Raw genomic sequence first — 57,671 nt, forward strand, 5'->3', positions numbered from 1 at the left:
GGATCAATGCCAGGATGTTTTTTTAAAATTTCTTCGTGATTTCCCAAGGATTCAACAACTTTGGTTGTTCTTTTATTGTTTCGATAAATATCCTTAATCACAAAATAAGATGTAGAATTTTTAGAACGACTGACTTTAATGCGCACATAATCGCTCCTTAAACCAGCTTTAGTCATCTACATTATAACATGTTACGAAATATTACGAAAGAATAAAAGGGAAAAATTGACAAAAAAATAAAGCCATATCAAGGCTTTTGTCCATTTTTTAAGTTTTTAGGTGTCAAACTCCCGAAGGGAAGTTTCAGCGATAATTTAAAAAACTTTCACAAACACTTGCTATAAAAATTTACCTGTGCTATAATAGCTTTACACTTAATATGTATTAAATCTTATAATTCACATGTTTTCACGGGATTATATTATTTATTTAGTTATTCCGTGAAAGCATGTGAATTTTTGTTTACATCGTTATTAAGTAACAAATTTTTGGAGGTATTTATACATGAATCAAGGTACAGTTAAATGGTTTAACGCAGAAAAAGGTTTCGGCTTTATCGAAGTTGAAGGCGGAGAAGACGTATTCGTTCATTTCTCAGCAATCACTGGCGATGGCTTCAAAACTCTTGAAGAAGGTCAAAAAGTAAGCTTTGATATCACTCAAGGCAACCGTGGCGACCAAGCTGCTAACGTTGTGAAACTATAATAAATATTGAAAGAGGACCGAAGATCGTACCCTGTAGGGCGATCTGAGGTCCTCTTTTTTTATTGTGCGGAAGAGGTTTATCTTGCCTTAGCGAGCAGTAACCCCCTCACCTCCATACATTTTAACCACTGGAAAAGTAATACAAATGGGAAAAAGTATCAAAAGCTTGCATTGAAAACGTTCACTAGATTAAGCTATTTCAAGTTTGTGACTTCGCAGAAAGGAGTATGAGAACAATTTAATCGACATGAAAAAATTAACAGATCGTAACCTAATTGAAGCTTACATCAATGCAAAAAAATTAGGACTTGATCCCGATTTTATCCAACAACTAGAATCCGAACTTACACGACGTTCCATTGATATACATCCAGATAAAACAGAGAAAAAAGGGTAGAGACACTAGCCTTAGATAAAGTGGGATTTCAATCAGTGGGGGATGAGAAAAAGCCCTCACTGAATGAGGTTTCACTTATGCCAGCACAAACACAGGCGCTTGCCTACTTCTTACATTTTTTGAAATGGCTCCTAATGATGGGATTTTTTCGAAAATCAATCTGTATTAATATTGGTTGTAGCTTATGAATGCTGTAGAACTGGTGGAAGAAAAAGGTGCGTGGAATTCTTTGAGGTGATATCTTCCTCTTTGCAGAATTAAAAGTAAATCAACATTTTTCGCTGTTTCGGTAAAACCGTTGTACTGGAATCAATTTTCTTTTCGATCCGCTCGAGTCGTTCTTCAAATCCTTTCAATTGTTCCTCTAATCGCTCCATCTGAGTCGAATGAAGTTCAAGCGCTTGTAAAATTTCCTGCAAAGCAGATTTTTCCATTCTATTTTTCACCCCCCCTTTAGTACTATTATAACTTGTCCCGTTTTTGTTGCAATAGGGAAATTTTTGTCGAATGTCGCAACGAGCCATAGAGAAATACGTTATAATAATAGGAACAGAAATAGGCCAACAGGATGTGGCGAACTTAGCCGTTCCCCCTTTTTCATCCTTTAGAATAAATTGACAAGGAGTGATCATAAGTGAAAATTTTCCATACAGCAGATTGGCATTTAGGGAAATTGGTACAAGGTGTCTATATGACAGAAGATCAACGATTCGTTTTACAACAATTTATTCAAGATATTGAGAAGGAGCAGCCGGATGTCGTGATTGTTGCGGGGGATTTATACGACCGGGCCGTGCCACCAACAGAAGCTGTTCAACTTTTAGATGAAGTGCTGGAGACGATCGTTTTAAAATTAAAAATCCCTGTATTGGCGATTGCCGGAAATCATGATAGTCCCAGTCGTTTACATTTTGGCAGTAAAATCATGGAACAAAATGGCTTACATATGTCTGGACGCTTAACAAAAGAATTACGTCCTGTTATTTTTCACGATGAATTTGGACCGGTGCATTTTCATCTTGTCCCATACTGTGATCCAAGCATGGTTCGCAATGTATTTGCAGATGAAGAGGTACGAACTCACCAGGATGCAGCACGAAAAATTATAACGGAAATAAACTCAAGGCTTGATCCTGAAGCTCGCCATGTGCTGATTGGGCATGCTTTTGTTACGCCATTTGGAGATGAGGAAGAGAATACAAGTGATTCCGAACGTCCCCTTTCCATTGGGGGAGCAGAATATGTCGATGCTCAACTTTTTTCTGATTTTCATTATACAGCTCTTGGACACCTACATCAGGCCCATTATGTCATGGAGGAAAAGATCCGCTATGCTGGCTCGATTTTAAAATATTCGATTTCCGAGGAACATCACCGAAAGGGTTATTCCGTTGTGGAGCTTGACCAAAATGGGGAAGTGACCATTACAAAAAAAGAACTCACACCGAAAAGAGACTTGCGAACAGTCGAAGCTACGATGTCCGAGCTATTAACTCATCCAGTTTGTGAAGATTATGTATTCGTTCGCTTATTAGATGAAACCCCGATCCTTTCACCGATGGAAAAAATTCGCTCCGTTTATCCCAATGCTATGCATGTGGAAAGAAAACAAATCGTCACTCAAGCCATCTCTGCTACGAAACAGACGCGTAGTAAGATGAGCGACCTAGAGCTTTTTCAGTCTTTCTACGAACAAGTAAAAGGGGAAAAAGCAACAGAAGAAACGGAAAGAATTTTTAAAGAGATTGTGGATGAATTATTACAAGATGAAAACGAGACGGCTGTTCAAACAGAAAGGGAAGTTGTTACAAATTAATCCTACATAGGAGGGAGAGAAAGATGCGCCCATTAACTTTAAGAATGACCGCTTTTGGCCCGTATAAAGATACAGAAATCATTGATTTTACGAAGCTAAAGCAGCAGTCCATCTTTGTGATTTCAGGTAATACTGGTGCTGGGAAAACAACGATTTTTGATGGGATTTGTTTTGCTTTATATGGAAGTGCCAGTGGACAAGATCGGGAAAATCAAACGATGCTGCGGAGTCATTTCGCGGAGGATGACATCCACACGGCGGTGGAATTAATCTTTGAGCTTCATCAACGTACATATCGAATTCTACGACAGTTAGGCCATGTGAAACAGGGGAATAAGACAAAAACAGGTGAAAGGTACGAGTTTTTTGAGTTGGTAGACGGCAAAGAAATTCCCTGTGTCGATCGACAAATCGTTTCCGAGATTGATAAAAAGGTAGAGTCGCTTTTAGGGCTCACCCAAGCGCAATTTAAGCAAATTGTGATGTTACCACAAGGAGAGTTCCGTAAATTATTAACCTCGCAAACGGAAAATAAAGAGGATATATTACGACGCCTTTTCAAAACCGATCGCTACCAACAAATCGGTGAAAAACTGCGAAATCGGAAAAAACGGGTAGAAGAAGCCTTCCAACAAGAGGAGAGAGTCAAAGAATCATTGATTCAAAACGTCCAAGCAACTCTTCCTGTCAGGGAGGAATCCTCCTTCTTTAGAGCCATATCACAGCCGCATTATAATATTCAGCAAATTTTACACGGGCTTGAAGAAGAGGTTGCCTATTATGGCGAGAGAAAAGCCAAAGACCATGAACAATATGAACTAGCCTATAAACGCCATACAGAAAAACAGGTTGAATTTTATCAAGCGCAAGCGTTGAATGAGAAATTTGCAGAACTTTCCGGGAAGAAGCAACAGCTTTTGCATTTAGAGGAGCAGATTCCGGCTTTTGCTCAAAAAGAAAAACAATGGGAAGCAGCAGAGCGAGCGAGCACGATTCAGCCCTATGAACTGCAGGTAAAAGAGTGGCGAGAAGAGGAAGAGAAAAAGCAACAAGCTTATGAACAAGCTATTCAGGAAAACAAGAGAACAGAGGATGCCTATCAGCGGACCTTGCAAATGTATCAACAGGAAGAAGGAAAAAAAGAGGAAAGAGAGCAGCTTCACCAAGAACTGACACGGTTACAGGGCTACCTTCCAACAGTACAAGAAATTGACCAAGTCAAACAACAGATCCAATTGCTGGAGAAACAAGCCAATCAAGCACATGTTCAGCTCGAGACCATTAAGAAGAAGAGAAAGGAAAAAACGGATACCATAGAGAAATGGCATCAGCAGATCGTGGAATTGGAGCGGGCTGTTAGCGAGTATCCAGAGAAAAGCGAATTATTAACAAAGAAACGCGAGCAATGGAAAGTTTTACATGAGTATCATAAATATGCGCTTAGACACATCACTCTGGACCAAGAGTTACAACAGAAAAAGCGGATTTTCGAGCAGAAAAAGGCGGAATACTTGGAGCAAGAAAAAATGTGGTTCAATCAACAAGCTCTTGTGTTGGCGAGCCATTTGCATGATGGGGAAGCTTGCCCCGTTTGTGGAAGTCGTGAACATCCCCATAAGGCGACGGATAATGGGGGAATGATTTCAAAAGAACAATTAGAAACGTTCAAAAAAGCAGTGGATCATTGGGAAAATGAATACCATACGCTCAAAGTTGATTGGACAGCAAATACTAAGCAGCTGCAAGAAAGACAAGGCGACGTGGCATCCTATGGTATGACAGTAGAGGAAGTCCCGATGAAACTGGACCAATTAAAGCGAGAAGGAAAGGTCCTAAACGAAGAGGTAGAAAAGTTAAAAGCTGACCAACGGTTACTCACTAAATGGAAAAGCGAATTGGGAGAGCAACAGCAAGAGCTCAAACAGTTGGACGAGAAAAAAGACGAGCTTGAACAGCTCTATCAGGAAAAGCGATTGAAATCAGAAAATACAAAGACGCTTTATATAGAGCGGGTTCGAACGATTCCAGAGGAATTACGTGTTTTAAAGCAATTAGAAGCACAAATTCAATCCGTAGAAAAGAAAAAAACAACTCTTGAGCAAGCATGGGAACAGGTGCAACAGCAACTCCAAAAAATTCAAGATCAGAAAACGAAGGCAACGGCGAATTTAGAATATGCTGAACAGCAACAAGTGGAGACAAAGGCAAAGAGAGAAAAAATGGAAGCCACATTGCGCTCCCTTTTACAGAAGGCAGAGTTTGTGACAGAAGAGGCTTATCATTCCGCCAAAATGTCAGAAAAGGCACGCGAAGAGTTGAAAAATGAGATTCAGCAATTTAAACAAACACGCTCCTTGCTTCAAGAGCAAGTAAAGGAATTAGAAACAAGCTTGAAAGACCAAGAAATGGCGGATTTACAACGATTGCAACGGCAATTAGAAGAATTGAAGCAAGCCTATGAAACAGCCCTTAATCAGTGGGAGCAATCAAAAAAATTCTCTGCGGAAGCAATTCAATTGTTAGACAAGATTACAGAGGCGGAAAAACGTGTGCGCGAAAGTGAACGACAACTAGCGATTTTAACGGATTTATATGATGTCATTCGTGGTCAAAATCAACATAAAGTTTCCTTTGAACGGTATTTACAGATTGAATATTTAGAGCAAATCATTGAAGCCGCTAATTTACGATTGAAAAAATTATCCAATGGCCAATACGATTTAATCCGTAGTGATCGCCAAGAAACCCATGGAAGGCAGAGCGGATTAGCCCTTGATATTTATGATGCTTATACAGGGCAAACTCGTGATGTGAAAACTTTATCCGGGGGCGAAAAATTCAATGCCTCCTTGTGTTTGGCATTAGGGATGTCAGATGTTATTCAAAGCTTCCAAGGAAATATTTCAATCGAAACAATGTTTATTGATGAAGGCTTTGGTACTTTAGATGAAGAAGCATTAAACAAAGCGATCGATACATTAGTTGACCTGCAACAATCGGGAAGAATGATTGGCGTTATTTCTCATGTTCAGGAGCTGAAATCGATCTTCCCCGCTATTCTTGAAGTAAAGAAAACGAAGGAAGGTCATAGCCAGGCGCAATTTATATTAAAGTGAATGAGTTTAGGATGAGCCAGCAAATCGATGAGGCCTACAGGATGTAGGGAAGAACGGCGAAGGCATGCAGCCGTGGCACTTTCGCCGTTCTTCCTATTCTCCGGGCTTTGCCTAAGGTATCACTAACAGCGTTTACTAAGGTAAATAGAGAACAAAAGGGACTCAAGTGCCCAGTGAAATCCCCATTGGCATGGTCGGTAGGATCGATTGACAATGACAGCAATACAGCGAATTTCTGATGCAGTTATTGGTTCTTTTTTCGCTTTTTATTATTTAATTTCTGTTTCGTGGTAAGCGGTTCCTGTGCCATTTCTTCCTGATATCCCACATTCCGACTTGGCCTTTTTTCCGGATTTAAGCCTTCCAAATTACTCTCCGTTCTTTTTGCCACCTCTATCACCTCCATAGATAGTCTTTGTGTGAACGTTAAAAATATGTAAAAAAATGTAGACAGAACTTGAAATTCATTTAGCAGAGTCTCATGTTTTCCTGTTGCCGGTATTTCTCCTGAATCGCCTCCAATCTCTGTCTTTTTGCGAGTGCTTCTTCATCCCATTTCGGCGTGGTGTCTACTTTATTCAGGTGCTCTTCATTTTGAAACCAGTCGGGTACTCTTTCCGTCCGAATGATTTTCCGTTGAAAAGTGCTTGAAGGGGTTTTCTTGTTGCTTAATAAGATTTTATACGCATATTTCCAAGCGAAAATTGCCCGTTCTGCAGTCGCTTCTAGGGCTTGAGAAATTTGCTCAAGTGGGAAATTTTGACACGCATGGGCCAATTCTTTTTTCTGGATGTCGCGAACTTTGCCTTAGCCTTATTATTATTTGAATTAATCGGCGTAATTATCGCTGTTGCGGCTGTGATCTTCATGGTGTCCGTAGTAGGATATTCTCTTAGTTAAATTTCGCCATTGTTGCAGGAACAATTTACACTTTTGTATATTGTTCCGTTTTTTTTAAGTGCTTTACCATACAAACGATTTTGCTTTTCGACCTTTACCTATCTTCACTTTTTATATAATCTAAGGGGAGGAAAAAATAATAGCTTGAAGGGGATTATACATTTGAAAGAAAGTTCGTTTATTATTCGCATGCTTGAAAATACGCGTGAGATTTTGCCAAATTATCATGATTATGGCTATGTTTTAGATAAAATCTTACAAGTCATGCAAGAAAAGACAGAATGCTCGTTAAAGTTTTATTTAGATAGTGAAGGACAGGAAGAGATTTGGACTGTCCTTCAAGAAGATATTGATGTTAGCCGCGCCCAACTGGTGGCGAATATTTTTGATTATATTGAAACGGGAACGATTACCTATGAGCAAAACGGGGATCAGCAAGGCTTTGTCATTAAACCTTCTTTGAATAATGCGGTCTATTATTATCCGGATCATCAGGTGGCTCTGATAAAATTACCAATCTTTCAAAATCATGCAGATTATGAAAGAGAGTTTATTTTAGCGGAAAATGATCAAGCCCTTCTAGTCTTTTTGGCGTACGTCTATGAACGGCAAAAAGAGATTATGAAGGGATGTGTGACGGTTTTTACTGATACAGAAGATGGTGTGGAGAGAACAAAGGAATGGATCACACAGCAAGTCAGCAGAGAGGATGTCCTATTAGAGGAAGAATTAAAAAATGAAATTTATCGCTCGATTGATGAATTTTTCAATGAGAGTGGTGAATTTTACAAGACATACAATATTCCGTATAAGCGAGGGATATTGCTATATGGACCACCAGGAAATGGAAAAACAACTTTAGTAAAGTCGATCGCAGGCAGTATTGATGCGCCCATTGCCTACTGGCAAATCACAGAGTATACATCTAGTTATTCGATTCAAGAGGTATTTTCGATTGTTGCCAAGATGGCCCCGATGGTGTTGGTGATCGAAGATATTGATTCCATGCCAGAATCGGCTCGTTCCGTTTTTCTGAATGCTTTAGATGGGGCGACATCAAAGGAGGGACTCTTCTTAATTGGGACAACGAATTATCCGGAACGCATTGATCCAGCCTTGATCAATCGTGCTGGACGATTTGATCGCGCCTATGAAATTAAGACACCGAGTCTAGCTTTAAGGGAAAAATATTTATTTGGCAAAAAGATTGATCGTTTTTTAAGAAAAGAGGATATTCTTTATCTGGCAAGACAAACAGAGTCGTTTTCTGTGGCGCAGTTAAATGAGCTATACACATCAGCAGCCCTGCAATGGCATTATGAGCAATCGGTTGATCTCTATACATTGATTCAAAATTTAAAAGCTGCGAACGAAAAAGCACGGACGCGGGAATGGGAAACGGATGAGTACTCGTCAATGGGTTTTGAGATGTGATGAAGATAGCCTACTATAAATGAAGAAAAATAGATACAGAGAGGGGGAGAAAGAAAATCAAACCTCTCTCCGTGTATATATAGTTGACGATTCATATAAGGATATGTACTCTTTAAAGAGGAATACATAGAGGATAAAATAAGAGCGCTATCAATATATGAGATATTGAATGTAAGAGGAGGATAATTCATGAGAGGGATCTCGGCAGAATTGAGAACAACGAGTGATTCGCGAGTAGAAGCTTGGGAAAAGTTAGAATATGGGATGTTCATTCATTGGGGATTATACTCAGAAATTGGTGGAGTTTGGAAGGGGCAACCTGTCACAAAAGGATATAATGAGCAAATTCAAATGTGGGCAAATATTTCGGAGGAGGAATATCTGGAAGTGGCCAAGCGATTCACAGCTGAACATTTTAATCCAGAAGAAATTTGCCAGCTTGCCAAAGATGCGGGCATGCGTTATATCGTGTTGACAACAAAGCATCATGACGGTTTTTCGATGTTTAAGACGGAAACAACGGATTATAATATCGTTGATCGTACGCCATTTGGCCAAGATGCTCTCAAGTTATTAGCAGATGAATGCCAAAAACAAGGATTAAAACTTGGACTCTACTATTCTCTTGTCGACTGGCACCAAGGACATGAGTTTGATCATAACAACTGCAATGAAATTCCGGAATCGATTGAAAAGATTATTGTAGAGCAATTACAAGAGCTTTTGACGAATTACGGACCGATTGCCGAGGTATGGTTTGACATGGGGGCGCCAACACTTGAACAAAGTAAGCGATTTCAGATTGTACGGGAATATCAACCAGATGCAGCCGTGAATAGCCGCATTTGGAATAATCAGGGGGATTTTCGAACATTAGGAGACAATGAAGTACCTTCCGTCCCCCTTGATGGAGCTTGGCAGACGCCTGCTTCCATTTATCATTCAACATGGGGATATCGAAGCTGGCAAGAGAGAAAAGACCTTACCGGCAAGGTGCAAGAGCTTGTAAAAAGCCTAGTGAAGGTGCGAGCAAATGGTGGAAATTACTTGTTGAATATCGGACCACGTGGGGATGGCTCGATTGTGGAATATGAAGCAGATGTTCTCCGGGGAATTGGCGACTGGTTAGAGCGCCATCAGCATGCTTGCTTAGATTCATCTGCCACACGATTTGGAACGCAAGCTTGGGGAGAAGTGATGGTGAAAGATCAGGATCTGTTTTTATATGTGCTGCATTGGCCGGAAGAAGGCGAACTCCGATTACCAGGACTTTTAACGGATGTGAAACGAGTAATAGAGAACGGCACAGAAGAAGTTCTTAATTGGCGATTGGAAGAAAATGATTGTGTCATTACTTTACCGAGTAAACCCGATGACGAGATTTTACCTGTTGTCAAAGTAGAATTAAGTGATAAAGCAACACTCATTCCAAGCAGTACAGTTAAAGAAGAAGATGGAGAATGGAATATTCATAAGGAAGATCTTGATTTTCGACATAGTTACAAAGATCAGGGTTCCTATTTTACTACAAAACAAACGGTTGTCCGAATATCGGCCTATCTGGCTAGCCAGCAGGAGGGGAAAGCAACCTTAACTGTAACGGGAAAGGCTGATCGAGACGCACAGTATCGTATACAGCTTGGCGATCACTTGCTGAGTGTGACAGGGAAACAACTTACAAATGGGAGCATAGGACCTATCCATCTATCTGCGAATGAAGTGATCCCACTTACGATACAACGAGCTGAGTCTTCTTATAAAGGAGAAGATATCAATCTGGAAATCGATAGGGTTACTGTAAAAAGGGCTAAGTAAAGGTGAAATCGCAGTCTTGTATAATGGAGATGTATCAATTTATGGTAACTTTTATGTCCACTATACGTCTAACCATGTAAAGAGAAAACGATTCTCTAAAAGTTAGATGAGGGCGATCAAATGAAATGGAGCCAATTTTTTGCTGGATTTATTTCAATTCTTTTATTCATGGTAGGTTGTGTGAATGATGATGAAGCGGTAAAAGAAACTAAAAAGCATATGAATGTTGAGAAAATGGAAACTTCAAACCCTGATGCTGAAGAAATCTTAAGCTTAGAACCGGATGCTGATATTTTTAAATATAATGAAGTGATATACATGACGAATATTGATTGGGTCGATGAGTTGTCATTAGCAAAAGACAGTCAGATTGGTGAAATAAAAACTAAAAATGAAACAAATACTGACTTTGAAAATGAAATGTCTAATAAGCTTCCCGTCGGGGCAAAAATTTATTCCGCCAAAGAAAGAGGCGATATATTAATCGTTGAATTCGATGAACATGTATTGAGATATCTCGCCATCGTAGAAGGATAACTTAGTCATAATCAAAAAATAGGAGTTGCGCTGACAACTCCTATATATGATACTCATAGTCCTCAGCAAGAATTCTGCGGAGGAATTTCTTTGTTCGTTCTTCTTTCGGTTGGACGAAAATATCGTGAGGCGAGCCTTCTTCGACAACGACCCCATCATTCATAAAAATAACGCGATTGGCTACATTTTGGGCAAAGGACATTTCATGGGTCACGACGAGCATGGTGGTTCCTTCGTTGGCAATATCCTTCATGACGGTGAGGACTTCACCAACAAGTTCCGGATCGAGGGCAGATGTAGGTTCATCGAATAATATAATGTCTGGATTTAACGCAACTGCTCGAGCAATTCCTACCCGTTGTTGTTGTCCTCCAGAAAGCTCGCCGGGATAAGATTGGTATTTATCGGACAGGCCTACCTTATCTAGGGCTTGCTTGCCAATTTCATCAGCTTTTCCTTTAGGGATCTTTCTGCCAATAATGAGCCCTTCCGTTACATTTTCTAAAGCTGTTTTATTATTAAACAGATTGTAATTTTGAAAAACAAAGGCCACTTTTTGTCTGATTTGGTGAATTTGCCGTTTGGATGCGCTATGGAGGTCTACGGTCAATTCACCAAAGGAGGCTTGACCTTGATCTGCTTTTTCCAAGAAGTTAATGCATCTGAGGAAGGTCGTTTTACCAGACCCACTTGGCCCGATAATGACGACAACATCTCCCTTATCGATTGATAAGTCTACACCTTTCAAAATCTCGTTTTTCCCAAAGGATTTATGAACATTTTTGAGTTGTAACATGTTTTTGCCTCCTACACTTTTATCAGACACTCACGATCTTATACTTTGTCAGACGTTTTTCATACCATTTAAACAAGTACTCTACTACACTACATAAGATTAAATAGACGAGAAAAATATCGATATACGCTTCCACATAGTTATAGCCAACATTGGCTGCGACCTGTGCTTTCAAGGTAATCTCATGTAAGGACATCGCATAGCCTAAAGAGGTGGCTTTGATAAGATTAACAGTTGCTGTACAAATATTCGGTAGAGCCACAACTAATGTTTGTGGAATGATAATTCTACGAAACGCTTGAGGTTGTGTGAGTCCAACCGATAAGGCTGCCTCGAGTTGCCCTTTGCTCACCGTATTAATGGCAGAGCGGAACACTTCAATTAAAATAGCTGTTGTATTGAGGGAAAATACAATAAAGGCATACCAAATCGGATTGATATCATACACGCTTGATTGAATATCGTATTTTTCAAATATCCTTGCAAGGAGCAGAGGGACACTATTATAAATAATAAAAATTTGGACAATGACAGGTGTACCCCGAACAAACGATACATAGACACGAGAAAACTGATTTAGAATTGGCAATTGATTTAGTCTAGTTAGGGCTAACAAAAAGCCAAGTGGCAAAGAGATGAAGAGTGCTACAATCGTAATGAGCAAGGCGACAGGCACTCCAGATAATGCAATGAAAAATGTATCGATTAGAAATGGAACATCAATCCCCATGAGTTGTCACCTTCCTACACACTTTTAACTACTTGTTTTCCTTTGCTAAAGAACCTTTCTAGCTTTAAGAAAAATTGTTCGATCGCGATCGAAAGTACCCAATAAATAATGGATAAAGCAATGTAAATTTCTAAGGCATGAGAATTATAATTGCTCGCAATAATCATATTTGCTTTCCCCATTACATCAATTAAACCAATCGTATAGGCTAATGAGCCTTCTTTTAGTAATTCTAATAAACCATTACCGAAATTGGGTAAGGCGACCACGAAGGCTTGTGGAAAAATAATTCGTCTATAAGCCTGAGGTGGACTTAGTCCTACGCTTACTGCTGCTTCATATTGCCCTTTGTCAATCGATTCGTAGGCAGTTCGGATTACTTCAGACATAATCGCTCCAAATTGCAGAGTAAACGTTAGTACAACGAAAATCGCTTTATCGATATCATTTAAATCAATGCCGAAATTGATAAAAATAGCGGGAACTCCATAATAGACAAGGAATAGTAGAACGATAGAAGGGGTACAACGTAAAACGGTTGTATACCCGTGAGCGATTTTTTTGGCGAATTTATTTTTTCCGATTTTCATCGTCGCTAAAATAAAGCCGAGAAAGCTTCCAAATAGAACAGAGAGTATGACGACCAAAAAAGTTACTTTTAAAAAGGGGATCAGGGTAGGAAATGCATCCCAAATATAGCTCGCATCAAAATACTTTTGCATGTTTTTCACCATCTTTTTCAAAATTGAAAAAATAGCTTTGGTACTTGTTTTCCATGACTGATATTTTTCTGTAAGGACACTAATACTATCTCTCTACTTGGTCAAGCACCTCAAAAAGATCACGGTTATAAAATTCCTCCATTAAACCATTAAGTTTCTTTTCCTCTTTCAGTTTTTTGATCGCTTCATCATAGGCATCTGCAAATTCTTGCTCTTTTTTATTAAATAGAGGCCAAGTTTTTATAACATTAAACTCGTTGTAGACAACCTCGTCTACAAGATTATGGTATGGTCCGTCTTCTGCTAGAACTTGCTTTTCAAAGGGGCCCTCAATGATAACCCCACCATCGACACGGCCTTCATTCACCCACTGTATGGTGTCAACCGAAAAAGTATCTCCAGCCTTAAGTTTAACCGGGTTATTAGGATTCTTCTGATTGTATTCATCAATGACTGTGTACTGAGCATTATTAGCGGCAATCGGAGCTAAAGTCATTCCAGCAGAAGCAAAGTCTTCTAGCGATTTAATTTGCTCATTTTCCTTTTTTAAGACGAGACCAATACTACTCAGACCTAGAAATTCCTTAGGATAGATAAATTTTTCCGTTCTTTCTTCTGTCCAAAAGGCATTTTTGACACCGACTTGATATTTCCCTTGGGATACGCCAACGAGCAAATCATCACTTGTGGTACCAACAAATTCAAATTCATATTCCGGTAATAATTCATCGACTAATTTCATCGCTTCCACATCATAACCGGTAGGATTTCCGTTATCATCTAACCAAGAAATAGGCTTAGAAGCTTGGTCGTAAGCCACTTTAATCTTCCTTACCTCTCCATCAGATCCAGTAGAATCCCCAGAAGCGGAATCAGACCCACATCCAGCTAATAACCCAAAAAGACTAAGTCCAATTAAGAAGCTAAATACTTTTAGAGGTTTCATACTTTTGTTCTCCTTTTAATATTTGTAATTTTTAGTTTTATTAGGGTGAAATAAGGGGAAGGAGTTTCATTCCCCGTTTCCAATGACTTCACTTCATCAAATATATTTATTTAGTTTTTTCCTCTTCCTGAAGAGCCGTCATGGCTAGGTTTTTAATTGTCATGTCGTCCATTGGTGGGTTATGCAATCCAGCACGGACATCGCGATAGTAACGTTGCAATGGATTGGTGAGTTGTAAACTTTTCGCTCCGACAACACGCATCGCTTGGTCGACAATTTTGATCGCTGAATTCGTGACCGTATGTTTGGCGATGGCGATTTCATTCGTTAAGTATGGTCTTCGTGCTTCATCATCATAGGCGGTTGCAACACTATATAATAGATGGCGCGCCTGAGCTAATTCTAATTCAATTTCACCGATATGTTGTTGAACATTTGGTAATTGGCTGATCGGTCCCTTTAAGCTATTCGGAGCATGATGGTTCGCAAAGTGAACGGCATAGTTGCGAGCGGCTTGCGCAATCCCAAGATACGTGGCGGGAATATGCAAGGCCCAGCCAGCAAATTTCGCAGGACTTTTCTTATCCGGTAGTTCAATGAGTTTGGTATCCTCCACTTTTACATCTTCCAAAACTAGATCATGACTTCCCGTTCCTCGCATCGACATCACGTTCCATGTTTCATCCACTGATAATCCTGGCAAGTCTTTATGAAGAAGGAAGAAACCAATCGATTGCTTCTCCTCAATCCAAGCAGAGGTCAAAAAATACGTTAAGATCGGTGAAGCTGTTGTGAATGTCTTTCTTCCATTCAAGACCCAGCCTTCCCCTTGTCTCACCGCATTTGTGCCGGGGCGACCGCCTCGTGTCGGGCTACCGGTTTGTGCTTCACTGACGGATCGATTAATAACTGCCCCATTTAAAATTTCCTGTGCAAGAAAATCCAAGTTTTCGGGAGTCCAGGCTTTTTTCTCATAGATTTCCCCGACAGTGCCGAGATGCCAACCAATGGAAAGGGCGGTGTTAGAATCATAGCTTGCTAGTGTTTCTTGAAAAAGCACCATATCATAAACGTTTAGGCCTTCTCCACCAAATTCCTTTGGCAAAGTGATCTTTGTATAGCCCAAATCAACTAAATCTTGAATGTTTTCTTTTGGGAAGATGCCCTGTTCATCAATTTGGGCGGATAGACTTTTAAATTTATCTTCTTTCCCCTGCAATTTGTTTAACCATGACTGTTGCTGTTCTGTGCGAATAAATAAATACATCCTGTCTCTCCTCCTGTTTTTTGTAATTTGATAAAGCGTATTTGTTTAGTCGGAATTGAAGTAAAAAAATAGTTTCTTTTACTTTATGCAAGGTAGCTATGTTTGTTTCCAATCATTTGTCGGATAATAAAGAATCCCTCGTTTGAATGGCAAAGGCTTCTGTCCATGATTTCGGGCACGATTCGTCCGGGATTGTTACCGATTTAAGATTCGTCCTTCAATTTCAGGCACGATTCATGCTCGATCATTACCGATTTAGGGGCTTTGTTCTAAAAAGCCTAAGAATGCAGTTGGTCAGTGGGAGATAAGCTCCCACTGAATTATTGACACTAATCTTAGGGGATCAGAAAGACTTTGTCAAGATGAAATTTTAGTATCTGTATCGGAATTATAGGTAATCTTATTTTTAAAAAGGAATTGCATTAAAGTTTTTCAACAAGCTGGGTAAGAGGGACATCTATCTCCTTTTGGGGATCATCCAAAGGATAAATACGTGCTGTATCATTGCTTTCATCTACTTGTTGGATATAAACACGCTCACCTTGATATGTGACATGTTTTATTTCTCCTGATTGCACGATTTCTTCAGCTCTTTGTCGATTCAATGAAATCCTCCTCCTTACTTATATAATTTCTCGACCGCGATACAAATATACTGGCAAGAATATCTTGGGAAGAAAGGTGAAGAATCTAAAAAATACAATCGTTATAGCTGCAATGATTCGTTTATAATAGGGAAAAGGCAAAAAGGAGTGAATGAGATGAGCGATCAGGGGAGATTCGAAATACCGATTTTGGAGACTGAACGATTGCGTTTAAGGAAATTAAAGGATACAGATGTAGAAGATATATTTCGTTATGGCTCGGATGAGGAAGTATCCAGGTATGTGACATGGGATCGTCATCAAACCATCAAAGATACAGAACAATTCCTAGATTTTGCGAAAGGGCGATATGCTGAAAAGCAAGTAGCACCATGGGGAATCGAATGGAAAAAAACAGGGAAGATCATAGGCACGATTGACTTTATTTGGTGGAAACCGAAACATCGAAGTGCTGAAATCGGCTATGTATTATCGCGAGATTTCTGGGGAAAAGGCATTATGACAGAAGCGGCCAAAGAGGTCATTCGCTTTGGGTTTGAAGAAATGGATCTTGTGAGAATTCAGGCCCGGTGCTTAGACGAAAATATTGGTTCCAGTCGAGTGATGGAAAAAGTGGGAATGAGCTTTGAAGGGATTTTGCGCAAGGCGATGTTCACAAAAGGAAAGCATTGGGATATTAAGATCTACTCTATTTTGCAGGGGGAATAACGCAACCATTGAAAACAGGATTATACAGATTTTAAGAGCATATAGTAATGATAAAGCTCGAACTAAAAAGGGTGTTTGTCATGTTGGAGATTGTGGATTATTTACAGAAGCAGAAGGGGGAAATGTTGCAGGCGTTGAGGGTATTAACTAAAAAAGAATCCCCTTCTTATGAGAAACACTTAGTGGATAAATGTGGGAAAAAACTAGTCGAAATCGTTAATCAGTATGTAGATGGTCGAACGGAGATCATTGAAAATCATTCATTTGGCAATCAACTTCGCCTTGAATTAGGAGAGGGAGAAGAACAAATATTAGTATTGGGGCATTTGGATACAGTTTGGCCACAAGGCACTTTGAAGCAAATGCCCTTTGGAATTGTTGGAGACAAAGCATTTGGCCCCGGTGTTTTTGATATGAAGGCTGGGCTTGTGCAAGGGATATTTGCCCTGCATGCCTTGCAAACATTCCAAGTTCCTATCAAGAAAAAAGTGGTTTTCCTTGTCACAACAGATGAAGAAATTGGGAGTAGCAGTTCGCGGGCAATAATTGAAAGCGAGGCAAAGCGAAGTAAATATGTGCTTGTTTTGGAACCTGCGGCCACACCTAGAGGCGAATTAAAAACAGCCAGAAAAGGAGTAGGTGCTTTTCAAATAAAGATTACAGGCCAGGCAGCTCATGCGGGGATTGAGCCGGAAAAGGGAATAAGTGCCATTGAGGAATTAGCCAAACAGATCTTGTATCTACATGATTTAACCGATTTGCAGAAGGGAACGACCGTAAACATCGGCATGATCCAAGGGGGAATTGCGACAAATGTGATTGCGGCCCATGCGGAAGCAGAATTGGATGTTCGAATAGAACGACCCGAAGAAATGAAAAGGGTAGTTCCCTTAATCGAAGGTTTGTCACCAACTCAAGAAGGACTCACAATCGAAGTATCTGGTGCTGTAACACGTCCCCCAATGGAAAAAACGCCTGAAATTGAAAAGATGTTCTTTAAAGCAAAAGAAATAGCAAAAACGTATTTAGATTTGGATCTAGAAGATCAACTAAGTGGTGGTGGTAGTGATGGAAGTATTACAGCGCAATATGCACCTACATTGGATGGGTTAGGGGCAGTCGGGGACGGATCCCATGCGGACCACGAGCATATCATTATTTCACAAATGCCTGTTCGCAGTGCCTTACTTGCTTTGCTCATCAAAGAATTAGGAGAACAGCCGATTCGTAAAAATGCCTAATAAGGCCCGTCAATAGGGTAAGATATGTAAAACATGAGGATTATGATATGATCGAGCTCAAAATCGATTGGGGTTAAAAAAGGGAACTCCGTGAATGTACGAAAGACGAAGTAAATTGTGATTTACGAAAACCGAAGAAAATTGCGAAAACGTAGATCAAGAAGCTCTTTGGATCTACGAAAACCGAAGGAAATTGTAAAACGTAGATCAAGAAGCTCTTTGGATCTACAAAAACTGAAGGAAATTGTAAAAATGTAGATCAAGAAGCCCTTTGGATCTACGAAAACCGAAGAAAATTGCGAAATAGTAGATCAAGAAGCCTTTTGGATCTACGAAAACTGAAGGAAATTGCAAAAACGTAGATCAAGAAGCTCTTTGGGTCTACGAAAACTAAAGGAAATTGTAAAAACGTAGATCAAGAAGCCTTTTGGATCTACGAAAACTGAAGGAAATTGCAAAAAAGTAGATCAAGAAGCCCTTTGGATCTACGAAAACTGAAGGAAATTGTAAAAATGTAGATCAAGAAGCCCTTTGGATCTACGAAAACCGAAGGAAGTTGCGAAATCGCAGATCAAGGAGCTCTTTGGATCTACAAAAAACATGATAAATCTATAAAATAAGCAATAAAGGGATGTCTAGCGTATAATAGAACTTTTTGAGGGCCCCTAATTTCATTCTCTTTCGATCACTTTCATCGGTCGCATCATGTCATAATCCTCATGTTCTAAAATATGACAGTGCCAGACATAATCACCAGGATTTTCCGTGAATTTCATGATCACACTTGTCACCATACCTACGTCAGCTCGAACCGTATCTTTCCACCCTCTTTCATATGGTTCTGGTTCGATGGGTGGCCCAGTATAGTGAATATATCCATCTTGCTGAAACCGTTCCAAATCAAAGGGTCTTCGGTGTAAAACTTTAAATTGGATGAGATGGATATGCATGGGATGCGGAAAGTTCATTAAGTTAATAAATCGCCATACTTCGGTATCCCCAATCACAGGTTTTTCCGTGACGGGATCATGCCACTTCTGATTATCTAACATCAGAATAGGACGATTAAATTCATCTTGCCTCGCATCAAGCGTTAATAATCTAATTTTATCTGCACATTTTTCCTCTAATGGCTGGTCATCTGGTAGTAAGCTCGCCGGAATTTCGCTCATATCTTTTTGCTTGAGTGGCAAGGTGACATCAAATCTCATAATGACCCCTGTATTCCCTTCATCGTTTGTGTTTTGCATCACCAACTTTTTGCCCTTTAGTTTTGAAAAATCAATGATGATTTCAGCACGTTCAGCAGGTTCGATTGGAAGGGTTGTTAACTCAACCGGCTTTGTTAGGAGCCCGCCATCCGTTGCAATCTGGTAAAAGGACCGTCCATCTCCAATTCTTAATGTAAAGGCATTTGTATTCGCTGCATTTAAAATGCGGAAACGGTATTTCCGCGGTTCCACTTTTAATCGTGGCCAGAGTTTGCCATTCACGACCATTGTATTCCCATTAAAAAACGGTTGGACAGATGGATTAATGGGTGCAGGAGGATCTGTATTTTCTGGATAAAATAAGGAACCGTCTTGATTAAAAGATTTATCCTGAATGATAAGTGGTATATCATAACGATTTTTAGGCAAATTTAGAGTTTTCTCGATTGGGTCACGAATGATGTAAAGCCCAACAAGCCCGGCATACACATTCAATCTTGTAATGCCGATCGCGTGATCATGGTACCAGAGAGTGGCTCCGTTTTGGCGATTGGTATATTCATATATTTTTCTTCTAAAAGTTTCGCCTGTTTGCGCAAAGTTTCTTGAAAACCATGCTTCTGGATGTCCATCGCTTTCCCAGTCTACGTTCGCACCATGTAAGTGGGTGACAGTACGCACTTCAGGTGGACCAGCTGATTCGTGAAGGGTTCGATCAATCGGCAAAAAATGTTTCAAAGGTAATTGATTTTTCCACTTCACATAAATTTTTTCGTTTTGATTGACATGGATCGTAGGACCGGGGTACAACCCATCATAGCCCCAAACGGTCGTAGCTGGCATGAGTTTGTGGAAACGATGTTTACATTCTTTCATGGTGATCTCATAGTAAGACTTTCCTCTGATGGTCTTAAGGGGTCTTGCAACTGGTGGAATCGGTAGGTCATCCACAAACTTAGGAATGGTGTCAGGATTGGAAGGATCCACTTTACTCACTTTCGGTTTGATTGTTTGTATTTTTTTCACCCCCTCTTCGTCTCCATTACAGTCTATGTAGGATAGTTGTTTATGAATGAGACATGAGCGGAGATTAGGGGATTTTTTAGTTTCATATGTAGGAGAAATTTATAAATGGAAAACGACCTCCACTTTGATTTAAAGGGAAGTCGTTATAAATTAATTCTTTTTGCTAGGACCATATTGCTTTTGTTTATTGCTTTCCAGAAACTTCTCAAAGTCAGTGAGAGAATCTTCTTTTTCAGTTGGGTCTGAAGGGGGCGCATGATCAAAATAAAGGTTACTTTGCTTTTGTTCGTTCGACTCAGTGTGTATTACATCGTTAGTAGGCAATACATCCGTATCCTTATCTTTGTTTTGGGTGGAAAAAGAAGCAAACAAGTCGTCTTCATCGCGTTCATGTTCCACTGCATGAAGATGGTCCGATGGAGGCTCATCTCCTGATCTTTCCAGATTCTTACTTGCTCTAATCTTCTCAAAGGCCTGCTCAAATCGAGCGAAGGCATCCTCTTCCAAATGATAAATATTATCCTGCTTATTTGCTGTTTGTTCTTCTTCTGAACCATTTTTTCTTGTCTTCTGGATTTCTTGTTCCTCTTTTTCTTCATGATTGGAAGCATCTGAAGAGTTAGCAGCAAATATTGTCTTAACTTCGTTTCCTTTCTGTTCTTCTCCTGCCAGTGCGATCGCTTTTTTCACTAAAGCAAATCCATCTTTAAAGCATTTTAAATAGGTTTGATATTGTGCCGTTCCCCGTAATAACTGGGATTGACCAGTTTGGAATCTGGTATCAAAAAAGATTAAAGTATGAGTCTTTTCTGGCACGGAAATGTCTAATTTTAATGAGGAGATTTTTTCCGGCTCTTTGTTTTGAATGAGCTGTTTATTGATGACCATTTCTACATTGGTTACATCAACAAAGTCATATTCAAAAACATCATACGTCATCTCCCGGATAGGTTTATTCATATCTGTCGGAAGCCAAATACAGAGACGTTTTTTTTGCTCATCAATGGCAATTCTGGTTAACAAGGAATCAGGGGAAACAACTTCTGTTTCTGAGAATGACTTCTCTTTAGGCCTGAAACTAGCTATATAATTTTTAAATTTTTCCCGATTAGCCTTCTCTATTTCCCCAGCTCTCGCCATAAAAGTGATGGAAATAATGAGAAAAACAATTAACAAGACGATCCCAATCGCATATTGCCCGATCGTGATTAAAAATATTAATAGGCCAATCCCTATAGGAATAAATAAGCATCCTACGCAACCAATAAAATTAGAATAGCCTGAGGACAAGGTAAAAATCTCCTCTCTGAATATATCTTTCTATCTCTTCTTACGAGCAAAAGTAGGAAAAGTTTCAATTCTTTACAATTTCCCGTCCCTCTTGCATACGATATTATAATTCAGTTGCAAGGGGATGTATATGAAATGGGATTATTTATGAATGAAGAGCAACATCCAGAACTTTTTAAAAATCCAGAGGATGTGCAAGCGAAAAATCAAGGAAGTTATCAATATAATGAGTGGACGGAATTTTTAATAGAACAAAAACGGGCTAATGAAGAGTTGAATCAGGCTTTTCTTACACTCCAACAGTTACACCAACGGCAAGATCGCAAACAAGCACAGCGGTGGAGTGAAATGGGGGGACAAATTGAGGAACTTAGGGAAATTAATTTTCAACGAGAGGCATTTGAAAAGTTTGCGCTAGAGCTGTTAGAAAAACTAGAAGGGCAACAACGAAATGGAGTAGAAGTAGAAGCAGAGCGAAATCGGGAAATATTTGATCGTATCAATGTGATTGATTTATCGAATCAGGAGATCATACAGAGATTAGACCAATTAGGCGTTACAGAGGAAAAGATGGTGACACAAGTTGAGGAGACACAAGGGAAATTATCACAACAGCTGCTTGAACTTCGCGAGGAGGCGATGAACAAAATCGTCGAGCAAGAAACGAAGCAACAGATAATGGATAAGCAAATGGAGAAGCATGATGCTCATCATCAAGAGGTGATCGAAAGACTGGAGAAGCAGGAAGCGATCTCGGAAAAAGTCATGCGCGAGATTCAGCATATTCGCTCGGTTTTATTTGAAAGAGCGAGCTTCTTAGCGGAAAAAATTGAACATGGTTATAAGCTAACCTCTGCTTATTTTCAAAAATTTGTTCAAGGTGCTGATTCTACGGCTTTCGATGGAGAAAAGGAAAAGGTGGAGTCTGGAAGTAAACGATAGTGATCAGCCATTCATCGGTCGATTTTTCGGCACGAGAATGGCTTTCTTTCATAGAGCGGAATCTCAACATATGACAGTTGTCATCTCCAATTCATTACATAATCAACTGAAATTCCCAACTTCTGAACGTTAGAATAAAGGTATAGAAATTGGGGGTGGAATGGTGAGACCTGTGGTGAAAATTGAACATTTAACGAAAACGTTTAAAGGGAAAAAAGCGGTGGATGATGTTTCTTTTTCCGTTCATCAAGGGGAGGTCGTGGCGATTCTCGGGCCAAATGGCGCCGGTAAAACGACGACGATCTTGATGATGCTTGGATTATTGAATCCCACAGCGGGATCGGCCCAGTTGTTTGGCCAGGATACGAAAACAAAAGAGGTTCGAGAAAGAATCGGTGTTATGCTGCAAGAAGTGAGCCTAATGGATGGCTTAAAGGTGAAGGAAATCCTTCGTCTCTTTCGAAGTTATTATCCTAATCCTCTGCCTTTAGAAACCTTATTGAAAATAACGGGATTAGGGGAATCCGATTTAAAAAGACGTGTGGAAAAGTTATCTGGTGGACAGAAACGCAGAGTAGCTTTTGCGTTGGCGCTTGCGGGAAATCCAGACCTGCTATTTTTTGATGAACCGACAGTAGGAATGGATATCGCGGCAAGAAAATCGTTTTGGGAAAATATTCAACATTTAAAGAAGCAAGGGAAGACGATCCTCTTTTCCACTCACTACCTGCAAGAAGCAGATGATATCGCAGATCGGATCATTTTATTTCAAAATGGGGTGATTAAGGCGGATGGCACGCCGGATGATATGAAACGTCAATTGACCAAGCAATCTGTCTCCTTCCTCACAAAGGATGTTTTACCGAAAAAGTTTTTCCTCCAAGAGCCTTTTGTCTCTGACTGCTTCGTGAAAGACGGAAGAATGGTTATTTTAACGGATGATACCGATGCGGTTCTAGCAAAAATTTATGCCGAGCAACTTGAAGTGAGGGATATTCGCGTTGAAAAAGGACGACTAGAAGAGGCTTTTGAACAATTGATGGATCAAGAAAGAGATGGTGATGTAGTATGAAGATGTTTGGGCATCAATGTCAAGCTGAAGTGCTCCGAATGCTACGAAATCCTTATTATCTATTCTGGTCATTATTAATGCCAATTGTGTTTTATTTTATTTTTACAAAAGTAGTAAATTACGATGTTCCTGACAAGGATGAATGGAATGCCCATTATTTGATGTCGATGACGACTTTCAGTGTGATGGGCAGTTCGATTATGACAATGGGTATACGCTTAGTAGAGGAACGATCACAAGGATGGACGACTTTTATCCGAGTCACGCCATTATCGGATTTAGTATATTATTCGGCGAAAATGGTCGGGCAGACGATGGTTCATATATTTTCGGTAGTGGTAATTTTTATCGCTGGGGTTCTCATTAATGGGGTCAATTTGTCTGTTTGGGAATGGTTTGCTAGTGCAGGCTGGATTTTACTTGCCTCACTACCATTTTTAGCTATAGGTACTCTGATTGGAACGATGAAACGTGTCGATACGGCGATTGGCATTAGTAATGTGATGTATATGGCACTTGCGATTTCTGGCGGGATGTGGATGCCGATGGACGTATTACCGAATATTATTCAAAAAATAGGAGCTTGGCTTCCGGCTTTCCATTTCGGTAATGGGGCTTGGCAAATTATTCGAGGGCATGCACCTGGATTTAGAAATTTCGCTATTTTGGCTGCTTATCTCATTGTGTTCATGTTATTATCAACCTATATAAGAAAGAAGCAGGAAGCGGTGTAACCAGTGAACAATTTCCAGTTATTTCCTAAAAAATTTGGATTTTTCCCGTATATATTTCTTGTTTATCTTCTTATGCCCATTTTTAATGTTTCCAATGAAAAAGGGTGGAAGCTCCTCATCGGCTACACCCTTATTTTGCTTTTTCTCATCTCGTATCGACAGCTTTTTTGTTTTCCTCCTGTAAAAGTGTATGTCTGTTGGTTGTCCATCCAACTTGCCATCATTGTCATCTTAAGCCTTTGGTATGGTCCTTATAATTTATTCTTAGGTTTTTTTCCATCAAACTTCATTGGCTGGTTTGAACATAAAGCTTTATTTAAGCGGGCTTTGATTGTGTTTAGTTCTATGCTTCTTGGTACTCTATTACTGTTGTTTATTCAGGGAGCCCATATCGAAACCCTCACTTTTTTACCGTTTGTTGCTGTGATGCTGATCTCTCCGTTTGGGATTCGCTCGATGAATAAACGGATGGAGTTGGAAAAAGAATTGGATCAAGCCAATGAAAAAATTAAAGAGCTTGTGAAAAGGGAAGAACGCGTTCGAATTGCTCGTGATCTTCATGATACATTAGGGCACACGCTTTCATTGATTACGTTACAAAGCCAGCTTGTGCAAAGGTTGGTTGAGAAACAACCGGAACGGGCAATTGAGGAGGCGCGTGAGATTGAAGGCACTTCCCGATCGGCCCTTCGCCAAGTTCGAGAATTGGTTTCAGAAATGCGGGCGCTGACGATTGCAGAAGAGTTCATCCATATGGAGCAAATTCTGGAAGCGGCCGGCATTAAATTTTCACAAAAAGGGGGAAATGAGTTCACCCATCTGCCCCCGTTAGTGCAAAATATCATCGCGATGTGTCTGCGTGAGGCAGGTACAAATATTGTCAAACACAGCAAAGCTCAGAATTGTGTCGTTCATTTTCAACAGGAAAAAGGGGCTTTTTCACTCAAGATTCAGGATGATGGCATTGGATTTTCTGAAAATATGAAAATAGGAAATGGTTTACGAGGGATGGAGGAGCGGTTGGCTTTACTTAATGGTCAAGTGGAATATCGAGTGGATAAGGGGATGACCTTAGAAATCACAGTGCCGCTTATTTTGAAGCAAGAGGAGATGGCGTTATGATTCGAATTGTGATTGCGGAAGATCAACGAATGCTACGAGGTGCACTTGGAACGCTTTTAGATTTTGAAGGGGATTTGGAGGTTGTTGGTGAAGCAAAGGATGGGAACGAAGCCCTTGCTTTGATCGAACGTTTCCAACCAGATATTTGTTTGATGGATATTGAAATGCCTATTAAAAGTGGGTTAGATGTGGCGGAGGAACTAAAACAACTACGTTTGCCATGCAAAGTGATGATTCTGACGACATTCGCACGCCCGGGTTATTTTGAACGAGCAATCAAGGCAGGAGTTCACGGTTATTTATTAAAAGATGGTTCGATTGATGAATTAGCGGACTCGATTCGCAAGGTGATGCAAGGGAAACGGGAATATGATCATGAACTGATACTTAACGTTTATAAGGAAGATAATCCGTTAACAGAAAGGGAGAAGGAAATTTTAAAATTATCAGCTGAAGGAAAAACAGCCAAGGAGATTGGTAAGCAATTATATCTATCAGCTGGCACTGTTCGAAATTATATGTCTGACGTTTTACAAAAATTAGAAGCGAAAAATAAAATTGAAGCGATTGCGCTGGCACAGGAAAAAGGCTGGATTTAAGAGGAAAGACACCAATAGAAATGGTATGCTATAGGTAAAAGAGTGAAGTTCGGGAGGGAATTTGACATGCATTTATATCGAAGTGGCACGTATTCAATAGAAGAGTATTGGCAAATTCGCGAAAACAGTGATGCATTACTAGAGTATATTGATGGAGTGATTTACATGTCTCCATCACCTTCGACGAAACATCAACGGGTTTCACGCAAGCTTGAACGAGCATTTGAGGACTTTCTTGAAGGGAAACCATGTGAGTTGTTTCATGCCCCTTATGATATTGAATTAAAAAGTTCGAACATCGAAGGGACAAAAGTCGTCATACCGGACATCAGTATTATTTGTGACAAAACTGGCTTTACGGATGCTAGATATGTCGGTGTTCCGGAATTGCTTGTTGAAATTCTTAGTCCTTCCAACCAGTCACATGATTTGATCACGAAGCTTAATCTTTATATGAATGATGGTGTCAAGGAATATTGGATTGTCAACCCAATGCTCGACACCATCACGGTCTATACTCTGAATGAAGAAGGAATGTATGAGCAGCATGATAATAAAGCAGAAACGGGCCTGATTACCTCCAATTTTTTTAGTGGTTTTCAAGTGAATTTGATGGAAATTTTTTAAATAAAGAAGAGGCAGGGACAAAAATTTTTTAATAACTAAAGATCCGAACAATACGATGTTTGAGCATGTACTAGCTCCGGAAATATACTTCGCTTTCCGTGGGCGTTCCGAGCTGCGGGGTCTCACCGATGCCTTTTTTCCCACAGGAGTCTCCGTATATTTCCTCCGCTATTTCATTAAATTGTTCGTTCCTAAAGTTGGCTGTTTTACTTATGTCCCAGCCTCTTTCCTTGAACCACAACGCGGGCAGGAGCTTAGCTCAGCGTCAAATTCATATTGACAATTCGAGCATTTTCTTAACGTTGTTCCAAGCTGTTTCTTCAGAAACTGATCTTGTTGTTGTAGATAATAAAGAATCATCTCTTGTTTTTCCAGTACGTTGGCTAGAGCAAATTGGATGGTTGCGAAGATGACACCTCCCACAAAGGTAAGAAGGAAGATCCAAAAGCTTCCAGAAAGCAGGCCGATCACTAAACTTACCAGAACCCCAATAATGCCAAAAATATATAAAGCCGTTACGATTCCAATCACTTCCTTTTAAAAAAGAAAAATCGACAAAGTTCGGGACGTTCCAGGCACTTTAGAAGGCGCCTGCACCGCCACCACCACCAGAGCCGCCGCTACTGCCAGAAGAGCCACCGCCACTACTCGAGGAGTAGCTGCTGCTGTAGGTTGATTGGAAGGCAATGTGATGATAGGAATAAATTTGCGCTGTTTCTACGGGAGCAATCAGAAATGGATACAGTTCTCCTGTGGTTGTTGCGTGAATTTTCTCACCGTAATACGATTCGAATAAAGATCCTTGCTCTAATGCAATGGCATGTTGAAAACAGGTCTCCAATCGGGCTTCATCTGTAGGAAGCTGTAACTGATTTTTTCTTAGTCCTTTGATCCACTTCTTCATTCCCCTATAATATGCTGCTCCATAATACGTAGAGGATACGGTTGGCAGGAAGGCGGAAATCAGTATTAAAGGAAAAGCCGTTGCTTGTAAGTATTCCATCCCTGGATCAAGTCCAGCCGCAAAAATGACTACAAGCAAAATGAAAAATAATATGGTTGAGAGTACACGATCATGTTTCCCGAACGCGATGAATAAATAGACAATGGCTATTCCCCCCATTCCAAGATAAACCTCCAAACGGTCTCCCATTCCCATTATTAAATTAATCACCGTCCATATAAGCCACACAGGAATGATTCCATATTTGAATATTTTCCTTAACTTGACAGGTTCGATCCAACGATGGAGTTCTGGATCTTTGGAAGCCAGTTTCTTCCATTCCTTAAACTGTTTTTCAAAATCCCTTATTTCTCTGCCTCGTTGTTCTTTATTCCGCCAATTCTGCGTCTCCGTTCCAATCGTGCTAAGAGGAATTTGATCTAAAGAAAAAACTCGCTTTCCATCTTGCGTTTCGGTAAATAGCCAATCAATGAAATACTTTTCATGTTCGGATAGATCAGAAGATTCCTTTTCTAAGATAAATGTAAACGTATGATCTGGTGCATACTCATCCTCTTGATATTCTAAGCTAGATGGGATGTGTTCTACTGATACATAGCCCTTTTGATGGAGGCGGAAGAGGACGGCATTGATGTCCTCTGGCATAAATTTTAGTTTTCGTTTTAATGCTACTAATATAAAAGAATCCAATTTCTCTATTTCGGAAAAATCTGCTGAACGTCCAAAGAAACGCACAAGTCGCTTTGGAAAAATAATGGCATACAAAGAAAGTACTAGAAAAAGAATGAAGAAAACGAGACTCACTTTCTCGGAAATTGGTAGCCAGTCATTCCTCATCGACAATTTTTTCTTATAATGATCTTCCTCTGCTAACATGGTTGGGAGCATTTCCTTGTTCTCTGTATATTCCATTTCACTTAGAAACTCACTTGGAAATAAGAGTCTTAACTCAAATGGTTCTCCGCCTGGAAGTTTCTCATTGTGATAGTATAATCCGGATTCTGTCAGCTCCATTTTCCCACCAGTTAAATCATGAATAAATCCATGAGTATTCTCCGAAAGTTGATTTTCTCCGTATAGATGGACAAAGATACGCAGATGGTTAAGGTCATTATCTCCCATTTCATCAAAAAAGCGCCAATAAAATTCCCCTACATCTTCGTATTTATTGGCCACGTTTTTGAGTCGATAGCGATAAAAGACCTTTTTCGTTTCATCCTTATAGGGACGATGAACTTTGTACGTATAATCTTCCCTTTCTACCTGAAGCGGTGTCACGTTTTCCGGTGTGATTTTTCCCATTTCCGCGTCATCCGGAACCTGGTAGCCTTCGAAAAATTCTACGCCATCAAAATCATCATCCCCAATAATCCGGGTTGTGCCATTAAATTTCCCTGCAAACGTATAGGTATACAATTCCTCTACATACAAATCACCGTCAGGATAAATATAGGCATTGACATCAACAGCATCGATCGAAAAAGAACGCGCTTCCACTTTGGCAGGAAAGAAAAACAATAAGAAAATCGGGATCACAATGAAGAGGGTTTTCGTTTTAGAAAACAAAGAGCCTCCACCACCTTTCTCTTATTATCGTCATTTAAACAAACACGAAGAGGGACTGAAATACTATAATTTAGTGAAATATTAATTTGTGATCCGGATATTTTGAAAGGGGAAAATGACCAGCTTGCTTTTCCCGATGATACGATCTTTAGGAATATAGCCCAAAGAAAACGGAGCAACGCCACGACTATCCATACTATTGGGGCGATTATCTCCCATGACAAAATAGTGATCTTCTGGAATGATCATGGGTCCGAAATTTTCCGTTAACTTGGTCCCATGTTGGCTAGTAAACTCCTTCGCTTCCGTTAAATATGATTCTTTTATTTCCTTTCCATTAATACGCAAGTGATCATTTTCCATTTCGATTGTTTCACCTGGGAGCCCAATCACCCTTTTCACATAGTTCAATTTCTCCTCACGATCCTTTATGATGACGATATCCCCACGGTGAATCTCTCCTACCCAATTGATAGTCTTACTGACAATGATCTTTTCTCGATCATGTAGAGTCGGTTCCATCGAAGCGCCATCAACTGTGACAGGGGTAAATAAGAATGTACGAATGGCGATCGTGATGATCACGACAAAGGCCAAGGTCTTCAGCCATTCATACTTGTTTTGTTTATCTTCCATACATAGATCCTCCTTCAGCAAACACCTCTTTATATTATAAGGAGAAATGGAGTGAAATGGTAGAATTTTAAGAAAAGCTCAAGAATAGGGCATTGGTCCTTTGTTTGCATTAAACCTTGAGGTTTCAAAGAAAACCTGATACGCTTTTTGATGAAAAAATGCTGGAAATACATATACAATACCGGTTATGAAGTGGGAGGGATTATTTTGTGGGAAGAGTTTAAAAAATTTGCGATCCAAGGAAATGTCATGGACTTAGCAGTGGCGGTAGTAATTGGAGGTGCGTTTGGGAAAATTGTTACCTCATTGGTTGAGAATATTATTATGCCACTTGTTGGCGCTTTACTAGGTGGGCATAGTTTTGAAAAACTGCAATTTAAAATTGGGAGTGCTGAAGTAGCTTACGGAGTATTTATCCAAAGTGTTGTCGATTTCTTTATTATTGCAGTTTCCATCTTCCTGTTCATTAAACTATTGGGCGGCCTGAAGAGAAAAAAGGAAGAAGCTGTATTGGAAGAAGAAACAGAGATTGCACCAGATGTAGCGCTGCTTTCGGAAATACGTGACTTATTAAAAGAACATAATATAGAGAAGGATAGAATCAAAAGCTCTTAAGATGAACGGCGGCGTCGTGGAAGTGGCGTCGCTGTTTTGAATTAAGAGCTCATTTTCTTCGTTTGGATATTGTGCATCACCATTTATGAGCACGCCCCCTGTTTCCATAGGGGCATTCCAAACGATTTGAGCACCGTTTGCCTCGAGGATGAGAAATGTAAAAATGAAAAAGGAAATTTTTTATATTTCTGTGCCTGCTTTGCCTTTATTCCGGTAAAGTTTATACCATTCTTGGATGACCGGACTCACGGATAAATCCAAGTTTTCTAAAGCTTCTTTTAGTATGTTGTACTGATGATCTACTAAGATACCATATTGGAAGCCAGCATATAGCTTCATCAAAGAAAAATGAGCATGTTCATCTTCAGGAGCCTGTGCACAAATTTTAAGATACCAAGATTCGGCCCTTTCTAATTCTAGATTGCTTTCATACCAATCTGCTATGCGAGACGCCATTTTAATCCATAATTGCTCTAAACGGTGGCGCTCTCCTTTCACCCAAATATAATCGTAGTTATGTAGATAAGGCTCTTTATATAAATGCATTATCTTCTCATATTCCCGAATGGTTGTGGAATGGAGAGATGGTAAACTTTGAATGGCCTTTTCCCACTCTACAACATTAATTAAGCTATTTTGCACGACAAGTTTATAACCACCTGACACATTTTTTATCGATATATGCTCTCGCACGGGATGCAATGTTTTTCTTGTGTGGTAGATGGCGGTATACAATTGGGGAAACGCCTTTTCTTCTTCCATTTCCGGCCATAAGATCTCCATTAACTCTGTCTTATGGATAAATTTCCCGAAGTTGTGTAATAAATAAAGAAATAGTTCCAGCGATTTAGATGTTCGCCATTTTAACTTCATTTCTTCATCATTGATAGATAGAGACAGCTCGCCACTCACATTAATTTCTAAAAGATTTTGCGCGGAGCAGACTTCACTAGCTTGCATTTGTAGTTTTTCTTCAATTCGTTGCAACGTTTTTCGCAAGCGGTCTAACTGGATTGGTTTCATAATATAATCAAGCGCATTTAATTCAAAAGCTTGTATAGCATATTCTTGGTAACCGGTTACGAAAACGACAATAAGCGATGAATTGATTTCTAGAAGCTGAGTCGCAAGTTCTATTCCACTGGTTTGCGGCATTTCGATATCCAGAAAGGCAATTTGAACTTCATTAAGTAAATTTATATGTTTCTGAACTTCGAAATGGGTGAATTTCCCTGCAACTTTCATAGTACTTATTTTCTTAATCTGTAATTCAAGATATTCCAAAGCAAGTGGTTCATCATCAATTAGAATCGCTTTCAAAAAACATCCCCCCCCTTACCTCGATAAGAATATTCTATTCATTATATTGTATAAGATGTATGCAAACAAAACAATGCATATTAACGAACAACACTTCTTTATACCTAAACCCTTCAGTTTAGAGCCAAACTTTGTTTAGAAATTGTTGAGCGGCGAGGTTTAAAGTGCTTTTAGCATGCACATGTATGCTATTGATCATAAGGGAAGGGGTAGAGTAAGTGAGAAAAAGAGTAAGTCTGCTATTTATCACGTTATCGATTTTGCAGACGTTATCGAATGGTCTCCTGCTTGCAGCACCAGTTCAAGCAAAAGAGCATACAGATAACGTGTTTTCTGGTGTGAACATCGCAGAGCCAAATGAAGAATCCTCCGCTGTCGATGTTCGTGTGGATTGGGATCTTAAAGGGATAGACCTGGAAATTGAAAACCAATTTGTTCTTCCAATCCCCGAGGAAATAAACATACAACAAGAACAATCAGGAAAATTATTAGATAAAGAAACAGAAATAGGAGAATATAAAGCGTCAGCAGATGGCCTCATTTCAGCTAGCTTTAACGAAAATGCAAAGGAACATCCAGAAGCCAAGGGCAATTTTGTGATACAAGCCGAGCACGTAGAGCAAGAAGTTTCGGAAGGTGAAACAGATCAAGCAACACAGAATGAAACGCCCGATAAAGAAGCAGAAGCAAAGGATGAATCGTCAGAAGAAGTGACGGAATCAGATAGTGCTGATGAGCAGCAAGAAGAAAAAGCTATTGATAACGAAGAAACTGCAAAAACAGAAACGGAAAAAGAGGAAGAAACAGGAGCAGTGGATACTGATGAAGAATCGGAAGTAACCACTGAAGAAGAGGCAAAAGAAGCAGTAGAGAACGAAGGAACGGAAAAGGAAGACACTGCAACTTCTGCTGCAACTGATGTTCAACCACAGGTTGAGTTAGGGAATATCTTTACTTTTGAAAGTTTGAAAATTGATGGTGAACCAATTGAAGATGGTGACATTATTGTAATAAAGGAAGGAACTGTTGCTCAGCTTGGGTTTACTTGGGATACGAAGGGACTTAATGCAAAAGCTGGTGATACAGCAGAAATCCAACTTTCCGCCGCCTTTAAAATGGTCACAACACCCAAAGAAGATATCATCGTTGAGGGAATGGTGGTAGGAACCTACAATATTGAAAGTGGCGTCCTAAGATTCGTATTCAATGAAAATATCGAAAATGATGATGTCCATAACGGATATGTGAATCTCGGTTTAGAATTTAATTTGGAAAAGTTTAAAGAAAATATTGAACAAGAAATTCCATTCAATGATGGTCACGAAAATAACATCACCGTCATTGCACGGCCAAATATAGAACATAGCGGTATTGAAAAAGAAGGACATCCCGATACGAAGCATGATGCAAGAGAAATTACATGGACGATTGATGTAATCAATACCAATGATGAAGAGATCACTGCTGCAACTTTAGAAGATAACACTCCTAATGGATTAGGTGAAGCTAGGAATTTTGTTATCCATGAGCTAAACGTTGGCTATGATGGAGATATAAGAAAAGGTGCTGATGTAACATCAAATCTAAATCCATCTAAATTCCCAATTGAATTAGGTACAATCGCTCCCTTCAATGGCTATCGTATTCAATATACGACGACCATTGCAAATTACGCTGCGGAATCCTTTACCAATGAAGCAACATTTGAATATGGTGACACAAGTTTACCAGCCAAGGCTACCGTTGGTGGATTGACAAGAAGTAATCCAGTTGAAAAGAATGGTTGGCAAATTGGAGACAGCGATGTTATTCAATGGCAAGTTGATGTGAATAAAAATGGGAGTTTAATTAGTGAGGCTATAATAGAAGATAGCTTGCCTGATGGTTTAACTGTAGACCCAGATAGTATCCAAGTAGTTAAAATTACACAAAATGGAGGTAACTGGGTAGAAGGAGAGGCTCATAGCGATTCGTTTACAGGATTCCCAATTAACTTGGGAGCATTAGGGCAAGATGACGCCTATCGTATTAAATTTAAAACAGATGTTGATTGGTCAAAAGTCAACAATAGTGATTATCAAAAGGAAAATGGATTTCAAAATGAAGCAACCCTAAAAGATGGTGAAAATGAATTAAATAGTGACGATGCAACGGTAAATATCGTTAGAGATCCCGTCCTTCGTAAAGAAGGGGTATCTAATGTAGATTATGACAACAAAACGGTCAGCTGGACGATTCACATCAATGAAGCAGGACATCCAATTGGAAATGTAGTGCTGACAGATTTAATTCCGGAAGGGTTAGCAATTTCTGAAAGTGATATTAAAATCACGGATGAAGAAGGAAATGATTATACTCCTAAAGAAATCAGCCTTGATCCTGATGCTGAAGGTGGAACAGCAGTTGTTATTAACTTAGGAGATGTAGGCACACACAAGCTTAAAGTAAAGTATACAACTAAGATTACCGATTTCACTAAAAATAATTTTAATAATAGTGTTGGTATGACAGGTGAGGGAATTGGTGAAGACGGGGAAAATAGTAATGCAGAAATCAAACCAGAAGGGAACACATATGGTAAGAGTTTTAAAGGAATAGACTATAATGCTAAAACGATGAGTTGGCAATTGAATGTGAATCCAAGAAGAGAAGCAATTGACTCATTAGTAATAGAAGATACCTTCCCGAATAAAGGGATGATTTTATTACCGGATTCGGTAAAAGTAAATCATGCTGGAAAAAAGCTTGTAGAAGGTACAGATTACACTCTTGCATCTAGAACCGAAGATGGTGAAACAGGCTATCACAAAGGGTTTATCATTACCCTTTTAGATAATGCATTGCCATTAGACGGTGGCCAATTAGTTGTTGATTATACAACCTCTTATGATCCACAGTATGAAGTAGATGGCCATACATTAGATCCGCATGTGCGTGATGGAGAGCAAGATAAAGTATATCGTAATCGTGCGCATTTTGAGGGAGAAACGGTAAATGGTAATCCAATTGACGAAACTCGCAACGCTGATACAAGGGTAAGAGACGATTCTTGGAATAGCGGTAAAAAAGAAGGTCAATTTATACATGTTGATAGTGAAGGTAACCAAGGAAACGGCTGGGTAAGTGGTGGTGAAAGAAAAATTGCTTGGCAACTATACACAAATTATCAAGAACAAAACCTTGGAAAAGGAGTTAGCATAACAGATACGTTAGCCTATGCTGGAAATATCGATGAGGATAGTATTAAAGTATCTGTTTATGATGTAGATACTAATGGTGAGACGACTATAAAAGATACTGTACTAGATTCTGATAATTATACAGTAACTGGTGAAGGTAACAAATTCACTTTAACTTTTGCTGAAGGTTTCGAAGTAACGGAGAGATATGTAGTTGAATTTACCACATCCGTACCAGACATTTCAGCACAAAGCTATACCAACAATGCAACAGTTACAGCTGGAGGTGTGGACTATCCTTATAATGCTACCCTTAACTATGGTCAGTACGATAACTTCTTAGAAAAAGGAGCAATCGGTCTAGATGGTGATCGTGTATTCACAGGCGATGTGGTTAAATGGGAAGCAACAGTCAACGAAAGTTTATCTATCATTAAAAACGCTGTGATTACGGATAAAATCAGTGCTGGACATGTATATTTATCAGGTAGTCTTGAAGTCTATAAAGCACAGGAATTAGATAATGCTTTAGTAGAAGGAACGGACTATACACTTAATGTCAGCACAACAGACGATGGTGAGAATGTTTTAACAATCAATATGGAGGAAGATTTACGAGACACCTTAGTTTTAAAATATACAACTGTTGTAACGGCAAAAAAAGGTCAAATTGGCAACAGAATATCGTTAGATGGAAATGCTATTGATCAGCAAGTTAAAGAGTCAAGTAAATTAAATGCTAGGCAGTTCTCTGATGCAGGAGGCGAATGGGCCCCGAAAAGAGGCGCTTTGAGTGTAAAGAAAGTAGATTCAGAGACTGGAGAAACAATCACAAACGAAACTACCTTTACGTTATGGTACGATTTAAATGGTAAAAGAGTTCAATATACACAGGAAGAAGCATTTACTACAGTAGATGGTGTCCTTGAGATTGGAAATTTACCACTTAGAACGTATTATCTGGTAGAGGAAAAAGCACCAACAGGATATGTTCTTTCTGAAGAAGAAATAGAAATTGATGTTAATAAAGCATATAACAACAACGAAGAGAATGTTGTAACGAAAACTTTTAAAAATACCAAAGAAAAAATCGATGTAACAGGAACGAAAGTGTGGCAAGGTGGAGAAAACCAAAGACCAGAATCCATCGAACTTCAATTATTCAGAAATGGTAAAGCTCTCGGCGATCCTGTGACCTTGAAAGCTGGCGAAACAGAGTATACTTGGTCAAACTTAGATAAAACCGACATCGACGGCAAAGTATATCAATATACAGTTGATGAAGTAAAAGTTCCTAGGAACTTTAAGAAATCTATTTCAAAAGATGGATTAACGATTACAAATAAATTTGTATCCCCAAAGACTGAAGTTCCCGTGGAAAAAGTGTGGGAGGATACGAATAACCAGGATGGTAATCGCCCTGAATCTATTGAAGTTGCATTATTTGCAAATGATAGGGAAACAGAAGTAGACAATATAATCCTAGATAGTAAAAATGCATGGCACGGTGAATTTACTAATCTGCCAGAATTTGATAATAGCGGAGATAAGATTACTTACACCGTTAAAGAAGTGAACGTCCCAGATCAATATGATAGTAATATTACTGGAGACGCCGCAGATGGATTTGTCATCACAAACAGCTATACACCAAGCACTATAGATATACCTGTTGAAAAAGTATGGAAAGATGGAAATAACCAGGATGGTAAACGTTCAGACTCCATTATTGTAAGTCTTTTAGCAGATGATGAACCAACTGGGCAATCGATAATCTTGAATGCATTAAATAATTGGCAAGCTACCTTTACTAATCTAAATGAATATCAAGCTGGAAAGAAGATTACCTATAAGGTTGAAGAACCAAACGTTCCAACAGGATACGATAGAAAAATTAATGGAAATGCCGAAGATGGTTATACCATCACCAACAGCTACACACCGGAAGTTACCGATATTACGGTGAATAAAGTTTGGGATGACGCCGATAATCAAGACGGAGCACGCCCGGACAGCATTACCATCAACCTTTATGATGATCGTTCACAAGTTATGGCAACTGCAGAAATAAGCGCTGCAGATAATTGGTCGCATGTCTTTGAGAATTTACCAAAATACCGTGATGGAAACGAAATTAAGTACAGCGTAGCAGAGAATACGGTAGAAGATTATTCTACTGTTATTTCAAACAATGGTGATGGGACATTCACTGTAAAGAATAAACATACTCCAGAACAAACATCTGTCACAGTTAATAAGTTCTGGGATGATGAAAATAATCAAGATGGTTTACGTCCTGACAGCATTCGCGTTCAATTGCTCGCAGATGGAGAGCCGTTAGGGGATGAGGTACTCGTTACAGCAGCAGATGATTGGTCCTATACATGGACTGGACTAGATACAAATCGTGATGGTGGAAAAGGCATTAAATATTCTGTTGAGGAAGTGAAAGTTCCAGCAGGATATAAGTCGGAAATAAATAATGAAAATCATGGAGCAATTACGATTACCAACAGTCATAAGCCTGAATTGATTGATATTCCAGTTGAAAAAGAATGGGATGATGCGAATAATCAAGATGGCAAACGACCGAAGAGTATTACCGTTCGTTTAATCAATGATTTGAATCAAGTTGTTGCGACAAAAGAAATAACAGCAGGCAAAGATGGTAACTGGTCTCATGTATTCGAGAATGTTCCCAAATATCGTGACGGAAATAAAATCGAATATCGTGTTGTAGAAGATGCCATTGCAGATTATTCATCAAAAACTACCAAACAAGCAGATAGATTTGTCATCACGAACAGTTACACACCAGAACAAACATCTATGTCAGTTCATAAAGCTTGGAACGATGGTAATAACCAAGATGGTGTTCGCCCGGACCACGTAACAGTTCAATTATTCGCTGATGGAGAACCTGTCAAAAAACCTGTTCGTTTATCAGCAGAAAATGATTGGACCCATTCATGGACAGAACTGGATGTTTACCATGATGGCGAGCCAATAGAGTATACAGTAAAAGAAACAGTTATCCCAGATGGTTATGAGGAACCAACTGTACTAGAAGCTAATGGAAACGTCTTGATTACGAACAACCGCACACCAGATACAGTAGAAATTCCTGTTACAAAAGTATGGGACGATGCAGATGATCAAGATGGTGTCCGTCCAGATAGTGTAACAGTCAATGTACTCAATGATTTATCTGAGATTGTTGACACAGCTGAACTAAATGAGAAAAACGATTGGGCACATACGTTTAAAGATTTGCCAAAAAATCGTAACGGAGAAGAAATTCGTTATCGTATAACAGAAGATAATGTTCCAGCGTATTCCACAGAACTGGAAGCAAGTGATAAAGGCAACGTAACAATCACTAATGCATACACACCAGAACAAACATCGGTTACCGTTTCGAAAGGCTGGAACGATAACGATAATCAAGATGGCATTCGTCCTGAACAGGTTAAAGTTCAATTGTATGCAGGAGAAGATAAGATTGGAGATCCGGTTACTTTGTCCGCAAAAAATGACTGGATGCATACATGGTCAGAATTGGACGCATACCAAAACGGTGGAGAAGAAATTAATTATACGGTAAAAGAAGTATCTGTACCAAAAGGTTATGAGGTCTCTATCAATGATGCGGATCATGGAAATATTATTTTAAGCAACCATCACACACCAGAGCAAACCAGTATCAACGTTACCAAGAAATGGGCAGATGCTGATAACCAAGATGGTATTCGTCCAGATTCCATTACGGTAAACTTACTTGCTAATGGCGAAGAAATAGACTCCATCGAATTGGATAAATCCAACAATTGGCAAGCAGACTTTACCGAGCTAGATAAATTTAAAAACGGTGAATTAATCGATTATACGGTGGAAGAGGTAGCCGTTGATGGTTATGAAACAGAAACAACCGGAAATGCTGACGATGGTTATGTGATTACAAATAACCATGAGCCCGAGCTCATTGATTTAGAAGGAACGAAGATTTGGGATGATGCCGATAATCAAGATGGCAAGCGTCCAGAATCCATTACTGTTCATCTATTAGCGAATGATGACGAAGTAGAAGCCGTTGAAGTTTCTGAGGAAACGGATTGGAACTATGCCTTTACAGATTTACCAAAATTCGAGAATGGAAAAGAAATAAATTACACCATTCAGGAGGATAACGTAGAAGGTTACTCTACTAAGATTAATGGTCTGGATATTACTAACAGCTATACACCAGAACAAATCAGTATTAATGTTTCTAAAACTTGGGCAGATGCTAATAACCAAGACGGAATTCGACCAGAATCGATTACCGTAAATCTTCTCGCAGATGGTGAAAAAATCAGATCAGAAAAAGTAACTGCTGCAACTGATTGGAGCTATAACTTCACAGATCTCCCTAAATATAGCGCAGGGGAAGAAATAGTGTACACTATTTCAGAAGAAGCTGTGGAAGGTTATGAAACGACTATTGAAGGCTACAACATAACAAATACACACAACCCAGAGGTTACGGAAGTAGCTGGTGAGAAAACATGGGACGATGCAAATAACCAAGACGGTGTTCGTCCAGAGAAAATTACTGTAAATCTTCTTGCAAATGGTGAGAAAATACATTCAGTAGAAGTAACAGAAAAAGATGACTGGAAGTACAGCTTCACAGACTTGTCGAAGTATGATGCTGGTGAAGAGATTGTGTATACTGTTACGGAAAATACTGTAGAAGATTACACAACAGAAGTGAAAGGTTATGACATAACAAACCATCACACACCAGGAAAAACAAGTGTTACAGTCACAAAACATTGGGATGACGCGAATAACCAAGATGGCATCCGTCCAGCAAGTATTGAGGTACAGTTAACAGCTAATGGTGAATCAGTAGGTGATCCTGTTAAGTTGTCAGAAGAAAACAATTGGACCTATACATGGGATGAATTGGATGCAAAAGCATCTGGAAAAACCATTGTATATTCTGTAGCTGAAACTACTGAAGTTCCAGGATATAAAACAACCATAAACGATGAAAACCATGGCAATATCATGATGACAAACACGCACACGCCAGAAGTAACGGAAGTAGCCGGTAAGAAAACATGGGACGATGCAAATAACCAAGACGGTGTTCGTCCAGAGAAAATTACTGTAAATCTTCTTGCAAATGGTGAGAAAATACATTCAGTAGAAGTAACAGAAAAAGATGATTGGAAGTACAGCTTCACAGACTTGTCGAAGTATGATGCTGGTGAAGAGATTGTGTATACAGTTACGGAAAATACTGTAGAAGATTACACAACAGAAGTGAAAGGTTATGACATAACAAACCATCACACACCAGGAAAAACAAGTGTTACAGTCACAAAACATTGGGATGACGCGAATAACCAAGATGGCATCCGTCCAGCAAGTATTGAGGTACAGTTAACAGCTAATGGTGAATCAGTGGGTGATCCAGTTAAGCTGTCAGAAGAAAACAATTGGACCTATACATGGGATGAATTGGATACAAAAGCAACAGGAAAAACAATTGTATATTCTGTAGCTGAAATTACTGAAGTTCCAGGATATAAAACAACCGTAAACGATGAAAACCATGGCAATATCATGATGACAAACACGCACACGCCAGAAGTAACGGAAGTAGCCGGTAAGAAAACTTGGGATGATGCAAATAACCAAGACGGTGTTCGTCCAGAGAAAATTACTGTAAATCTTCTTGCAAATGGTGAGGAAATACATTCAGTAGAAGTAACAGAAAAAGATGACTGGAAGTACAGCTTCACAGACTTGCCAAAATATAAAGCAGGTGAAGAAATCACCTACACAGTGGATGAAGAAGCTGTTGAAGGTTATGAGCAGAACATCGACGGCTTCAATATTACCAATAAATTAATCTATGGTACGGTTGAACTGACAAAATATAACGAAAAAGATGAGGTTTTAGCAGGTGCAACTTTTGAACTGCAGAATCAGGCTGGAGAAGTTTTACAAACCGATCTGACGACAGATAAAACAGGAAAAATCGTTGTTTCTGACTTAAAGCCAGGGGATTATCAATTTGTTGAAGTGAAGGCTCCTGTGGGGTATGAATTAGATAAGACACCTATTGTCTTCACGATTGAAAAGGGGCAAAAGGAGAGTACGAAGGTAAAAGCGGTCAATAAAAAAGCACCTGTACCAAAGCCTGAGGACCCAGAAGATCCCAAGGAGCCAGGGAAGGGTCCAGTGGACAATGGGAAGCCTAAAGGAGAGCAGGTCCCAACCGAAACTCCAAAATATCCAACAAACACTGCGAATAAAAAAGATTCAAATCATAAGCAAGGATTACCAAACACAGCAACCAATTATTACAACATGATTTTACTTGGAATCAGCCTAGTCATAATCGGTTTAGTGTCGTATCTCATCTATCGTCGCAGAACGGAATAAAGGGTAACAAAAATAAAAGCTTTCACAAACTTAAGTGGTTTGTGAAAGCTTTTTTCTTAGGGTACCCGGAGCTTAGTGAGCTTGTTGACTGGCACTGATGTCATCGGTAAGTAGCTAGAAGCAGTGTGTGCGAGTCCATCGATATGGTGCGGTTATAATTTTTGCGTGCCTGCGTTTGCCTTATTTCGGAATTTTAAAACGTACGGTCGTACCACGACCAGTTTGACTTTCAATGATCAACCCAGTTCCAAAGAGTTGCTTCAAGCGTTTGTTTGTATTGCGGATACCTACTTGACTTAATTGGTGTGAGGATTCATTCATAATTTGCTGAATGTGCCTTTCCTCCATGCCAACTCCATTATCGGTAATCGAAATGTCATAATGGGTGTCATTGTCTAAAATACGAATGCAGATATATCCACCTTCCTGTCTTTTGAGAATGCCGTGGTTGACCGCATTTTCCACAATCGTTTGGATGGATAATGGCGGAACTTCAGTATGAAGTGATTCTGGTATCTCCCATTTTACTTGCAATCTCTCTCCGAATCGTACCTTCTCTATATATAAATAAGAGCGAACGAGTTCTAACTCGTGGTCTATGGCTACCAATGTTTGGATGTTTTGGGAATCAAAACTCCTACGTAAATAATGACCAAACTCCTCTAGTAATTGACTCATACGCCCCGGGTCGATTTCACTGAGCGAGGCAATCAAATTCAATGTATTGAACAGAAAATGCGGTTTAATTTGTGCTTGTAGCCAGGCCGCTTCCATGGCAAGTTGTTCTTTTACTGCCTGTCTTAAATCAGTTAAGGCCTTTACACGAGTTTGTAATTCTAAAGCATCGACCGGTTTCGATACATAATCATTGGCTCCAGATTGAAACCCAGTATAAATGTCCTCCAATTGATTACGAGCGGTTAACAATAGAATTGGCAACTCTGAAAGTGTGAATTGCTGGCGAATTTTAGCAGTCAATTGATAACCCGACATGTTGGGCATCATCACATCGGAAATCACTAAATCCCAATCCTTTTTCCGGATATAGTCCATGGCTTCCTTTCCACTAGCCGCGGTTATAATGTCATTTTCCTCCATTAAAATTCTACTTAACACTTGGCGATTAACGGGATCATCATCGACAATTAAGATTTTTGCGCGTTGAACGTGAGAAGTCTCAATATTTTGGGCCGTTAGGATAGCATTTGTCGTAGATAGATGCGGAGATGAAACATTTAAAATTTCTTCTGAAGCTGCTACCTCATTTTCAGCATCACGTTCATGTACCAACGGGAGTGTAAATGAAAAGGTAGAACCTTCACCAGGTTTGGATTCAACTGAAATTTCGCCCCCATGTAACTCCACTAACTGTTTACAAATCGCTAAACCTAAGCCAATTCCCGAACCAATCGAAGTAATACTTGCATCTTCCTGTTCATAAGGAAGAAAAACTTTCTTAAGCATATTTTCATCCATCCCAATTCCTGTGTCCTTGATAAAAACCTTCGCCATCCCATTTTCTTGTTCGGCGGAAATAGTGATCGATCCATCATATGTATATTTCAGGGCATTATGAAGGAGATTGTAAACAATTTGAATGAGACGATTTTCATCGGCATAAACCATTGGAAAAGAAGAAGGGATGGAAACAGAAAACTGCACACTTTTTTCTTTTTCCATATATCGAAGCATATCATGTACTCCAAACACGATAGTCCGAAGATCTAGCTTTCCTCGATTTAACTGAATATATTTTTCTTGCAGCTTTGTGATATCAAGCAGATCATTTAAGACAAAATTCATTTGCTGACCGATTCGTACTAGTAAATGTAAATCATTCTTATTCTTTTTAGATAATACCTCTTTATGACCGTTTAAGAGAGTTTGGGCAATGCTGATCATCCCTTGAAGCGGATTACGTAATTCATGAGAAGTATTCGCTAGAAATTCGTTTTTCTTCTTATCTGCTTTTTGCAATTGCTCCTTTTGCTCTTCGTTTTGCTGAACGATTTGCATATGCTTGTTTAATAATAGAAACGCAATCATCAAAATCGACATAATGAAATCGAATGGATAATAGGGAATGTTGGTTAAATTGGCATTACCAGCCGTTCCCCAGAGCATATTAAGTGTATAACTGGTGATAAACAATAAAATAAATATGGCTCCAGAATGCCCTTTTCGCACAGCAGGGATTGTTTGTGAGAATAAAAAATAAAATCCACTGAAATACAGTAGCATCATTCCGAAGGCTAGATGGTAATAATACTGGTACGGGACAATGAAATAAGCGATCGACAGAATAGAATAAAAGATAACAAAGATCCGAAAAGATAGCGTCTCCGCTTTAAAATAAGCCTTAATAAATTGTAAAAGAGCGAATAAAGTACTAATGAAAGTGAACGAGAGTAGCCGATGATACCATTCATAGCTAATAGGCAAGGCTACAATCATGTCATCGTCAATCAAATTGGTAAAAGCGGCTAAAGCAAGCATGAGGCCATAATAAAAAAGCTCTTTCCGATATCTGCCTTTTCCGATCCATAGCAAGCCAAACGCATACATTCCATGAAAGAGATAGATGACAAAGATCACCATTTGTAAAGTCTTGGATTGCTGGCTTTCTTTTGTAATGGCTTTTTCTGTCCCGATTTTAATGGATTTTGTAATTCCTCCCTCAAGAGGCGCCTCATGATTGGAGACTTGGATTGTAAGTTCAATTTCATGGTTGTCAGGCTGAAAGAAAACAGGCATTGGCCTTTGTTTGGGTCCTTTCTGCTTGGACTTTTCTACAGCTTGACCCGATTCAGCGATCAAATTTCCGTCGAGTAACACATTTGCTGCTGTCGTCACTTCTGTAAGTCGAATGCCATACAGGGAGGTGGGGGTTTCGGGTAAAATAACCTTCAATTTATAAGTGCCATATCCTAATGCCTGTTTCGGATCATTAGGGTTCAAATCTCCTTGCCAATTGCTAGGAACTTGTGCATAGTGTCGGTTTTTCTCTTCGTCTTGTAAATTGAAAGAAGAGGGATAAAATTCCCACTCTCCATCAAGTGGGATGGTTGTTCGATCATCAAAATGCCAAGCACTTAGGTCAAGCACCCCTTTATTGGCATGGGGATGTTCGGGAATTTTATAATAAGAAATCCATCCGATCCGAAAGCTAGTTAAAAGAATCGTAAAGAGCGTCACAACCAAAAAGATTTTTTTGCTTGAGAGTCGTTTTGTCATCAAATTAACATCCTTATAGGTATTTTTATGCACTTATATCTATCATACTGCATTTTGTGTAAAATGTAATAGTTCTTTAGGTGAATTGTATGGAAAGATTTATATTCTTGAGAAATAATAAGATTAAAGGAAGGAAAGGGTTTATGATCTCGCTCACGCCCTTTGTTTTCTACGAAAGAGAAATTCGCTGATACATGAGCAACAGAGAAGTTAATTAATGAAAAATTCGGGCGTCCCTTTTACTGAACATTTTTAACATTCTTTACTAAGGTTTTGTGGAAAAGTCTAATAAAGCAATATTCCTAAAAAGTTGAACAAGAAGATTATTGTGAAAGCGCTTATTGAAATGTACGCTATATGTAAAGTTATTAAGAAAGAGGGGATCGTCAATGAGAAAAAGTAAACGGTTTTTGGCCATCATCTCTACAGCCTTTTTACTAGGCTTGGCCGCATGTTCAGGGGAAAATAATGAAGCAAGCACCCCAGAAAAAGAAGGAACTAATTCTAGTTCTAATGAAAAAACGACCTTGCATTTAGCTGCGCTAGAATCTGCCTATGGTTCCGAAATGTGGACAAAGATTGCAAAGGCTTTTGAAGAAGAACATAAAAATGTCTCTGTTGAATTAACTGTTGAAAAGAATATTGAGGAAGTTGTACGTCCGAATATGCAAGCAGGAGAATATCCAGATGTCTTTCACCTTGCTACAAGTCGTAAAGAAGCACTAACAGAAACTTTGATTAAAGAAGATGGCTTGGAAGAGTTGACGGATGTTTTAGATATGAAAGTACTAGGTGAAGATGTTGTCGTAAAAGATAAATTACTACCTGGTTTCACGGATACTCTAGCGACTAACCCTTATGCAGATGGAAAGACATTTCTTGCTCCGATGTTCTATAGCCCAACAGGTTTATTCTATAATGCCGGTTTGTTTGAAGAAAAGGGTTGGGATGTCCCAGAAACATGGGATGAAATGTTTGAATTAGGTGAAAAGGCAAAGGGAGAGGGAATCTCTTTATTTACTTATCCAATAGCTGGTTATTTTGATACACTATTTGGCTCCATGCTCTACGCGGCAGGTGGTCCATATTTGTTTAATAAAGCTATGACATATGAAGATGGAATTTGGGAATCACCAGAAGCAACAAAAGTATTTGAAACAGTTGGTAAGCTGGCAGAGTACACACATCCAAATACAGTTGCCAATGGTAATCCAAATGATTTCACAAAGAACCAACAATTGGTTCTAGATAATAAAGCATTATTTATGCCCAACGGAACTTGGATTGTTGATGAAATGGCTGAGGCTCCAAGGGCTGACGGATTTAAATGGGCGATGATGCCTGTACCGGCATTTGAAAAGGACGGGGATCGTTATGCTTTTACGTTTTTTGAACAAATCTGGATTCCAAAGTCTGCAAAAAATAAGGAAGTTGCGAAGGAATTCATTGCATTTATGTATTCAGATCGGGCTGCTGCCATCTTCCAAGAGGCGGGTGCAATCCAACCAATCAATGGTATTACAGATAAGTTAAGTGATGATGACAAAGTATTCTATAGTGTCTATGACAATGGTGCATTACCAGCAATGGGAACATTTGCTTCAACGAAGCCTGTGGCAGGCGTGAACATGGGAGACACGCTATATCATCAAAATGACAGTGTTAATAAGTGGAAAATTGTCTGTTGAAAAATGGCAGAAAAGTGTTGAAGAAGCAAGTGATAAATTAAGACCGGCAATGAATTAACTCTCTTTGTTTGTTTTTTGTACATAAAACGGTGGGCTTCCGTCTCGCCGTTTTGTATTTTGAGTTTTATAGAAAAAACTCAATCTAATATGTCTAGTAAAAGCTTTTAGTTCTATGTCAAACATTGGTAAATGAGCTTTTGCTCGTTCATTAAAGAGGTGATAGATTTTGAAAAAGGCAAGCGCTAGAAGAATTTTTATCGGTATATGTGTATTGCCAGCTGTGCTACTACTAATACTCTTTATTCTTATACCGGCATTCGAAGTTTTTCGAATGTCACTCTATCAATGGGGTGGTTTTTCCAATAACAGAGAGTTTGTTGGTTTTGAAAATTTTAAAACATTGTGGAATGATATGAACTTTTTCCGTTCATTCCAAAACTCCATTCTATTGATTGTGGTCGTAACAATTTTCACCATGATTTTCTCGCTGTTTTTTGCAGCAGTATTGACAAAGGAAAAATTGAAGGGTACCAATTTTTTCAGAGTTGTATTTTATATTTCTAATATATTATCGATCGTTGTCATCGCAGGGATATTCTCGGCGATTTATGACCCCGAGACAGGGTTACTTAATAGTATTCTAGGTTTGCTTCATCTCGATCATTGGAAACAAATGTGGCTCGGTAACCAAGATATCGTTATTTACAGTATTTGTGCTGCGCTTATATGGCAAGCCATTGGATACTATATGGTCATGTATATGTCGAGTATGGCAAGTGTTCCAGAAAGTTTTTATGAAGCAGCATCACTTGAAGGTGCAGGTAAAGTCAAGCAATTTTTTGATATTACCCTACCGTTGATTTGGAATAACATTCGCACTACGTTAACGTTTTTCATTATAAGCACAATTAATTTAAGCTTCTTACTTGTACAAACGATGACTGGCGGCGGGCCGGATGGTTCTACCTCTGTTTTCCTCTTCTATATGTACAACCAAGCATACACGAATTCGACGTTTGGATATGGAATGGCAATTGGTGTTGTCGTGTTTCTATTTTCATTTGCGCTTGCGGCCATTCTCAACCATATTACGAAACGCGATGTCCTAGAGTATTAAGAGGAGGTTAAAGAACGATGAAAGTTTCGAAGCGATTGAGTACAGAAACGTTATATAAAATATTTATTTACGTAGCTTTAATTGGATTGGCTGTGTCCATTCTCGTCCCAGTTGCCTGGGTATTCTTGGCTTCTATTAAAGAGAATGAAGAGTTTTACGGAAATCCATGGGCTTTGCCCAGAGGATTTCATTTTCAAAACTTTGTAGAGGCATTCCAGGAGGCGCGAATGGGCGATTATTTGTTGAATTCGGTAATCGTTACGGCATTGGCTTTAGTCGTTTTATTGGTTGTTGCTTTGCCGGCTTCCTATGTTTTGGCTCGTTTCGATTTTATAGGACGAAAAATCATCCGTATGTTCGTGAAAGCCGGATTATTTATTAATGTCAGTTACATTGTTGTACCTATCTTTTTAATGTTACTAGATTGGAATAATCTTTTAAGAAGCATGGACGGTGATGCCTTTTTCCTTAATAATCGGCTAGTTCTAGCTATTGTATATGCTGCTACGTCTTTGCCGTTTACAATCTATTTATTAATGAGTTATTTTCAAACACTGCCGTCTGACTTTGAGGAGGCGGCCGGTATTGATGGCGCTGGTTATTTTAGAACAATGATTTCGATCATGATTCCCATGGCTCTTCCTAGTATTGTCATCGTCATTCTCTTTAATTTCCTAGCTTTTTGGAATGAATATATTATCGCGTTAACGTTAATGCCAAGTGAAAATAAAACATTAACAGTTGGTTTAATGAACTTGTTATCAGCTGAGAGAGCGGCGGTAAACTATGGACCTATGTATGCGGGAATGGTCATTGTTATGTTACCAACGTTAATTTTATACATTATTGTGCAAAAACGAATGACAAAAGGAATGACTGTTGGCGGTGTCAAGTAATCGAAGGTACACCTATAAGGGAGTCATAGCGAAATTCATAAAACTAGAAGGTCAATAAGTAAGTGGAGAGCCATATACTCTGTACGATTCGGGGGAGTGCTTGGAAACCTACTATAGGAGGAATGAGCAATGAAAGGGCTTATTTTACGCATCGTTAAAATTCTCTTCTTTCTTTTTTGTTTGTATTTAGTCATTGTAGGACAAAAAACGGTCGGAAGAGTTTATTTGCTTGTCCAATTGCTGGGATTATCAGGTCTATTGTTTTTGTTGTGGAATTACAATCGTAAATTCATCTAGACAGGAGAGATGTGGAAGTGACAAATTTATCAGTTCAAGGAAAAAAGTTATGGATGGGGAGCCATTTCAATTAATATCAGGTGCTATTCACTATTTTCGAATCGTTCCAGAATATTGGGAGGATCGTCTACTGAAGTTAAAAGCCTGTGGATTTAATTGTGTTGAAATCTATATACCTTGGAATTTACATGAGCCAAGGGAAGGTGAATTTAATTTTTCTGGAATCGCTAATGTAGAGAAATTTATTAAAATTGCTGACAGACTAGGGCTTTATTTAATCGCCCGACCAAGTCCTTATATTTGTTCAGAATGGGAATTTGGTGGACTGCCGTCCTGGCTTTTGGCCGATCGTAACATGCGAGTTCGCTCTTTTTACTTGCCTTATTTAAAAAAGGTCGATAACTATTACGATGTATTACTTCCAAAATTGAAACCATTGCTACAAACTAGCGGTGGTCCAATCATCGCTATGCAAATTGAAAATGAATATGGCAGCTATGGCAATGATAAAAAATATTTGAACTATATAAAAGATGCAATGATCCAAAGAGGTATGGATGTTCTTCTATTCACATCTGATGGACCGACAGACATGATGCTAATGGGAGGTACCGTTGATGACGTATTGGCAACGGTGAATTTCGGTTCACGCCCTAAGGAGTCGTTTAAAAAATTGCAGGAGCATTTTCCGAATACACCTAATATCGTAATGGAATATTGGAACGGTTGGTTCGATCATTGGGGTGAAGCACACCATACCCGCGATCCTCAAGAGGCGGCCGATACGTTTGAGAAAATGCTAAAAAATGGGGATTCTGTTAATTTCTATATGTTCCATGGAGGAACAAACTTCGGGTTTTACAATGGTGCAAATTATGATGAGAAATATGAGCCAACGATTACGAGCTATGATTATGACTGTCCCATCAGTGAAACAGGTGATATAACACCCAAATTCCATTTAGTGCGAAATGCCATCGCCAAACATTTTGATATTGGAGAACTCGTGCTACCCAAACCAATTCCAAAAAGAAAATATGGAGAAGTGGCGATGACTAACTCGCTTCGCTTATTTGATGTGTTGGAGCAAATAAGTGAACCTGTCAAAAGCACCCATCCGGAAACAATGGAAAAAGTAGGACAGGATTATGGATTTATCCTTTATCGAACATTTTTAAAAGGACCGCTTGGTGAGGCACCGTTAACTATTCAAGAAGTTCGAGATCGTGCACTTGTTTTCGTTAATACGGAATTTAAAGGGGTCATCGACCGTTGGGATCAAAAGTCGGTAATGATTAATGTGCCGAAAGAAGGCATTCAATTAGATATATTAGTGGAAAATATGGGAAGAATTAATTATGGTCCATATATGTATGATCCTAAGGGGATTACAGAAGGAGTGCGTTTTGAAAGACAATTCATCTTTGATTGGACCATTTATAAATTACCACTGGACAACTTGGAAAAGCTAGAATTCACAACTGAAGTGGAAAATGTAAAGGACCAACCATCGTTTTATCGAGGAAATTTCCAAGTGGACGAAATCGGCGACACTTTTGTTGAATTGCCGAGCTGGACAAAAGGGGTAGTATTCGTAAATGGTTTTAATTTAGGTCGCTATTGGGAAATTGGCCCACAAAAAACATTGTACGTACCAGGTCCTTTGTTAAAAGAAGGTAATAATGAGATTGTCGTTTTCGAACTTCATGGCATAAAGGAAGCAAAAATTAACTTAATAGATACCCATCATTTAGGCTGAATAACAGAGAGGCACCTCATCCATGGGGTGCCTATTTTTAGAGATATGAAATCGCTCCAATCTTTGGCGAGACCAAATAATTGATTTTTCAAATTTTCCGGACCACTATGATGAGTCGTTCAAGTAATTTCCCACCATAGTGAAAACTCAAGTCATAGTAATATTGAAAAAATGTATCTGGTCATCATTTTATTGAAATCTAATTAATATTATAAATGCCAATATAACTAACGAAAATACCAATATCCATATTGTGGGAAATATGGGTTATTTAGTAAAGTGAAAAGTGCGAGGGAAATTAATCTAGTATTATTTTTTCAGGAAGGAGAGGAAATAGAAGGCGTTTTTATATAACATTATGTGGCTGCCATAATATATCTGCACCTAGAATAAATCAATAACCCATTCAATCTGTCCTAAAAAGAGGTGAATTTTTTTGAGATTTAATCAGAGTTACATGAAATTGAATCCGTTTTCATCCCTAGCGGTTGTAAAGGTAATTTGAAAGGAATCAAAAAAGGAGGAGCATGCAAATTGAAAAAGTGCAATCGAATGAAATTTTCTCTTAGTCTTATATTCGTTCTTTTATTGATTATCCCATCCCATTTGGCTAGTGCCAATGTTCAGGCTGTAGAAATTTCTAAAGATGATCCACAGATTGAACATAAGATAGAAAAGTATAAGGAGTTTAACATGAGTAGTATTGGAAATCCCGTCTCTAAGAGTTTGGAAGGGCAAGATTTTGTTACAGACCAACAACCGATTGAAATTAATGATAATGACTTGAGGGAAGGCGATTTTGAAATTATCCAAGGGGATGGGACACTTACTTATCATGATGATGGTTCTGTCACTTTTGGTGTTACTTCCAATGGGAAGAACAAAATTGTGTATAGCCAAATGGACAAAATTAAGAATGGAATTTTTGAAGCCGACATTACGCCAGATGCGAATTTAAATCGGTTTGGTTTTATCTACCGAGTGCAAGATGAGTCTGCCTATACGTATATTGGAACCGGCGACCAGAACAATTTATATTTTGGAGAACTGTTTGGACCTGTTAATAGATGGACAGATATGACCGAGGGAACGCCATTAAAGGCAAATGAAACGTATCGACTTCGTGTTAGATTCATAGATGATATGGCGACTTTATATATTGATGATGAAAAAATGGGTTCTTGGACACAGCCGGGAGGGGTCAGTGAGTCTGGGTTAATTGGTTTTGAGAAGAGCCGTGGTAACGCCAATATTAAGATTGCCAATATTAAAATTTCGGAAATTGTTCCGGAAGAGCCTCCTAATATCCCACCAGTAGAAGCAACTTTGAGTTCCGACTATATGGATGTTGTCATTGATGAAGTTTTTCCAAGAGTCATTAAGTACAAAGTCGGCGACAAGCAAATGAGCGGTCAAGAAACCCCTGTGTATGGGCTAAAAGTAAATGGATTGCTTTATTATCCGGAAGTAGAGTATGAGAAAGTTGATGATCATGAGGCACGTTACACACTATCTATAAAAGATGAATATGAGGACCTTGACACGATTTTTACCCTCTCATTAAAAGTAGATAATAACAAGGTCATCTATCGTTTTGAAGATATTCATAATGCAGGCGATGCAAAAATTGAAACCTTTGAGTTTGCGGATATGAATTTTATATCGGTTAATTCGAATGAAGAGGGAGCGGCTGCGAAATTAACGAATTTAAGTGGTGATGTCACGAAGCTTGGGGATATTGATGTTACTGTTGATGAGAATATGGAAGGAGTTGGGACTTCCAAAGCGTATTATACGGCATTTTTATCGAATGACGAATTAAGTGCCGGCGTTTGGTCCAGTTCTGAAGTAGATGGGTATGGAAACTTAATCGCCACACGTTATGAAAGTGAAACTGGCGGCAAAGCTATAGGAATCGGCTCAAATTCCTTATTTTATCATCGCGATTTTATGCCTGAGCCATCTTCTAATCCAGCGGAAATAAAAATTGCGGTTGCAGAGGACATCAATGATGACCAAAAGGTTGATTGGCAAGATGGTGCGATTGCCTACCGTGAGATTATGCAAGATATTCCATATTGGCGGAGTGTAAATAATCTTGTTGCTACTCGGATTGCCATGAATTTTGGTTCGCAGGCCCAACAACCTTTTCTAAAAACCTTGGATAATATTAAAAAGGTAGCCTTGGGAACAGATGGATTAGGACAAGCTGTTCTTTTGAAAGGGTATGGAAGTGAAGGGCATGATAGTGCACACCCAGATTATGGAAACGTCGGAGAACGTATGGGGGGAGCGGAAGATTTAAACACGCTAATTGATGTAGGGCATAAATATAATGCGGAAATTGGCGTTCACATCAATGCTCAAGAAACGTATCCAGAGGCAAAAGCTTTCAATGAAGCTCTTATTAATGGACCAGACTCCCGTGGCTGGGGGTGGTTGGACCAAGCCTATACGATTGATAAATTAAAAGATCTTTATTCAGGAACACGAGCGAAAAGGTTGGATGAATTGAAGGCAGCTGCACCAGATCTAGACTTTGTTTATTTAGATGTATGGTATCAAGATCAGTGGGAGTCAAATAGAATTGTAGAACAATTTGTCGAGAGAGATCTCCGTGTTACAACAGAATTTGGGACTGCCGTTCCAAACCATTCGACATGGCAACACTGGGCAACCGACCGAAATTATGGCGGTCCGGAAAGTAAAGGAATTAACTCAGATGTCCTGCGCTTTATTTCCAATCATCAAAAAGACTCTTGGGTGTTAAATTGGCCAGAGGTCGGTGGTACAGCAGATCATCCGTTGCTTGGCGGCTTTCATCTAGCTGGATTTGAGGGCTGGGGATCTGATCGAAACTATGATCATTATATCCGTAGAACGTTTAATATCAATCTACCTACCAAGTTTTTACAAAAGTATTATGTTACAAACTGGGAAAAGGTTGAAGGGGATCCGTCAAAAACAAATTTAGAAAAAGAAATTCGTTTAAAGGATCCGAGTAATGGTGATGTAGTTGTCGTGAAGAGAAAAGATGGTTCAAGAGAGCGTATTATTACTTTGAATGGTCAAGTAATTCTTGATGAAAATACGTATTTACTCCCTTGGGTTGAGCAAGATTTTGAAACCATAACACCAGACTCTAATAAGTTATATCACTGGAACTTAGAAGGTGGTACAACTACTTGGACATTGCCAGATGAATATGAAGACGTAACAAGTTTGAAAGTATATGAGTTAACTGATCAAGGCCGGAAAAATATGAAAGAAGTGAAAGTAGTTGATAACCAAATTACATTAACAGCAAAAGCCGCAACTCCTTACATCGTAGTTGCAGACGGTAATGAAGAAGTGCAAGTGGATGAGTGGAGTACTGGTGCTCATGTCTATGATACAGGATTCAATACTGGATCGATCAATGATGACAAAACAACCGTGACAGGGGATCGTGAATCTGTAACTGTCCAAAGAACGAGTCAAACAGGTGATGGTGGTCATTTAAGTAGTGGCGATTATTTCTTGAGTATTGACAGTCCTTCTGAAGATACGAAGGTAAGCCGAACGATCACAGATTTGGAAATTGGCAAAGATTATGTTGCTGAGGTTTATGTAGAAAACCAAAGTACTGAAAAAGCTTCGATTGAAGTGACTGGTGGAGCGAAGGATGTTAAAAATTCCACCCTCCGTAGCCTGCAGAAGAATTATGTACAAGCGGATTCCCATGCTACGAGTAACGGCTATAACAGTAAAATGCAGCGTATGCATGTAAGTTTTACAGCTAAAGCTGAGAAGGCTACATTAATACTTAGCCGTGAAGCTGGAGAAGGGATTACGATGTTCGACGATATTCGCATTGTGCAAAAAAGCTTGAAAAATTTCGTATCTCCTACCATTTTTGAACAAGATTTTGAAACAGTCGTTCAAGGGATTTACCCATTTGTAATTGGAAATACCGAGAACGTAACAGACAATCGCATTCACTTATCAGAAAAACATGATCCGTATACACAAAAAGGATGGGCAAATGCAAAGGTAGTCGATGATGTTATTGATGGAAACTGGTCTGTCAAAGTAAATACAGGGAATAGTGGACTAGTTTATCGCACGATTCCGCAACATTTTCACTTTGAACCAGGGGTGACCTATCATGTTTCCTTTGACTATCAGACAACGGCTGAATCCTACAGATTTATTTCTGGTGATCAGGAAATTGATGCGAAAAATATAAAAGATGTGAATGGCTTAAATTTGAATGAACAACTGCCTGCTTCAACAGATACAAAGAGGGCTGAATTTGTTGTCACAGGATCGGAGAGTGGGCAAACCTATATCGGTCTATTTAGTGATGGAACAAGTGTGAATATGCATACAGGAGAAGGGACATTTATTTTAGATAACTTGCGAATCGAAAAGATTACTGATTCAGAAAAAGTGAATGTCTCTGACATGCTTACGACACTTGCAAACCATAAAGAGGACCTAACAGAAAAAGTGTATCGTTCCTTGACTATTCATCTTACATCTGTCGGTCAATTTGAGAAGCAAAAAGATGCTTCGAAAGTTATCAAACATATGGAAGGTTTTAAACAATTGATTGACTATCAAAAGGAAAATCAACTCATTTCTGAGGAGTTGTACGAAATTCTGAAGGTGGATGCGGATAAACTCATTTCACAGTGGCAGGTAAAATAAGTCAAAAATAGTATGCTCTCTGCTAAAATAAATTTTCCTAGCAGGGAGCATTTCCATGGAATAGGAAGTCAAGGTTGCCAATCCCATTGTTATCTAATGGGAATTGTCGCCAAAGTTTTATCACTTACTCCTTCGCGTTGCCAAGATTTTCCGATGTGTTTTCCGATGTATAGAGGGAGTTTCACCTGTTTCCCGTTTAAAAGCCTGCGAAAAAAACGATTGAGATGAAAATCCGCAAATTTCCGCAATCTCAGCAATAGTATAATTCGTTGATTCTAAGAGAATTTTTGCTTCTTTGATCCGTACTTGATTTAAGTATTCAATCGGAGGAATCCCCATATCCTTTTTAAAAGCATGTGCAAGATAATATTTGTTGATATGCCCTACCTCTGCTAATGTATCAAGCGTGATGGGATCACGGAAATTCCTATTAATATAGTGATGGGTAAAAGAAACTGCTTTATTAATGTTTTTTGACTCGGTTTTTTGGATGGTTATTTTTTTCGTACGTTGTAGCATGATGATGATGATTTCAATGATATTTTGACAAACGGTCTCATATGCTTCTTGATTTTTTTTGACCTCATCCAGTAATTTATCGAGATAGAAAAGAATGTTCGTACTATCATCGTGAAATTGATATAAGCCTATAGGAAATTTATCATCCTCGGAAGAAGAAAATGCGAGACCTTCAATTCCTAATGCGATATATTCAAGAAAGTCTCGTGTATTAGATTTTTCCGTATGTTCAATATTAGGATTAATCATAATTAGATCATTTTTCGTAACAGGGATTTCTTGATTTGGCAAAAGAAATGAGCCCTTTCCTTGAACGATATAAAATAATTCTGTGAAATTGTGTGTATGCGACGTACTATGCCAACCATGGTCATATTTGGAGCGTGTGATATAAAGGAGTTTAAATGGTACTTTCTTGGGAGGTGGATCGTTTATTTTATATACTTCATGCGACATTTTTGCACCCCTATGAAAAGGATTTCTAAAGTTTATTCTACTCAAGGAACAGAATAAATCAAGAAATCTGAATGTTAGGGTTAAAGGGGATTACCAAGTTTACATCCTTGTTTCTTGATTTAAAAAGGAATCATGGTATGATGGATGAAGTTGAGTTAGTGAAAATGATTATCATTATCCATGGAGGTTAAAAATGTTAGCGACTACATCGATTGCCCAAATCATTCGGGAAAGAACTTCCGTGAAAAACGGATACATTGACAAGGAAGTCAGCCAAGATCTTGTCCTATCATTATTAAAAGATGCTGTTTGGGCACCAAACCATAAACTGCGTGAACCATGGCGGTTTATCTTTGTATCCGGTGAGAGAAGAGAAGCTTTTGTTGAGGCCATTTTGCCTTGCCATGAAAAAAGTAAGCACGAGTCTGTTCGTAATAAATTTCAAAATGTCCCCGCCTTTTTAGTGGTTGTGATCGAAGATGATCCTCGGCAAAAACAAGCGGAAGAGAACTTTGCCGCAGCAAGCTGCATGATTCAAAATTTACAATTATTAGCATGGGAACAAGACCTAGGCATGGTATGGAAAACACCACAACATATTCGTGACCCTTTATTCCGTGAAGCCCTTAACGTCCAGCCAGGCGAAAAAATTATCGGTGTCCTGAATATTGGTTACTTTGATAAAGAGATCATCGCACAAAAAGTACGGAAGCGGATTGACCCCGCAGAAAAAATGACAGCATTTTGAAAACTTATTTGATAAAACGAGTCTCTGAATTAGTGATTTGGTCAGAGGCTTTTCTTGTTGTTAAGCCAGGAAATTATAAAATTTTACTTGTGGATAAATTCTAAAAGTGGGTATTAACGTCTGGCTCCAGCGCCCAGCGACTAGCAAACTTTCGGTGCCTTCCTACGATAAGTCAACATCAGCTCGCCTTTCAGGCTCACTGTGTTTCCTTTATCTCGTCAGGCCCCTAAAAAGTTTGTACGTCGCTGAACGGGCGCTTACGCCTTTGTTCTTAATAGTACATCGTTTAAGCAACTGCAGGATAATCTAACTTTGCGTTGGATTTTTTCTTGACGGTTGGGTGCAACTATTTTATAGTTGATGGGGTAAATAGTTTATGGGGTGAACTATATTGGAAAAAGAACGCATTCAACTCATTTTTGATCGTTATATGGATATTTTTATACACGGAGCGAAAAGTGTTTCGACACAGATGTCTTCTCATTTGATGGAAGATTTATCGCTAGAACAATTTTTGCTTCTTCGTCTTCTTTATGCAAAAGGGCCAATTCGCGCTTCGGAAATTGCGGAACAACTGCTTGTACATAAAAGTGCGATTACGGTTCGAGTCGAGAAATTAGTGAAAAAAGGGTTAATTGAACGACAAAGAGATGAAAATGATCGCCGTAATGTGTATTTGCGACTTACAGAAAACGGGCGCTCGTTATATGAATCTCTTGAAAAGAATATCAATCAGTTTGTGGAAGCGATCGTGAGCGATATTCCCGAAAAGGAAATGGAAGTCTTCCTAAATGTGTATGAAAAAATAGCCGATTATATTGAGAATTACAGGGAGGGAAAAGAGTGAGATCGATACTAAAATTTAGATGGGCCGTGCTGATTATTTGGATCATTGCGGCTGTTGCCTTATTGCTGTCTGCTCCGGACATGGCTCAGTTAGTCCGGGACAAAGGACAGCTTGAAATTGCGGATGGTTACCCATCAACGGTCGCATCTGAAATTATCAACAAGCATTCGACCAAAGAGGAAGGAACAGAACCGTTTATCGTCGTTTTTCATGATGAGAAAGCTTTTTCCAAAGAGCAGTTGTCACAAATTAAGACGACAATAGAAAAATTAGAGAAGGAGAAGGCGGATCTAGGCATTAGCGAAATCACCACCCATTTTGATGATGACGCACTTAAAGATC

The 57,671-nt window shown here is 39.1% G+C and carries 43 protein-coding genes (1 of these 43 running past the window's edge); 27 read left to right on the forward strand and 16 right to left on the reverse strand.

The genetic code is table 11. From position 1 onward, the window contains the following. Positions 1-504 precede the first annotated feature (504 nt). Together KI363_RS06015 and KI363_RS06020 are read left to right on the forward strand one after the other, a co-directional pair. The gene (locus tag KI363_RS06015; protein ID WP_144921447.1) at positions 505-705 is read left to right on the forward strand and encodes a cold-shock protein; all 201 of its coding nucleotides are present in this window, start codon (positions 505-507) and stop codon (positions 703-705) included. A 247-nt stretch (positions 706-952) separates the two neighbouring features. After that, positions 953-1,102 (forward strand): sporulation histidine kinase inhibitor Sda, encoded by a 150-nt coding sequence (locus KI363_RS06020; protein WP_212965823.1) that lies wholly within the window; start codon positions 953-955, stop codon positions 1,100-1,102. 257 nt (positions 1,103-1,359) lie between these two features. Here KI363_RS06020 and KI363_RS06025 read toward each other — a convergent pair whose 3' ends face one another. Continuing rightward, complete coding sequence (locus KI363_RS06025; RefSeq protein WP_212965824.1) at positions 1,360-1,536, reverse strand: hypothetical protein; 177 nt, start codon at positions 1,534-1,536, stop codon at positions 1,360-1,362. Positions 1,537-1,736: 200 nt separating this feature from the next. Here KI363_RS06025 and KI363_RS06030 point away from each other — a divergent pair, with 200 nt between their 5' ends. After that, complete coding sequence (locus tag KI363_RS06030; protein ID WP_158321093.1) at positions 1,737-2,918, forward strand: exonuclease SbcCD subunit D; 1,182 nt, start codon at positions 1,737-1,739, stop codon at positions 2,916-2,918. A 23-nt stretch (positions 2,919-2,941) separates the two neighbouring features. Next, positions 2,942-6,034 carry an AAA family ATPase gene (locus tag KI363_RS06035; protein ID WP_158321094.1) on the forward strand — a complete coding sequence of 1,031 codons (3,093 nt, stop codon included), beginning with the start codon at positions 2,942-2,944 and terminating at the stop codon, positions 6,032-6,034. A 244-nt stretch (positions 6,035-6,278) separates the two neighbouring features. Here KI363_RS06035 and sspO read toward each other — a convergent pair whose 3' ends face one another. Beyond that, complete coding sequence (gene sspO / locus KI363_RS06040) at positions 6,279-6,425, reverse strand: small acid-soluble spore protein SspO (RefSeq protein WP_246516778.1); 147 nt, start codon at positions 6,423-6,425, stop codon at positions 6,279-6,281. A 368-nt stretch (positions 6,426-6,793) separates the two neighbouring features. On the opposite strand from sspO, the gene KI363_RS06045 reads away from it, so the two are divergent. The 4 genes from KI363_RS06045 (at position 6,794) to KI363_RS06060 (ending at position 10,720) form a co-directional block, all read left to right on the forward strand. Then, entirely contained in the window at positions 6,794-6,934 is a 141-nt protein-coding gene (locus KI363_RS06045; protein ID WP_191967363.1) for a hypothetical protein, read from the forward strand. A 162-nt stretch (positions 6,935-7,096) separates the two neighbouring features. Beyond that, positions 7,097-8,368, forward strand: a complete 1,272-nt coding sequence (locus KI363_RS06050) for an ATP-binding protein (protein ID WP_246516779.1) — start codon at positions 7,097-7,099, stop codon at positions 8,366-8,368. A gap of 189 nt (positions 8,369-8,557) precedes the next feature. Then, entirely contained in the window at positions 8,558-10,183 is a 1,626-nt protein-coding gene (locus KI363_RS06055) for an alpha-L-fucosidase (protein WP_212965825.1), read from the forward strand. Between the two features lie 120 nt (positions 10,184-10,303). Continuing rightward, the gene (locus KI363_RS06060) at positions 10,304-10,720 is read left to right on the forward strand and encodes a hypothetical protein (protein ID WP_158321097.1); all 417 of its coding nucleotides are present in this window, start codon (positions 10,304-10,306) and stop codon (positions 10,718-10,720) included. Positions 10,721-10,760: 40 nt separating this feature from the next. Here the strand turns inward: KI363_RS06060 and KI363_RS06065 are convergent, their stop codons facing one another. The 6 genes from KI363_RS06065 to KI363_RS06090 all read right to left on the reverse strand — a co-directional run bounded on the left by KI363_RS06065 (position 10,761) and on the right by KI363_RS06090 (position 15,786). Then, on the reverse strand, positions 10,761-11,516 hold the full coding sequence (locus KI363_RS06065) for an amino acid ABC transporter ATP-binding protein (protein WP_158321098.1): 756 nt from the start codon (positions 11,514-11,516) through the stop codon (positions 10,761-10,763). 22 nt (positions 11,517-11,538) lie between these two features. After that, complete coding sequence (locus KI363_RS06070; RefSeq protein ID WP_246516780.1) at positions 11,539-12,246, reverse strand: amino acid ABC transporter permease; 708 nt, start codon at positions 12,244-12,246, stop codon at positions 11,539-11,541. Positions 12,247-12,260: 14 nt separating this feature from the next. After that, entirely contained in the window at positions 12,261-12,968 is a 708-nt protein-coding gene (locus KI363_RS06075) for an amino acid ABC transporter permease (protein ID WP_158321099.1), read from the reverse strand. Positions 12,969-13,053: 85 nt separating this feature from the next. After that, positions 13,054-13,914, reverse strand: a complete 861-nt coding sequence (locus KI363_RS06080; RefSeq protein WP_212965826.1) for a transporter substrate-binding domain-containing protein — start codon at positions 13,912-13,914, stop codon at positions 13,054-13,056. Positions 13,915-14,020: 106 nt separating this feature from the next. Then, positions 14,021-15,181 (reverse strand): acyl-CoA dehydrogenase family protein, encoded by a 1,161-nt coding sequence (locus KI363_RS06085; protein ID WP_212965827.1) that lies wholly within the window; start codon positions 15,179-15,181, stop codon positions 14,021-14,023. 422 nt (positions 15,182-15,603) lie between these two features. Next, positions 15,604-15,786: an H-type small acid-soluble spore protein gene (locus KI363_RS06090; RefSeq protein WP_158321102.1), complete on the reverse strand. Its 183-nt coding sequence runs from the start codon at positions 15,784-15,786 to the stop codon at positions 15,604-15,606. A 156-nt stretch (positions 15,787-15,942) separates the two neighbouring features. On the opposite strand from KI363_RS06090, the gene KI363_RS06095 reads away from it, so the two are divergent. Both KI363_RS06095 and KI363_RS06100 read left to right on the forward strand, forming a co-directional pair. After that, positions 15,943-16,494, forward strand: a complete 552-nt coding sequence (locus KI363_RS06095; protein ID WP_158321103.1) for a GNAT family N-acetyltransferase — start codon at positions 15,943-15,945, stop codon at positions 16,492-16,494. Between the two features lie 80 nt (positions 16,495-16,574). Then, on the forward strand, positions 16,575-17,735 hold the full coding sequence (locus KI363_RS06100; RefSeq protein WP_246516781.1) for a M20 family metallopeptidase: 1,161 nt from the start codon (positions 16,575-16,577) through the stop codon (positions 17,733-17,735). A 671-nt stretch (positions 17,736-18,406) separates the two neighbouring features. On the opposite strand, the gene KI363_RS06105 is transcribed toward KI363_RS06100, so the two are convergent. Both KI363_RS06105 and KI363_RS06110 read right to left on the reverse strand, forming a co-directional pair. Continuing rightward, the gene (locus tag KI363_RS06105; protein WP_281414084.1) at positions 18,407-19,972 is read right to left on the reverse strand and encodes a multicopper oxidase family protein; all 1,566 of its coding nucleotides are present in this window, start codon (positions 19,970-19,972) and stop codon (positions 18,407-18,409) included. A 150-nt stretch (positions 19,973-20,122) separates the two neighbouring features. Beyond that, entirely contained in the window at positions 20,123-21,262 is a 1,140-nt protein-coding gene (locus tag KI363_RS06110) for a hypothetical protein (protein ID WP_212965829.1), read from the reverse strand. Between the two features lie 135 nt (positions 21,263-21,397). Here KI363_RS06110 and KI363_RS06115 point away from each other — a divergent pair, with 135 nt between their 5' ends. The 6 genes from KI363_RS06115 (at position 21,398) to KI363_RS06140 (ending at position 26,358) form a co-directional block, all read left to right on the forward strand. Next, positions 21,398-22,204: a hypothetical protein gene (locus tag KI363_RS06115; protein ID WP_212965830.1), complete on the forward strand. Its 807-nt coding sequence runs from the start codon at positions 21,398-21,400 to the stop codon at positions 22,202-22,204. 163 nt (positions 22,205-22,367) lie between these two features. Further along, positions 22,368-23,276: an ABC transporter ATP-binding protein gene (locus KI363_RS06120; RefSeq protein WP_158321107.1), complete on the forward strand. Its 909-nt coding sequence runs from the start codon at positions 22,368-22,370 to the stop codon at positions 23,274-23,276. Then, a complete protein-coding gene (locus KI363_RS06125) occupies positions 23,273-24,010 on the forward strand; it encodes an ABC transporter permease (RefSeq protein WP_212965831.1) in 738 nt (245 codons plus the stop codon). Before KI363_RS06120 ends, KI363_RS06125 begins: the two co-directional genes overlap by 4 nt. A gap of 3 nt (positions 24,011-24,013) precedes the next feature. Next, on the forward strand, positions 24,014-25,132 hold the full coding sequence (locus KI363_RS06130) for a sensor histidine kinase (protein ID WP_246516782.1): 1,119 nt from the start codon (positions 24,014-24,016) through the stop codon (positions 25,130-25,132). Continuing rightward, positions 25,129-25,731 carry a response regulator transcription factor gene (locus KI363_RS06135; RefSeq protein WP_158321109.1) on the forward strand — a complete coding sequence of 201 codons (603 nt, stop codon included), beginning with the start codon at positions 25,129-25,131 and terminating at the stop codon, positions 25,729-25,731. The genes KI363_RS06130 and KI363_RS06135 overlap by 4 nt, the downstream gene beginning before the upstream one ends. A gap of 66 nt (positions 25,732-25,797) precedes the next feature. Further along, positions 25,798-26,358 carry a Uma2 family endonuclease gene (locus KI363_RS06140; RefSeq protein ID WP_212965832.1) on the forward strand — a complete coding sequence of 187 codons (561 nt, stop codon included), beginning with the start codon at positions 25,798-25,800 and terminating at the stop codon, positions 26,356-26,358. Between the two features lie 210 nt (positions 26,359-26,568). Here the strand turns inward: KI363_RS06140 and KI363_RS06145 are convergent, their stop codons facing one another. From KI363_RS06145 to lepB, 3 genes are all read right to left on the reverse strand, one after another. Continuing rightward, positions 26,569-26,889, reverse strand: coding sequence for a hypothetical protein (locus KI363_RS06145; RefSeq protein ID WP_212965833.1), 321 nt, complete (start codon positions 26,887-26,889; stop codon positions 26,569-26,571). Between the two features lie 49 nt (positions 26,890-26,938). Then, the gene (locus tag KI363_RS06150; protein WP_212965834.1) at positions 26,939-28,888 is read right to left on the reverse strand and encodes a DUF2207 domain-containing protein; all 1,950 of its coding nucleotides are present in this window, start codon (positions 28,886-28,888) and stop codon (positions 26,939-26,941) included. A gap of 81 nt (positions 28,889-28,969) precedes the next feature. Continuing rightward, a complete protein-coding gene (lepB, locus tag KI363_RS06155; RefSeq protein ID WP_373306739.1) occupies positions 28,970-29,542 on the reverse strand; it encodes a signal peptidase I in 573 nt (190 codons plus the stop codon). Between the two features lie 189 nt (positions 29,543-29,731). Here lepB and mscL point away from each other — a divergent pair, with 189 nt between their 5' ends. Continuing rightward, on the forward strand, positions 29,732-30,139 hold the full coding sequence (gene mscL, locus KI363_RS06160; protein ID WP_057993870.1) for a large conductance mechanosensitive channel protein MscL: 408 nt from the start codon (positions 29,732-29,734) through the stop codon (positions 30,137-30,139). Positions 30,140-30,319: 180 nt separating this feature from the next. Here the strand turns inward: mscL and KI363_RS06165 are convergent, their stop codons facing one another. Beyond that, entirely contained in the window at positions 30,320-31,459 is a 1,140-nt protein-coding gene (locus KI363_RS06165) for a response regulator (RefSeq protein WP_212965835.1), read from the reverse strand. A gap of 218 nt (positions 31,460-31,677) precedes the next feature. On the opposite strand from KI363_RS06165, the gene KI363_RS06170 reads away from it, so the two are divergent. After that, complete coding sequence (locus KI363_RS06170) at positions 31,678-41,076, forward strand: Cna B-type domain-containing protein (RefSeq protein WP_212965836.1); 9,399 nt, start codon at positions 31,678-31,680, stop codon at positions 41,074-41,076. A 180-nt stretch (positions 41,077-41,256) separates the two neighbouring features. On the opposite strand, the gene KI363_RS06175 is transcribed toward KI363_RS06170, so the two are convergent. Continuing rightward, entirely contained in the window at positions 41,257-44,310 is a 3,054-nt protein-coding gene (locus tag KI363_RS06175; protein ID WP_212965837.1) for a hybrid sensor histidine kinase/response regulator, read from the reverse strand. A gap of 389 nt (positions 44,311-44,699) precedes the next feature. On the opposite strand from KI363_RS06175, the gene KI363_RS06180 reads away from it, so the two are divergent. The 6 genes from KI363_RS06180 (at position 44,700) to KI363_RS06205 (ending at position 54,759) form a co-directional block, all read left to right on the forward strand. Then, complete coding sequence (locus tag KI363_RS06180) at positions 44,700-45,998, forward strand: carbohydrate ABC transporter substrate-binding protein (RefSeq protein WP_246516783.1); 1,299 nt, start codon at positions 44,700-44,702, stop codon at positions 45,996-45,998. 226 nt (positions 45,999-46,224) lie between these two features. Beyond that, positions 46,225-47,115 carry a carbohydrate ABC transporter permease gene (locus tag KI363_RS06185; protein ID WP_212965838.1) on the forward strand — a complete coding sequence of 297 codons (891 nt, stop codon included), beginning with the start codon at positions 46,225-46,227 and terminating at the stop codon, positions 47,113-47,115. Between the two features lie 17 nt (positions 47,116-47,132). Continuing rightward, positions 47,133-48,011 (forward strand): carbohydrate ABC transporter permease, encoded by an 879-nt coding sequence (locus tag KI363_RS06190; RefSeq protein ID WP_212965839.1) that lies wholly within the window; start codon positions 47,133-47,135, stop codon positions 48,009-48,011. Between the two features lie 129 nt (positions 48,012-48,140). Then, a complete protein-coding gene (locus KI363_RS06195; protein ID WP_191967366.1) occupies positions 48,141-48,308 on the forward strand; it encodes a DUF6903 family protein in 168 nt (55 codons plus the stop codon). A 49-nt stretch (positions 48,309-48,357) separates the two neighbouring features. Continuing rightward, positions 48,358-50,067: a glycoside hydrolase family 35 protein gene (locus tag KI363_RS06200; protein ID WP_212965840.1), complete on the forward strand. Its 1,710-nt coding sequence runs from the start codon at positions 48,358-48,360 to the stop codon at positions 50,065-50,067. Between the two features lie 534 nt (positions 50,068-50,601). Then, complete coding sequence (locus KI363_RS06205) at positions 50,602-54,759, forward strand: endo-alpha-N-acetylgalactosaminidase family protein (RefSeq protein WP_246516784.1); 4,158 nt, start codon at positions 50,602-50,604, stop codon at positions 54,757-54,759. 120 nt (positions 54,760-54,879) lie between these two features. On the opposite strand, the gene KI363_RS06210 is transcribed toward KI363_RS06205, so the two are convergent. Next, positions 54,880-55,734, reverse strand: coding sequence for an AraC family transcriptional regulator (locus KI363_RS06210; protein WP_212965841.1), 855 nt, complete (start codon positions 55,732-55,734; stop codon positions 54,880-54,882). Between the two features lie 193 nt (positions 55,735-55,927). Between KI363_RS06210 and KI363_RS06215 the strand changes: the two genes are divergently transcribed. The 3 genes from KI363_RS06215 to KI363_RS06225 form a co-directional block, all read left to right on the forward strand. After that, positions 55,928-56,482, forward strand: a complete 555-nt coding sequence (locus KI363_RS06215; protein WP_212965842.1) for a nitroreductase family protein — start codon at positions 55,928-55,930, stop codon at positions 56,480-56,482. A 391-nt stretch (positions 56,483-56,873) separates the two neighbouring features. After that, a complete protein-coding gene (locus KI363_RS06220; RefSeq protein ID WP_212965843.1) occupies positions 56,874-57,329 on the forward strand; it encodes a MarR family winged helix-turn-helix transcriptional regulator in 456 nt (151 codons plus the stop codon). Next, a protein-coding gene (locus KI363_RS06225; RefSeq protein ID WP_212965844.1) for an MMPL family transporter crosses the window boundary here: on the forward strand, positions 57,326-57,671 show its 5' end (the start). It continues 2,780 nt past the right edge of the window; only the first 346 of its 3,126 coding nucleotides appear in the window; its start codon is at positions 57,326-57,328; its stop codon lies beyond the right edge, outside the window. Before KI363_RS06220 ends, KI363_RS06225 begins: the two co-directional genes overlap by 4 nt.

This window comes from Lederbergia ruris, assembly GCF_018332955.1.
Taxonomy (GTDB): Bacteria; Bacillota; Bacilli; order Bacillales; family Bacillaceae_C; genus Lederbergia; species Lederbergia ruris.

Coding starts and splice junctions, on each gene's coding strand:
- KI363_RS06015 (WP_144921447.1), top strand. CDS start 505: ATGAATCAAGGTACAGTTAAATGGTTTAACGCAGAAAAAGGTTTCGGC.
- KI363_RS06020 (WP_212965823.1), top strand. CDS start 953: ATGAAAAAATTAACAGATCGTAACCTAATTGAAGCTTACATCAATGCA.
- KI363_RS06025 (WP_212965824.1), bottom strand. CDS start 1,536: ATGGAAAAATCTGCTTTGCAGGAAATTTTACAAGCGCTTGAACTTCAT.
- KI363_RS06035 (WP_158321094.1), top strand. CDS start 2,942: ATGCGCCCATTAACTTTAAGAATGACCGCTTTTGGCCCGTATAAAGAT.
- KI363_RS06055 (WP_212965825.1), top strand. CDS start 8,558: ATGAGAGGGATCTCGGCAGAATTGAGAACAACGAGTGATTCGCGAGTA.
- KI363_RS06060 (WP_158321097.1), top strand. CDS start 10,304: ATGAAATGGAGCCAATTTTTTGCTGGATTTATTTCAATTCTTTTATTC.
- KI363_RS06065 (WP_158321098.1), bottom strand. CDS start 11,516: ATGTTACAACTCAAAAATGTTCATAAATCCTTTGGGAAAAACGAGATT.
- KI363_RS06070 (WP_246516780.1), bottom strand. CDS start 12,246: ATGGGGATTGATGTTCCATTTCTAATCGATACATTTTTCATTGCATTA.
- KI363_RS06075 (WP_158321099.1), bottom strand. CDS start 12,968: ATGCAAAAGTATTTTGATGCGAGCTATATTTGGGATGCATTTCCTACC.
- KI363_RS06080 (WP_212965826.1), bottom strand. CDS start 13,914: ATGAAACCTCTAAAAGTATTTAGCTTCTTAATTGGACTTAGTCTTTTT.
- KI363_RS06085 (WP_212965827.1), bottom strand. CDS start 15,181: ATGTATTTATTTATTCGCACAGAACAGCAACAGTCATGGTTAAACAAA.
- KI363_RS06095 (WP_158321103.1), top strand. CDS start 15,943: ATGAGCGATCAGGGGAGATTCGAAATACCGATTTTGGAGACTGAACGA.
- KI363_RS06100 (WP_246516781.1), top strand. CDS start 16,575: ATGTTGGAGATTGTGGATTATTTACAGAAGCAGAAGGGGGAAATGTTG.
- KI363_RS06115 (WP_212965830.1), top strand. CDS start 21,398: ATGGGATTATTTATGAATGAAGAGCAACATCCAGAACTTTTTAAAAAT.
- KI363_RS06125 (WP_212965831.1), top strand. CDS start 23,273: ATGAAGATGTTTGGGCATCAATGTCAAGCTGAAGTGCTCCGAATGCTA.
- KI363_RS06135 (WP_158321109.1), top strand. CDS start 25,129: ATGATTCGAATTGTGATTGCGGAAGATCAACGAATGCTACGAGGTGCA.
- KI363_RS06140 (WP_212965832.1), top strand. CDS start 25,798: ATGCATTTATATCGAAGTGGCACGTATTCAATAGAAGAGTATTGGCAA.
- KI363_RS06175 (WP_212965837.1), bottom strand. CDS start 44,310: ATGACAAAACGACTCTCAAGCAAAAAAATCTTTTTGGTTGTGACGCTC.
- KI363_RS06180 (WP_246516783.1), top strand. CDS start 44,700: ATGAGAAAAAGTAAACGGTTTTTGGCCATCATCTCTACAGCCTTTTTA.
- KI363_RS06190 (WP_212965839.1), top strand. CDS start 47,133: ATGAAAGTTTCGAAGCGATTGAGTACAGAAACGTTATATAAAATATTT.
- KI363_RS06195 (WP_191967366.1), top strand. CDS start 48,141: ATGAAAGGGCTTATTTTACGCATCGTTAAAATTCTCTTCTTTCTTTTT.
- KI363_RS06200 (WP_212965840.1), top strand. CDS start 48,358: ATGGATGGGGAGCCATTTCAATTAATATCAGGTGCTATTCACTATTTT.
- KI363_RS06210 (WP_212965841.1), bottom strand. CDS start 55,734: ATGTCGCATGAAGTATATAAAATAAACGATCCACCTCCCAAGAAAGTA.
- KI363_RS06215 (WP_212965842.1), top strand. CDS start 55,928: ATGTTAGCGACTACATCGATTGCCCAAATCATTCGGGAAAGAACTTCC.